Raw genomic sequence first — 47,274 nt, 5'->3', positions numbered from 1 at the left:
TAATTTCTCTTTGTCCGGTGTGAAAGAAGGCGACATTATCCAAATTTCATTTGTGGGTTACAAAACGGTAGAACAAGCCTGGAACGGAAAACCATTGAACATCACGATGAAGGAAGACGCAGAAATGCTGGAAGAGGTTGTTGTTACTGCCTATGGTGGAAAAACGCTCCGTTCCAAGGTTACCAATTCAATTTCCAAAGTAGATAAAGAAGTGCTAGCAAGCGGTCTCCACTCCAACCCTGCCCAAGCATTATCCGGTGCAGTATCGGGCTTGCAGGTTCGTCAGACTTCCGGTGACCCGAGTGCTACACCTACCTTGATTCTGCGTGGTGGTACAAGTCTGGACGGTTCGGGCTCTCCTTTGGTCATCATTGACGGTGCGCAACGTGAGTTGAGTGACATCAACCCTTCTGACATCGAGTCCATGGAAGTAATGAAAGACGCAGGTGCTACCGCCATCTATGGTGCCCGTGCCGCCAATGGTGTGATTCTTGTAACCACCAAACGCGGTAAGGACGGTGTGAGCAACATCGGTGTGAAAGCTAAATTCGGTTTGAATTACTTCAACAACAACTACAACTTTTTAGGTGCAGAAGAGTACATCTATTGGATGCGTAAGTCATATCAGAATGCCTCCCAGATATATAAGAAGTCAGACGGTTCGTGGGCTGGCTGGACCAATCTGAGCAGTTTGAGCGGTGCGCAGCCTTACGGTACGGGTAACATCTATTTCAATGCTGACGGCACTGTAGCCGATGGCAACAAAGTAAGCAATGCCAACTGGAGTGTCATGAAATACAGTGACGACCTAGCATTCTTGCTCAACAAGGGTTGGAAAACCATGATAGACCCTGTGTATGGCGACAAACTTATCTTCAAGGAATTCATGCTGGAAGACACAAATGTCAACTCTCCGGCATTCAGCCAAGATTACACGGTTGATTTCACAGGAGGTAACGAGAAAGGTACGTACTATGCCTCGATAGGTTTCAACAATTCGGAAGGCAATGCTACCAACAACTGGTACAAGCGTTTCACCTTCACCTTCAATGCGGACTACAAAATCAAATCTTGGCTGACCTCCAATTCTTCATTGAACTATTCGCACAACACGTGGGACGGTCTGGTAGGCAATGCCGATGCAGCCAGCTATTTCAGCCGGGTGTTCTCTTTGCCTCCCACCTTCCGTGGCAAGAATGAGGACGGCGAATGGTTGATTGGTGTGCGCGGAACGGGCGATGCCAACGTGCTGGCCTACAAGGATGCCCTGCACAGAGACAACAATACCGACAAATACACCATGACACAAGCCTTTACGGCACATTTGATGAAAGATTTGGACTTGAAGTTCAGCGGAAGTTGGTACTACGAGGACCGCAAGTACGAATACTTCAACTCCGACTATATGACCGGTGTAAACAATTGGAATAGAGACCACTATACGTATGACGATTACAACCGGAAGTTGAACCAAACTTACAACGTCATCGCCACCTACAACCGGAACTTCAGAAAGCACGATGTCAATGCGATGCTCGGTTTCGAGTATTTCATCGCGCAGGAAAAGGGATTCAATGCATACGGTTACGGAGCACCTACAGGCGATTTTCAGGATTTGAACCTGACAGATCCCGAAAGACGCTACATGGATTCATGGCACTACGAGAACCGCATCATGTCGTTCTTCGGCAAAGTGGACTATTCTTTCAATGAAAAATATCTTATATCTGCCGTACTCCGCCGCGACGGTTACTCCCGTCTGAACAAAGATGCCCGCTGGGGTGTCTTCCCAGGTATTTCCGCCGGTTGGATTATCGGTAAAGAAAACTTTATGGAGGGGTTGCGGGACATCATCTCCTTCGCTAAAATCCGTGCAAGCTACGGATCAAACGGTAACGTGGATACCAAATATATCGGTGATTATACCGTGCAGGGTTCTTATGGAAGTGTCGGCAAATACAACGGTGGAGGTACTAACAGCCTGACCGGGCTGCCGAACCCAAACCTAACCTGGGAAAAATCTTATACCTTCGAAGTAGGTGCAGACCTCAGTTTCCTGAACAACCGCTACAACGCAAATGTCACGTTCTACAACCGCCGCACGAAAGACAAGCTGGCTTACATCACGTTGCCTTCGCACTCGGGTATCAGTAGCTACCTGACCAACAATGGCGAAATCCAGAACATTGGTGTCGAAATCGAGCTCAATGCCAAAGTGTTCGAAACGAAAGATTGGAAATGGAACATTGGCGCCAACATCGCCTATAACAAAAACAAGGTCATCTCCTTGCCCAACAACGGTCTGGACAGAAACATGCAGAATGCCTTTGAAGTATACACGGGAAAGAAATCGGCAAACGGCTCATGGGAAAAAATATGGGTAGGTGGCTATCAGGAAGGACAGGAACCGGGTGCCATTTATGGTTTCAAGGCAGAAGGCATTTACCAAAGCTACGATGATATACCAGGTAACTTGAAAGACATCTCTACCGGTAACAACGGTTCAAGCAACAAGACTCTCTACGGTCCCGAAGCATGGGCAAAGCTGAGCGATGCCGAAAAAGCGAACGGCCTACCTATCCAACCGGGCGACGTGAAGTGGAAAGACGTAAACGGAGACGGTGTGATAGACAATTATGACAAGGTGAAACTGGGCAATACCGTTCCTCACTGGACCGGTGGTATTAACACCAACGTGTCTTGGAAAGGACTGACCTTTACCGCACGATTCGACTTCGCGTTGGGTCATAAGATATTCGACTCGAAGACCCCGTGGATTATGGGTAACATGCAAGGTACTTACAATACCATCGACCTGGTGAGCAACACATGGTCTGAAGACAACAAGGGTGCCAGATATCCTACGTATGTATTTGCCGATCAAAATGGAAAACGCAACTATGCCCGCGACAACAACAGCCTGTTCGTTGATAACGCAAGCTACCTGTCTATCCGGGAACTCAGCCTGAGCTACAGCCTGCCGAAATCCTGGATACAGAAAGTGAAAATGGAAAGAGTAGATTTGAACATCACTGCCCAGAATTTAGGATACATCACCGGAGCCAAATATGTGGCATCTCCTGAATATGGTGCAAACGGCTGGGGAGGATACCCGTTGCCAACAAATCTCGTGTTTGGCGTAAATGTAACATTCTAAACTATTAAAAAACAACAGAATTATGAAGAAATTTATATACGGCATCGCCGGTGCATTATTATTCGGCATGTACAGTTGCGATACCTTAGACTTGAGTCCGGAAGACTATGCGGCTGCCGGCAATTATTGGAAAAATCCAGAACAAGTAAGCACCTACATGAACGGCCTGCATGCTTACCTTAGAGATGATTATTCTTCACCGTTGGTGTTGGGTGAATTGAGAGGCGGAACCATGCGTGAAGGAACTTCTTCCATCAATACATCTTTGAATTCATCTTCCATCATCCGCAACGACTTGCGTACCACCAGCACAGGTATAAGCAATTGGAACAATTATTATGGAAATATTCTGCAAGTGAACCACTTCATCGAGCAAGTGAGAGACGAGTGCGCGTTCCTGAGTGAATCGGCACGCAATACTTTCTTGGGACAAGCTTATGGTATGCGCGCTTACTATTACTTCATGCTGTACAGAACGTATGGTGCCGTGCCCTTGGAAAAAGATATCAAGATATTAGATGGAAAGATTGACGCTGTAAGTTTGTACATGAAACGCTCTTCGGCTGAAGATGTGCTTGCGTTTATCAAGAAAGACATCAACGATTCTGAAACTGCTTTCGGATCAACAACTTCTTTCGACAAATATTATTGGTCGAAGTACGCCACTTTGTTCCTGAAAGCGCAGATTTATCTGTGGTCGGCAAAGGTGACTACCAATGATGACGAAAAACCTCATACAGCTACCGGAACATCGGATTTGGAGATAGCCCAAAAAGCTTTGAACGAAATCATCGGCAGCAACAAGTTTTCCTTGATGAAGAACTATGCCGATATCTTCGATTATGGCAAAAAAGCCAATAACACAGAGTCTATTTTATCCATGTATTTCGACCGTGGTGAAGCGACTCACTGGGGAAGCAGCTTTTTATATACTCCGTCTATCGTAGTGGGTTCTTACTATAATCCCGATGGTACCGTCATGCAGGACGTACTTCAGTTGAACACTGCCGGTATCGTAAGATATGAGTGGAAATCTGCTTTCATCAAATCATTCGATCAGACTGACAGCCGACGTGCCGCCACTTTCCTGGAATACTATCAGGACGAGGAACTGACAAAACACGGTTCAAGCATGCTGAAATTGGTGGGTCACGTAACCGATGGCATCCGCTATTTCGACAATGACATTGTTATGATGAGATATGCAGATGTACTGCTGATGATGGCCGAAGTGGAAAACGGTCTTGGCAAACCATGTGCTTCTTACATCAATGAGGTGCGCAAACGTGCCTATGGCGAGAACTATACGGAAGACTTGGCCTACACAGACGGCACCTATGCCGAAAATGAATTGGCTATTTTGAAAGAACGCGACAAGGAGTTTGCCGGTGAAGGTACACGTTGGTTCGACTTGGTACGTATGCACGATGCTGCCAAGAAGCCTTTGGCATTCTCAGTTGCCGTGGCTTATCCGGAGCCCGGAGAAGAGGCTGCTGCAGTGTTAAGTAACACGGAAGAATATAAGTTACTGTGGCCTATTAATATCGGTGTCATGACAGCCGATCCGGAAATCAAACAGACCTGGGGATATAACAAAGCTGAGAATATCGAATATTGACGGAACTAACCTTATTTTTATATATCAATCACTTTATGCCCGGGACTAAACACCCGGGCTATTGTGTTTTATATGGAGACGTAGCTTTATATCCATAAATTTGAAAAATTGTACAGAATATTAAGAAAAAGTCCTATCTTTGTTGTATCAATTTACCTAAAGAGTATATTGAAGTTCACCCATTTATTATACAAAAAACATCTATTTATGCCATGAAAAATGTATTTCCTTTTCTACTCAGCCTGTTGTGCTGCCTGATGTTTTCCCCAAGTATGCAGGCAGACAGCGTCCACCTGCTGCCCTATCCGCAGAAGTTTACGCCTTCCGGAAAAGAATTCAATGCAGACATAGTGAGAATTTCGAGCCCTGTACTTCAAAAAGAATGGGAAGCCTTCGTCAAAGAACGTGGTGGCAAAGTCAAAGAGCAAGCAAACACGCTCATCGAAGTGAAACTAGTTGCAGCAATTGAAAATGCCGCCTTGAATCAAGAAGAGGCATACCGACTGATAGTGGCTCCGAACAAAATTACCGTAGAGGCAGTGACAGAACGGGGGGTATATTGGGCCATGCAGACGCTTGCGCAACTGCAACATTCAAGGAAAAAAGGACTTAGTTTTGAAGGATGCACCATTACCGACTGGCCCTCTTTCCGCATCCGGGGCTTTTTACACGACGTAGGACGGCGATACATGTCCATGCAGGAATTGAAGAAGGAGATTGCCCTTCTGTCGAAGTTCAAAATCAACGTATTCCACTGGCACCTGACGGAAAACCAGTCCTGGCGTCTGCAAAGCAGAATATTTCCGATGCTGAATGACAGTGTAAACACCACCCGCATGCCGGGACAATATTATACCTTGGAAGAAGCACGGGAATTGGTAGATTTCTGTAAAGCACATCAAGTGTTACTGCTTCCGGAAATCGACATGCCGGGACATAGCGAAGCTTTTGTACGCACCTTCCGCCACGACATGCAAAGCCCCGAAGGCATGAAGATACTGAAACTGCTGATAGATGAAGTCTGTGAAACGTTCGATGTTCCTTATCTGCATATCGGGACGGATGAAGTTCGATTCACCAATCCTCACTTTGTACCCGAAATGGTATCTTATGTTCGCTCTAAAGGAAAAAAAGTAATTTCCTGGAATCCGGGATGGAAGTATCAGCCGGGCGACATAGACATGACCCATCTGTGGAGCTACCGGGGCAAGGCACAGAAAGGCATTCCTGCCATCGATTCCCGCTTCCATTACCTGAACCATTTCGATACTTTCGGAGATGTCGTAGCCCTCTACAACAGCCGCATCTACAACGAAGAGCAGGGAAGCCATGATGTGGCCGGTGCCATCCTCGCCATCTGGAACGACCGTTATGTGGCCGACGAGCAGAATGTGATACTGGAAAACAATTTCTACCCCAACATGCTAGCGATGGCCGAACGAGCGTGGCGCGGAGGAGGCACAGAATATTTCGACAAGCATGGTACCATCCTTCCTCAAGAAGACTCGGAAGAATTCAAGGCATTTGCCGATTTTGAACGCAGGATGTTGTGGCACAAGGAATACACTTTTCAAAGCGAACCCTTCGCCTACGTCAGACAGACGAACGTAAAATGGAACATTACCGACGCTTTTCCAAACGAAGGCGATTTGACTCGTTCCTTCCCACCCGAACAGGAAGAGTGGAAAGATGCCTATCAGTACGAAGGCAAGACGTATGGCGTACATCCAGCCACCGGTGCCGGCATCTACCTACGCCATGTGTGGGGATCATTGGTTCCGACTTTCTATAAGAACCCGCAGGAAAACCATACCGCATACGCTTATACTTGGGTTTACTCTCCGCACAAGCAGCAAGTAGGATTATGGGCTGAGACACAGAACTACTCGCGTTCGGAACCGGATTTGCCGCCTCCCGCAGGCAAATGGGACTACCGGGAAAGCCGTATCTGGATAAACGGTGAGGAGATTGCTCCTCCTGTCTGGACAGCTACCCACCGGAAGAAAAGTAATGAAACGGTGCTGGGCAATGAAAATTGTGTATCGCGTCCACCCATCCCCGTGCACTTACAGAAAGGCTGGAACAAGGTACTGTTGAAACTACCTGTCGGAAAATTCACTACCCCCGAAGTGCGACTGGTGAAATGGATGTTTACAGCGGTATTCGTAACTCCCGACGGAGAGAAAGCCGTAGAAGACCTCATTTATTCGCCTGAAAAGAAATTAACGAATAAGAAACTGTTTTAATTTCCCTTCAGTTTTCTCTTTCTTCTGAGGAAACTTGAAAAAAGAAAATCAAAACAGTTTCTAAATAAAACACTCAATCGATATGACCATGAAAAAAAGATATGCCCTATTGTTGCTTCTCCTTATAGGCAGTTTGCATACACAGGCTCAAATTAAATGGAGCAATCCTCTAGATCAGCCCTTTCCGGTCATTCGCGGCAGAGCATGGCATAATGAGCAACAACGAACTTACGCCCGTCTACCCCTGAAAGCGAAAAACTTGGTAAACAAAGCGGTCTGGAACTTGTCCCAACAGAGTGCCGGTCTATCCATAGCTTTTTACAGCAATTCACCGGAAATAAAAATAAAATACACGGTAACCGGAGGACGAAGTATGGCCCACATGCCTGCTACAGGCGTTTCGGGCGTTGACCTTTATGCCACAGACAGAAACGGTAGAAGCCGCTGGTGTGCCGCCAAATACTCTTTGGGCGACACCCTCGTTTATACCTATGACGGACTTACTTACGAAGACGCTTCGAACAAGGGCTACGAATATACATTATTTCTACCTCTTTACAATTCGGTTTCTTTTCTTGAAATCGGAGTAAAAGACAACGCTTCCATCAGTTTCATTCCCGTCTCTGAAGAGAAGCCTTTAGTAGTATACGGCACATCCATCGCCCAAGGCGCTTGTGCCTCGCGCCCAGGCATGGCTTGGATAAACATCATAAACAGAACCATGGAACATCCAGTTGTCAATTTAGGCTTTTCTGGAAGTGGCAAACTTGAGAAAGAACTCTTCGAGCTATTGGCAGAAACGGATGCAAAGCTCTACATCATAGACTGTATGCCTAACATGATTTCTCCCGCTGATACTGCTGTTATCGCAGAACGCATCCTGACAGGAATAAAAACACTCCGTACCCGTAACCAAGCCCCTGTTTTGTTAGTAGAACACAGCGGCTACATGAATGAATATACATCAGACCGCGCAGAAGCATCCTACAGAGCGTCAAATCGCCAACTACGGAAAGCATACAACACGCTGATGCAGCAAGAACCCGACATCTACTACCTGACAAAGGAAGAAATCGGCCTGTCAATGGATGCCATGGTCGAAGGGGTACATCCCAGTGACCTGGGTATGCAACAATACGCTGATAGCTATGTAAAGAAAATCCGTGAAATTTTGAAAGAAGAAACAGGAACAGAATCGACCTGCATTCCTTGTAAACAGCAAAGAGACCCTTATGACTGGCAGGCAAGGCACGAACAGATTTTGGAATTAAACCGTACTGATTCTCCAGAAGCAGTCATTATCGGCAACTCGATAGTCCATTATTGGGCAGGCGAACCGCTTGCCCACCAGCAACGGGGCAAACATGCTTGGAGTCGTTTGTTCAAAGGAACGAAGGTGCATAACCTGGGCTTCGGTTGGGACAAGATTGAGAACGTGCTTTGGCGTATCTATCATGGAGAGTTGGATGGCTACGAGGCAAAAAATATTTTCATGCTGATAGGAACCAATAACTTGCAGTTCAATACAGACCACGAAATCATAGAAGGAATTGTATTCACCGCAAAAGCCATACGTGAAAGACAACCCTCTGCCAAGCTACATGTGATTGGAATCCTGCCAAGAAAAGGGCAAGAGCAACGAATTGCCCACATCAATACCGAATTGCAGCAAGAATTGGTAAAAAGTAATGCTATTTATATAGACCTTACTCCTTTCCTTACTAAGAGAGACGGACGAATAGATGAATCTTTGTTTGGCGACGGACTGCATCCGAATGAAAAAGGGTATAAAAAAATAGCCGAAGCTCTTTTGAAAGAACGGATGTTATAGAATTACCTGTAGTATGCCTGGTAATGGCACATCAAGCAAATATGCAACAAGGCAGGCTATCCCATTTTTTATGAAAACAGCCTGCCTTGTTATGAAACAAAAAAACATCAAAGCTTTACTTTAGCAATCAGCTTACGTATCTTTCCCTCACCAATAACCGGAGCATGGGGATCCTCAGGATAGACAATCGCAAACTGCCCAGGAAGCAAATCAACGAAAGCGGTTGGTACATCCGAATAGAGTGCACAATCTCCCTCTTCCTCGTAAGGTTTGGTCTCGGTTTCCAAATCCTCGATAGCTTTCCAGCCTATTCTCTCCTTGCCATCGAGCAAGATATGCACATCAATATAAGCACGATGCAACTCAAGCACCTGCTTCTCGGCTGCTACACCTTCCGGATTCACATTGTTAATGAACAAATCATCCCCTTTTATCTCGATGCGACCTAATTCGGCATGCAACAAGTCGTGCGACTTGACATAATCGAAAAGAGTCTTGAACAACGGGTGGAGGGACTCCACCCGTTGACTGTTTTGCAAATTAGATACAATCATACCAGTTATTCCATTATTCCATTATTCCAAATTATCAGTTTTCGGGCGTAAGAAATAGAGCTGAAGAGCCAATGCTACCAATACAACTCCACTCAACATAGCAAATCCCATACCCAAATTACCACCATCGGTCCAGCGTCCCAACAAGTGGGTAACGGCAGCACCGGCAAACACACCCGTCATATTCATGATACCGTATGCCGTTCCGCGGTGTTTAGCCGAAACAAACTGGCAAAGTATAGGCATATTGTTGGCATCAAAGATACCATAACCCACACCAAACAGCAATCCGGCTCCTACTACACTCACAAAGCTGTGCCCCATACCGAGCAGCAACAGTGAAGGAACAGTCATTCCCAAGCCAATAGCACCTGTATAGACACGTCCGCGGATATTCTTCTGTACCCAACGGTCGGACATCACACCACCAACCAATACTCCCACAAAGGAAGAAACGGCAATAGTAATCGTAGAAATAGGTCCTGCTTCAGCCATTGGTATATTCAGGCTCTCTGCAAACAAAGTAGGCAACCAATTCTTGGTGGCCCATCCCGGAAGACTGGGAGCTGCAAAATAAAACAATATGACCCAAAATGCCCAATTAGATAACACTACAGACAAACCGCCCAACAACGAAGTCTTCTTTCCGTTCACAGCAGGTTGCAGCTTGGCAATCTTTATACGTTCAGGATTCTCATGCAAGAACAGCAACAATACAAAGGAATAGATTATTCCGATAATACCGAACCAATGAAACGCTGTATGCCAAGAAAAAGCAGCCGCCACCGTGGCACCGAAACCACCAATGGCCTGTCCTACATAAAGACCGGTCATGTGAATACCGATAGCCAAAGAGCGGGACTTATCCTGATGCCAATCGGCAATCAACGACAGAGCAGAAGGGATATAGAGCGCTTCGCTGATACCCATAAAAGCACGAAGCCAATACAATTCCTGAAAAGAATCGGCATAACCCATCATGTAGGTAACCGCCGACCAGACAAACAGACTGCCGACTACCAACCATTTACGGCTCACGCGATCGGCCACCATCCCTGCCACCGGACTCATAAATCCGTAAATCCACAAGAACACTGCCATCAATGCACCGAAAGCTTCTGCCTTACCCAATTCCACAATATCTACTTTCATAGCCTCCTGCATGGTGGAAAGCATCTGCCGATCCATATAGTTAAGCAGAGCCACCACCCACAAAAGAGCTACCACTATCCAAGGATAGCTTTTTGAATTTTTCATTGTACTATATTTTAATTAAGGTCTTATCATTTTGAAAGTAATTCATTACACAACATACAACCCTTTATCATCATACGGGGGATATGGAAAGGGCCTTTGAATATATTTCCTTTAGCAGGCTGTGCCACAGTACCGTCACGATGAAGATAACCATACCATTCACCGTACTCCTTGTCGGGGAAGCAGGCATACGTCCAGTCACTGATTTGCTTGTGCATCTCCAGATACTTTTTGTCTGCAGTAGCCTGATAAGCATAAAGGGTGGCAATGATGGCTTCGGTCTGCGGCCACCAGAATTTCATGTCCTGCGAATAATCCTGGCAGGGCAGGTTTCGGCAATCGCGGAAGTTAATGATTCCGCCAAATTCCTTATCCCAGCCCCACTCCCACGACCAGTCAAGTATAGTGACGGCAAGCTCCACTAACTTTTTGTCCCAGTTGCGGTATTTTGCTTCTTCCAGAAGGAACCAAGAAGTCTCGATACAATGTCCCGGATTGATGGCACGACCGTTGCATGTATCGATAAACTCTCCATTCGGCCCTACCATTTCGAGCAAAGCTTTGAATTCGGGGTGAATGAAATACTTGCTTAATAGCATTATAGAATCATCTATCTGGCTGCTCAACACCGGATCATCAATAGCAGCACGAATGCGCGAAGCCGTATTGATGAGAATCATCGTAATGGAATGCCCCTGTGCCTCCAGCGCTTTCAGGTACTTCGGTTCCAAGATGCCCGGGGTGACAACAAAATGCCGTATGCGCTTGAAAAGAGCAAGTGCTTTTTCTGCATAGCTGCAATCACCGGATGCTATGGCATATTCCGACATAGCTATGGCAGCAAAGCATTCGGAAAAGACATAACGTCGCTTGCGAAGCGGAGTGCCGTCTTCCTTCACTTCAAAATACATACGACCATCTTCGTCGAAACAATATTTTTCGATAAAGTCTATGCAACTTTTGGAAGCCGCCAGCCATTCGGCATTCTTCTCGACATTATTATATGCAAAAGCAGCAATAAAGCCGAAACGCCCCTGAAACCAAACGGACTTAGTAGTATCAATCAGCGAACCATCCCGATTGATACACGTATAAACTCCACCATGTTTGCTGTCTAACCCATGTTTCAACCAAAAAGGCATAATATTACCTATCAGATCTTGCCGATAGGAATCAGCCCACATCTGCAAATAGTGTGTTGTCGAGTCCATAATTATCAGAATTTATTGCAATGTTCAAAAAAGTGAATTGCTTCCAACTCGGCTTTCATGCGCAATTCCTCTTCGTCAGTCATATTTTGGAACGGAGTACGGTTCTTGCCCAAATCCAAGCCTATCAGTTTCATGATGCGCTTGCCACCCACGATATTGCCGCGGAAATGGCATATCACATTGATGACTTCCTGGGAGAAGTTCTGCAGTTGGCGTGCTTTTTCCAAATCACCCGCTTTCCACGCATCAATGATGCCAACCAGGTTTACTCCATTATAATTGGTAGTACCGCCAATACCGCCTTGTGCTCCCCCCATGGCAAGGCAAGGAAGAATCGTTTCGTCTTGTCCATGCAGCATATCATACTTACCGTTCTTGTACAGACGGCATTGATTATATTCATACATGCTCTCAAAGGTGTATTTTATTCCGGCAAAATTGGGAATACGGCCATCTACAGCTTCCAGAAATGCTACCATCGAAAGAAAAGCACCATTGAATGTCGGAATATGATAATAATAGAAAGGAAGATTGGGAGCACCGCAAGCTATCTCTTCGCAATATTTCACCAACTCTTCTACACGACCTACTTTTGGGAAAGGAGGTGCCATAGCGCCAATGCCCCATGCACCAATCTTCTGTGCATGCTCGGCAAGTTTACGGCTGGACTTCACACAACAGCTACCTACATGTACAATTACCTTAAAGCCCTCCGGAGCCACTTCTACCCATCGTTCAGCCAATTTCATACGCTCCTCATCCGTAAGCATATAGCCTTCACCAGAGGAACCATTGATAAATACACCTTTCAGTCCATTCTTCACCAACATCCGGGCATACGCCTCAATCGGTTCATAGTTTACTTCACCATTTTCATAGAACGGAGTGAACGGCGCATTGATTAATCCAATAATCTTTTCCATTTTCTATATTTTATTCAAGATTAGTATTTGGATGCAAATATAAACCAAATTTACAAACGATGCTATATTTAATAAAATATTTAACTAACAAAAGCGGCATTTTTATAAAACATTCCACTGATACGACTAACAATCATTTAATAATGTGTAATAGTGTATTATAACATAAATTCACAAGCCAAAAGAGAAGTATATCAAAGACATTCCTTATTTTTGTAACAAATTAATAGCCAATTACATCTCTAAATTGACATGAAACCAATTTTGTTAGAAGAAATAAAAGCAGGGACTAAAAATGCCTTAGTCAAAAAGAAGATTATCACTTATTACATATATAATGGCCCATCGACCATTACCAGCCTATCCAAAGAACTAAATTTAAGTGTTCCTACCGTCACGAAATTCATCAATGAGATGTGCGAAGAAGGCTACATACACGAATATGGCAAACAAGGCACCAATAGCGGACGTCGCCCCAGCTTGTACGGACTGGATGCCGAATCTGGCTATTTCATTGGGGTGGATATCAAGCAATTTACCATCAATATAGGGCTGATGAACTTCAAGGGAGATATGGTGGACTTAAAGATGAGCATCCCTTATCACTGTAAAAACACTCCGGACAGCCTGGACGGACTATGCCAGCTGATAACCAGATTCATCAAAAAAGTAAATATCAAAAAAGAGAGAATACTCAATGTCAATATCAACATTTCCGGAAGAGTGAACCCTGAATCGGGCTACAGCTACAGCTGGTTCAACTTTGAAGAACGTCCCCTTACGGAAGTCATGGCTGAGAAACTAGGTTGCACGGTTACTATTGACAATGACACAAGAGCTATGACCTACGGTGAATTCCTGCAAGGAAACGTTGAAGGAAAAAAGAACATACTTTTCATCAACATGAGTTGGGGACTGGGAGTAGGCATCATCATCAACGGTGAAATCTATGCCGGAAAATCCGGTTTTTCCGGTGAATTAGGGCACATGCCTGCATACAACAACGAAATAATATGCCATTGCGGGAAAAAGGGTTGCCTTGAAACAGAGACTTCCGGCTCGGCACTGCACCGTATTCTTCTGGAGCGCATCGCCCATGGCGAACAGTCCATACTATCCCATAGAACGCAAGATACAGAAAAACCGCTGACACTGGACGAAATAATAGATGCCATCAACAAAGAAGACCTCTTATGTATTGAGATTATAGAGGAAATCGGCCAGAAATTGGGTAAACAAATAGCAGGGCTGATAAACCTGTTCAATCCGGAATTGGTCATCATCGGAGGGACGATTTCCCAAACGGAGGATTACATATTACAGCCCATAAAGAGCGCCATTCGCAAATATTCACTCAATTTGGTAAATCAGGATTCCACCATTGCCCTTTCCAAACTAAAAAGCAAAGCCGGGGTCATCGGTGCATGTATGCTGGCGCGCAGCAAAACGTTTGAATGCTGACGGGCAGAAAGTTGCCCAATCTCCACGGTGACCGGCCGAAATGACTTCGGTCGCAATCTTTCTGCCAATATTATTGATGCCGACATGCCCCCAGTGCAGATTGTCTTTGTCGAAAGGACTTTCTCGGGCATCTATGACAGACACATTCGGAATGAAGTTTTCATCCTTCGGGTTGACGACAGCATCTTGCGCATCGCGCACCCCTTGCCCATATTGTACCGAAGCTGTGGGATTGCTCACACTCTCACCCGGTTTCACGATGTGACCGATATAAACATGAGCGTCCGGAAATCCAAGCCGGGTGCGACATTTCTCGATGAGCGATTTCAGCAAAGGCAAGTAATGTTCTTTGGAATCTATCCCGTTACCTTCGCCTTGCATCCACCAGATTCCGGCCAAACGCGGTTTTTTGCCTCTGTCCAACAAATCATTAATGGCCGGTTTATACAGACTTTCATAGAAATAGTCCCAGTTATGGCTGTCGGAAGAAGAAGCCCAAGTTTCAATCCGTGAACCGGAACATCCTAATTTAATAATGTATAGCTCCATGTCCGGAAAAGCTTGCTGAAAGTGCATGCCGAACTCACCCTCCATGCCCCGACGGCCAGCCGCACCGGCACTCCACGTACCATAGCTATGAATCATGTTCATCATGGTTTTGCCATTCAGGTTATCGTTCTTATAATAAAGGTCAAGCCAGCCGGGAGCCACGTCTTCGGTAGTCCCATCGAAAACCCAGCGGGCACCATCGGTTTGGTTCACGATATGGCAACTGCGATACCATATCTTCATCAGCCCGGGATTGGTGTCCGGATTGTCATACCAGGCAGCCAACCTCCGGTCTTCTCCGGCATCGGCAAAAGCCGAACCATCGGCATTCGACTGTCCTATGGTTATAAATACCGGGACTTCATTTTCCTGAAGAAGCACAGAATTCACCGCGCAATCCGATTGTTGCGCCATACAGAAAGGAGAAAAACAGAGTGCAATGATACCAACTGCCATCTTTACAATATTCTTCATAATCAGATTCTTTATTTGTTTCAGTTTTTACGAACTAATGGCAAATATATGAAATATTTCAGTTTTCCCTTTCTTACCGAAACTTTTTTACCCTTTCCCCAAAAGCAACGGCCTGTATTTCTCCAAAGCCTGCTCAAAGACCTTGCGGGCCTCATCCATCGTTCCGTAAAATTCGCCGCCGGAAGCATTCAGATGGCCGCCGCCGCCAAAGAATTCGGCAGCCAGCCGGTTACAGGGAAAAGTGCCGACCGAACGTAAGGAAATCTTTATCATCGGCTTCTCCGTGTCTTCGCGCAAAAAGCAAGAGAAAACCACCCCTTTGATACTTAAAGGAATGTTCACAAAGCCTTCACTATCTCCCCGTATATAGTCGAACCGGCTTTGTTCGGCTTTAGTCAAGGAGATTAAGGCTGCATGATAGTCCGGATAGACCTTCATTTGCGACAAGACATATCCCATCAGGCGCAGACGGCTTTCGGAATAAGTATTGAACACCTTGCGGTAAATCGCATCCTTGTCGATGCCTTTCGACAGCAATTCGCTGATGATGAAATAGATTTCACGGTTGTTGGAGTTGTAGGTAAACCCGCCGGTATCCGTCATCATACCCGTATAGATGCACTCTGCTCCTTCCCTTGAAATGTCACTGAAATAGCCCATACGGCAAATCAGACGGAAAACCAGTTCCGAAGTGGAAGATATCTCCGGGTGGGAAATGACAATCCTGCAGAAATCCTCCGGATGGAGATGATGGTCTATCAATATTTTTCTTGCCGGAGATGCAAGAACGGCGTCACCCATGGCATCTATACGGTGGATGGCATTAAAGTCCAGACAGCAAATCACGTCTGCTTCAGCAATCAGCTTGTTGGCAAAGTCCTTGTAGCGGTCGTACAAAAGGACGTCCTTGCTCCCGGGCATCCATTTCAAGAAGTCGGGGAAAGCGTTCGGCACAATGACATTCGCTGTCTTTCCTTGCGAACTGAAAAAATGCCACAGGCCCAGAGAAGAACCGATGGCATCCCCGTCGGGACTCACATGTGAAACGATTACTATCTTGTCCGCACGGTCAAACCATTTGGTAAAATGATCTATCTTGGATTGTTCTATTACTTTAGTCAACATATATCTTTATTTACTATTCGTTTTACAACTACAACAAATTGAAGGGGCAAAAGTACGAAAAGTTTATGATTTATAACAATATACAGTAAGAACCTTTTTGAGAAAGAAGGAGATAAGCGATACCCAGGCGGACGCAATCATTGGCAATCTTATTCTGATAATAGTCTGAAAGAGAAGCGTCAATCACCACCATTCCTATGGAAAAGAGCGAAGTAAGTTCCTCTACCCCGCCTTGATAGCCTTTGGAGACATACAGATAATCAACCGAAAGGAGACGGGAAGACTTCTTATTCCGCCAACGATCATCGGAAAGCAGGCAGATACGCTTACCGGCATAAGAGACAATCTGGTTGCGCATAGACAAGCCGGGAGTGGTATAATCTCCGGCAATCAGTCGGGGAGCCTCCAGATGCAGGCGGTTCCAATGCGGAGAAAGGGCACGGCAGAGGTGCGACATATCCGGCAAGCTGTCGGTACATGCCAACCAAGAACGGTGGTTGTCCGACATGCAATGGACAACGGGACAGCCTCTCACGCTATAAAAAGCAATCCCCTGCCGGGGAGCATTGGACATCATGGAGAAAGAATTCCAGGAGGCCACTGCCAACAACGCCAGCAACGAAAAACAGACGTTACGCACCGTAAAACGTAGGAAGCCATAATATGCCGTCCCCAAGAACAGATAGACGAGCAGAACACCCCATATATCCAGCCAGATGCCATCGACAGCAGCGCCGGGAAGATGCTCTATACAGCGGAGCACTTCATTCTGGACATGTACCAATGCCTCTACTATCCTTGCAAACAGATGTTGCACCAAAGGCAGCGGCGTAAGCATCAACAGAAATACCGCCGAATACAGAACGAGCGACACCATGGGAATGACCCAAAGATTAGTCAGCAGGAAATGAGTGGAAAAACGGGAAAAATAGAAAATGACCAAAGGAGCCGTACCCAGCTGAGCCGCCACAGACACCGTCATAAGCCCCCACAAATACCGCAGGAAACGATTGTCAACCTTCCAAAGGGCATATAACTTAGGTTGTACAAGTACAATAGCCACAACCGCTGAGAATGACAGCTGAAAACCGACATCAAACAACCAGACCGGCTTACACAGCAGCATCAGAAAAGCAGTTGCCGCCAGCGTGTTCAGCGTCAGCGGCTTTTCCGGCTGCAAACCGGCAAACGCCAACAAAGAGAACATGACGACCGACCGCACCACCGAAGAGGACAGTCCCGTGAAAAAAGCAAAACTCGCCAGGAAAAGGACAAGAAACAGAAGCAACAAAGGTTTCAACCGCTGCCATCGCCTCCACAAGGGACGAAGCACAAACAAGAGCAAAGCATACAGAAACCCTACATGCAATCCCGAAAGCGCCAGTACATGGCTGGCTCCCGAGACGGAGTAGGTCTCCACAATGTCATCGCTCAGTTCTTCTTTATCACCTACCGTCAACGCAGAAATCACCGCCAACTCATCAGCTTCAAAACCCAAGCTCCGGTATAAGCCAACCACTTTCTCCCTATAATCCAGTGCCACCTGGCTGACAGTGCGGGAAGCATCATGCCCCGTCTTCCGCCAATGTCCGCCAGCCACGTAGGTCGTGCCGCTATAACCTTTCCGCCTCAGGTGGCGGGCATAGTCAAACTCGTCGGGATTACCATTGTTCGCCGGAGGAGCAAGCCGGGCGGATATCAGCAACTCATCACCACGGCGCAAAGCGACCGTAGCAGAATCCTTAGGTAAATAAGCCAGAAAAAGATGATTCCGGGAACAACCCATGACAGTATCCTGCTCTACCTCTCCCAACAGGGCAACCCTGCACAATATGCTGCGTTCCCTCTCTTCCGGATGCTCGCAGATAGAAACCCTATAAACAGCAGTTTTGCCCGAAAAGGGAAATACCGTCTTTCCCTGCTGCCAACTCATCAAGCAGAACCCCGTACTACCCAAGAAAAGGTATACCGCCGCTCCATACACCCATCCGGCATGTTTGTATCTACCTATAATAAAAAGAAAAAGCAGAAAACCTGCCACATACTCCCATACAGAAAACACGTGAGGAAATGTATCTCCACATAAAATTCCAACTACCAACGGCATCAACAGTCGAAGGAAAGGATACCGTTGCCAGCTGTCAATTATCAATCCAGAAGACGGATTACAGGTTCCTTAATGCACGGATAGCCTCTTTCGGGTCGGGAGCCGAGAAAACGGCATTGCCTGCCACCAGTACATCTGCTCCAGCCTCTACCAGACGCGCACCGGTTTCCAAGTTTACGCCACCGTCCACTTCTATCAAGGCCTGCGAACCGGTAACCGTGATCAATTCGCGCAACTCGCGTACTTTGTCAAGAGAATGCTCTATGAACTTTTGTCCGCCAAATCCCGGATTCACACTCATTATCAGCACCATATACACGTCATTGATAATATCCTTCAGCAAGGACACGGGAGTTGCCGGATTAATCGTTACCGCCGGCTGCATCCCCGCTTCACGGATTTGCTGCACCACACGGTGCAGATGCGGGCAAGCCTCGTAGTGCACATTCATGACGTGTGCTCCCAGAGCCTTTACCTCCGGAATAAACTTCTCCGGCTGTACAATCATCAGATGTACGTCCAAGGGTTTCTGCGACAGTTTCGCCGCATACTTCAGTACCGGGAATCCGAAAGAAATATTAGGGACAAACACACCGTCCATGATGTCGATATGTACCCATTCCGCCTCACTTTGGTTAATCATTTCAATGTCTCGTGCCAGATAACCGAAATCGGCAGAGAGAATGGAAGGGGATATGATTGGTTTCATAATGTTATATTCTAAAGTTTACGAACTTTGTCATGTACAAATATACGGAAAAGATTTAAATCGGCCTAACATTGAAAGCCAAAACTCTCGCTGCAAACTCACTGCATACCTTTTGCAGCGTCACTGCAAACGTGTTGCAGTAGTACTGCAAAGCAGTTGCAGTCACACTGCATACCAGTTGCAGCAACACTGCAAAGCTGGTTGCAGTGACGCTGCAAAACGAGTGCAGCAGTTTTGCAGTAAAAAGCTATTGAATTACAATCAGTTACTTCATCACGCATTCTTCTGTCAACCGGAAGCCGCGCAGCAGTTCATCCGTTTTCAGTCTCTTCTTGCCCGGAAGCTGAAGGGAACGGATGCCGACAAAGCCATCTTCGGCAGCCACGCGGATATAGGTCTTCCCGTCTGTCCGCAAGGTTCCGGGAACCAGTTGATGGGATTCCCCAATCTTTTCCGTCTCGAAGATTTTTACCACAACAGATTCTCCACCGGGTTGGAGCAGCTCCGTCCAAGCAGCAGGATAGGGAGAAAGACCGCGTACAAAATCATAAATACGCTTCACAGGGAGGTTCCAGTCAATACGACAAGTGTCTTTGAATATTTTCGGTGCCGGACGCAGTTCACCCACTACGGCCATTTCTTCTTGAGGAATACTTTTCACCGTACCGGCAAGAATGGCATCAACGGTCTCTACCACCAGGCGACCGCCCAACAGCATCAGTTTATCGTGGACAATACCCACATCGTCCGTATCGGCAATGGGTACCCGCACCTGCTGAATAACCTCACCGGTGTCAATCTCATGTTTCAGGAAGAAAGTGGTGATGCCCGTTTCCGTATCACCATTGATTACCGCCCAGTTGATGGGAGCAGCGCCACGATACTGCGGCAGCAGGGAAGCATGCAGGTTGAAGGTGCCCAATCGCGGCATGTTCCATACCACCTCAGGCAACATGCGGAAGGCAACGACTATCTGCAAATCGGCCTTCCATGCACGCAACGCCTCCACAAAAGCCTCATCCTTCAGCTTCTCCGGCTGAAGAAGCGGAAGATTGTTCTCCAGCGCATACTGCTTCACCGGAGAGAACTGGAGCTTATGCCCCCGTCCGGCAGGCTTGTCGGGCATCGTAATGACACCCACCACATTGTAACCTCCTTCTACCAGACAACGAAGAGCCTCCACCGCAAAATCGGGAGTACCCATATATACAATCCTCAAATTCTTCTTTTCCACCATTTCATTTACAATTTACCATTTACAATGTACAATTTGCGAGGCAGCTCATTTGCAATCTACAATTTACCATTTACAATGTACAATTTGCCGTTCGGAATGGCGTGTACATTGCAAATGGTAAATTGTAAATGTCCTCAATCTTCTGAAAAATGCACCAATACTTCACGGTACGAGTTGAATATCTTCGACTTGGACACGAAGCCCAGGTATTTGTTTTCCGCATCCACCACCGGCAGATTCCATGCTTTCGTGTCATCGAAAGTACGCATCACCTGTTCCATGCTGTCCGTATTGTACAAGCGTGCCGGAGCCGAAGTCATGAATTTGCCTACCGTAAAACGATGGTACAACTCCTGACGGAACATAATGTTCCGGATATCGTCCAGTAAGACAACGCCTATCAACACCCCCTCCTTGTCCGTCACGGGAAAGATATTGCGATGCGAGGCGGAAATGGCCTTGACCAGTTCGCCCAAATCCATTTCGGGACGCACGGTCACAAAGTCCTTTTCCACCACATTCTCCATCTTCATCAAGGTAAGGATGGCCCTGTCCTTATGGTGCGTCAGCAGTTCGCCTTTCTTTGCCAAGCGCATGGAATAGATGCTATGAGGTTCGAACATGATGATAGTGAGATAGGAACTGACAGAGACAATCATCAACGGCAGGAAAAGGTCGTATCCTCCCGTAAGTTCGGCAATGAGGAACACGCCGGTCAGCGGAGCGTGCATGACCCCACTCATGACCCCCGCCATTCCCATCAAGGCAAAGTTCTTCTCGGGTAGATAAGCCGTCATCTCTATTTCATTGCTGAAATGTGAAAAGACAAAACCGGCAATACACCCCAGATACAATGAAGGCGCGAAAATACCGCCGCAACCGCCACCGCCATTCGTGGCACTCGAAGCAAAAACCTTGAACAGAATAATCAGTATGAGGTATATCAGCAACAGATTGCCGTGCCCGTAGAAGAAGGAATTGTTCATCACCGTATCCCATTCGGCATTGCTCATCCCATTCAGCAACAATTCTATCGTATCGTAACCTTCGCCATACAACGGAGGGAAAAGGAATATCAGGATACTCAGCATGGCACCGCCCATTATCAGCTTCTTATAGGGAGTTCTCAACCTTCCGAACACGCCTTCCACAGAGTTCATGGCCCGCGTGAAATAAAGGGAAACCAATCCGCAGAAGATGCCCAGCATAATAACATACGGAATACGTTCCAGCTCGAAAGCTTGGTCCAGATGAAATTTAAACATAGCGTCCGTGCCCGTCACGATATAGGAAACAGTCGCAGCCGTCACCGCAGATATCAGCAACGGCAACAAGGAGGACATTGTCAAATCTATCATCAGCACCTCCAACGTAAATACCAGACCGGCAATCGGCGCCTTGAAGATGCCGGCAACCGCACCGGCAGCACCACATCCCACCAACAGCATCAGCGTGCGGTGTTCCATCTTGAATATATTTCCCAGGTTAGAACCGATAGCCGAACCCGTCAACACAATAGGCGCCTCCGCCCCGACCGAACCACCGAAACCGATGGTAATGGAACTGGCTATGATGGACGACCAAGTGTTATGTCGTTTGATACGCCCCTGCCGCCGCGAGATGGCGTATAGGATTCTGGTGACTCCATGACTGATGTCGTCCTTCACCACATAGCGAACAAACAATCCGGTCAGGAAGATACCTACTACCGGATAGACCAGATAAAGGTAGTTGGCCTCCGTCGCATTGAAATTGTCCGTCAGGAAGTTCTGTATCCAGTGTATGATGACTTTCAGTATCAGTGCGGCAAATGCTGTAAAGATACCTACAAGAAAACTGAGAATCAGTATGAACCTCTTCTCCTTAATATTCTTTTCGCGCCATAGGATAAAGCGCTGCAACAAACTTCTCTTGTCCTCTGCCATTTTCCTCTTTATTCGCGAATAATTCTGATGACTCCGCCCTTGCCCAACTTGATGATGCCGGACGGTTTCGGGCGCACCGTTTCCTCCTGACGATATCCTACTATATAATCCACTGCTGATTTGATTTCTTCACTTATCTCCCCGAAGTTGCCGGGCGACGGTTGCCCGCTGACATTGGCAGAAGTAGAGACTATCGCTTTGCGGAACTGCTGGCAAAGCCGCTTTGAAAACACCTCACTGGTGACGCGGATACCCACACTGCCATCTTCGGCAAGCAGATTAGGAGCCAGATTACGGGCTCCGGAATAAATAATGGTAAGAGGCTTGTCGGCCAGTTCTATCAAATCCCAGGCAACTTCCGGAACATCCTGCACATAGAAATCCACCTTTACCGGGGAATCTACCAATACCAGCATTGCCTTACTGTCAGAGCGTTGCTTGATTTCATATACACGGCGCACCGCTTCTTCATTGGTAGCGTCACAACCTATGCCCCAAATCGTATCTGTCGGATACAGAATTACCCCGCCTTCGCTCATCACCTGGCAGGCTTTTTTAATGTCTTCTATCATTTCCTGATATATAAGGATTAATGCGCAAAAGTAGTATATTTGTTCGAAAGTGAAAAATTTTGTCTTGGATATTCTCAAATGGCTATATATTAATTACCACTATTATTGATCAGAATGCCAAATAAGACCATCCAGTTGTCAAGTTTCACGTATTTCTACCACTTTCGTTGCTACAGCATATTCATCCGGAAAAATTTTGCTCCCCATTTCATTGGCCCATGCTTTAGTAAACTCCGCACCTGCATAGACTATAATAGCAGAATAATAAATCCATGTAATAAAAACAATCATGAATGCCGCTGCACCATAAATAGTCCCTACATTCGCAATCCCGATATAGAAAGATATTCCCCATTGCCCTACCAACAATAATATAGTTGTCACTACAGCTCCAATAAAAACATCCTTACTTTTTATTTTCGCATCAGGAAGAGCTTTGAAAATCAATACAAAAATAATAACCGTAACACCTATATTTAACACTAATCCCACAGCTTTCACAATAACCTCTGCGACATCCGGGTAGCTGGCCATAAACTTATTACTCAAATCTCCAATAATATTGGTAATACTAAATGTAACCAGAAGCACGAAAGCAAATACCAAAATTATCGAGAATGAAAGTAGCCGATTCTGGATATATTTCAGCCAGCCCTTTTTGGGCACGGCCTTTATTCCCCAAATCGTATTTAAGGAACTTTGTATCTCTGCAAAAATGGTAGTAGCACCAAATATGGAAATTCCCAAACTAACAATAGCCGCTGGTGTGGAAGAGTCCGTTCTTTCTGCATTTTCTATAATCAAACGAAGTTCACCAACTACCTCTGCTCCTACTATCGGTTTCAACTGCATATACAACTGATCAGCCAAATCTATATGCAAAGCTACCCCAATAGTAACTAAAAGAGAAAGAAAAGGGATGATTGAAAATAGTGTCGCGTAAGCCAACGATCCGCTTAACCTGGTGACACTATCGTCAATAAAACCTTGTCCGGTATCCTTTATAATCTTTATTAATAAGGACAAGCTTAATTTTTTCTTGCCTATCGATTGTTTCGCCATATTATTTTTACCACTGTATGCTATTTCCCTAAACACATCGTTTTACTTCCCGCTTCATCATTCGAAATTAAAAAATCTGAATGTACCACTTCGCTTTCGAACATCATCAAATCCAATCCCGGAAAAATGATAATGATTCAACACAACATCCAGATATACAAATTACTCCATTTACCATAACTTTTTAATTTAACATTGATGAATAAGTGAACAAAGTAAATAACGGGATGGTTTCCACTATCAATGCAAATTATAGTTTAGTAAGAAAAAACAGCATACATCATCACATTAAGCATTATAGATACCCTGCCCAATTAAATGGCAAGGCCAAATGTCTTTAGTAACAAAAGAATTACTACCTTTGTGGTGTCCTATAAGTACGAGAAGGGATTTTTCGCATTTAGACACTTGATTTCCAACACATAAATCAAATAATATTTTTGCAGCGATTATAAACAAATTTTAATAGAAAACAATGGAAGAAATTCAATTTAACCACACCCTGCCCATACAACTACGCTTCAATGACGTCGACAAATTCGGCCATGTAAACAACACTGTTTACTTCTCTTTTTATGATTTAGGAAAAACGGAATATTTCGCTTCCGTATGCCCGGATGTAGATTGGGAAAAGGATGGTATCGTTGTCGTCCATATTGAAGCAAATTTCCTTGCGCAGATTTATGGTTCGGACCATATTGCCGTGCAAACTGCCGTTACTGAAATAGGAACCAAGAGTTTCCATCTGGCACAGCGTGTCATCGATACGGAAACCTTAGAAGTAAAATGCGTTTGTACTTCCATCATGGTAGCCTTCGACCTCGCCAAACACGAATCCAAGCCACTGGAAGAAGAATGGATTGAAGCAATCTGCAAATATGAGGGGAAAGATTTGAAAAAAAAGAAATAAAATCCTATATTTGTCAATTAAGCCAACAATTGTATAAGTAACAATCAGTTACATTTACTCTACTGCTATGATTCGATTGATATTATTGACCGATTTTACAGAGTCCTTTTCGTACAATCTGCTAAAGGGAGTATTGGCCTATTCCAAAAGCCATGAGCCATGGGTAGTATGCCGTATGCCACCCTCCTACAAAAATAATCATGGCATAGAAGGAGTCTTGAAATGGGCAAAGACATGGCATGCAGATGCAATTATCGGCAGATTTGACAACGCTGACAATGTAGAGCTATTCCGTGAAAACGGAATTATCGCGTTGGCCCAAGATTATAAATCAAGGTTCAGCAATATTCCAAACATCACCGGCGATTACCGCAAGACCGGCAGAATAGCAGCAGAGTTTTTTCTGAGTAAAGGCTTTCAGAACTTTGCATTCTATGGTTATCGCGATACGGTATGGTCGCAAGAACGTTGTGAAGGTTTTTACGAATGTATAGCTGCCCAAGGGTTTGGCAATAACTTCTACGCCTATCAGGACCAATCCCTTGACGACTTATGGTTTTATGAAGCCCCGCCCCTGCTCAGTTGGTTAAAGTCATTGCCACAACCTACAGCACTCATGGCCTGCGATGACAATCAAGGCAACCGCATTACGGAAATCTGTAAAGTCAACAATATCAGAGTACCCGACAAGATAGCAATATTGGGCGTCGACAATGATGAGATTATATGCAATCTTTCAGATCCTCCCCTATCCAGTATCAGCCAAAACATTGTAAGAGGCGGATTTGAGGCTGCTGCCCTCATAGAACAGCTATTGAATGATGAAAAGGCTACCTATCAGGATGTAGTAATCCAACCAGTCAATATCATCAACAGGCTTTCGACAGACTTCTATTCCACCACCGATGCCCATATCCAGACAGCCCTGAAATATATCCATCAGAATATAGCTGCTGATATCACTGTATCGGATATAGTGAAGCAAGTACCATTATCACGTCGTTTATTGGAGATTCGTTTCAAACAAGTCACCCAGCAGTCCATCCACAAATATATCTTCAATCTTAGGATGGAACGCTTTGCCCAATTGCTACTGGCCAGTGATGCTCCGATTGCAGATGTGGCGGAACAAGTCGGAATCAATAACCTGAAAAACTTGTCCCGCCAATTCAAAGCTTTGAAGAAAGTCTCCCCAAATGAATATCGGAAAGAGTACCACACAAAGAGTTACCAACGCTGATTTTAATCCGGCACAAACAACATGGTATCAGGCAACACGGTTTCCAGAATATTCCGTCCCGAATACCCGACTTCCAATTCCTGGCCCATGTAATCTTCAAAATACAGCAGGTGCAGTTCATGGCACCCTGCTTCGAGAGCGACTTTCCCTTCGGCACGGCGTCCGCTGTGGCCGCCGTCGTTATCAACAATCAATTTACCATTTATGTATAATTTAGACCCATCATCGGAAAAAGTATAGAATCGGTAAACTCCCCTTTCAGGAATTTTCACCAACGTACGGAAATCATAAGCAAAATGATCCGAGACGGTTGCTTCCCCAATCGAGAAGTTCTTCATCACCCCTTCCTTCACTTTATTGCAGGCGGCAATATCGGCAACACGCTTACATTTGCCTTCATAATAGGCATATGCCACACCCTGCTTCTTGGGAGAGGCCTTCACTGCCTGCAGATAGCTCATGCTCTGCTCCTCATCTGAATTCAAGCCGGAAGGATAATAGTAGGCAGCCTCCCTTCCCGAAGGAGTAGAAATCCACGTATCAAATTTGAACTGCTCTTCGTACAGCTCGATAATACGCGCCCCCCGTTTCAAATCGCCATACGCATCCGCACCAGTCACCCGTCCGTATCCCAATGCAATACCTTTATCTATCCCTATAAAATCGTTATCATGGTCGTGTCCTACAAATACTCCCATTACATCCTTCATGTCAAGGAAGGAAGCAAACATACCGGAATTGATATTAGCAGAGGCAACTCCACCTTCTTTGTCATTGCCATAAGTTTTCCCGTCACCCCTGATTTCATTGTATTCAATCAGCGGAATATGGAAAAAGGCCAAAGCAGGAACGGGATTACCCCCATTCTTCTCTGCAAAGTGTTTACTTTGCTTTCTATACCATTCTACTTGATTAAAATGAATCCAATCATAAGCACCGTAGATTTTATCAGGTTGATAATCATTAGAGTCCATACAATAGAGCAAAGCCTCTACCCAGTCCCTCTTTTCCGAACTATAAACCGGAATGACACAATTACCACATCCCATGATATCCTCCGGACCTTTCGTACCTACATAGTATGGAGACTTTAGGAGAAAATCATAGATATCATCACGCGTCAAATATTCGGCATCATGATTTCCCATAGTTACCACAAAGGGAACCTTTGCCTCATTAAAAATATCCACAACACTTTCCCATCCCTTGATAGCCGGGTCATCGGTCACCACATCACCACTCAGTATGGCAATGTCCGGATGTTCAGCCGCCAAGACAGCACGGATAGTAGCTGTAGTCTCGGCACATTTTGCAGAACCCGGCATCCAATGCAAATCCGTGAACTGGGCTACCACAAACTTGCCATCCTTAAAAAAGAATTGCTTCTGCGCAAAAGCCGTTACCGGCATACAGCCCAACAGTACAACTAAAAGAACAACTATTTTCTTCATAATTTCTTGAGATTAATATATTTCTATTTCATCTATTGCCAACTCACTCTGCAACCCTTCATGAAAATATCCTTTCGGGCACAAGCCACCACTCAATAATTCCAAGCGGACAAATGCAGCTTCCGTCTCGGCAAATGAAAGAGATACCGGGAAACGGGTGCCTTCCGTCAAAGTAAAATCATAGGTCAGCCGTTTAGTGCCCACCGGAATAAAAGTCTGACCATCCATTGAGACAGAAACACTCATCGCTCTTGCCGGCCATATCTCATTTACCGGTCTCCATAAAGAAGAAAAGGCAACTTCCTTGACTTTCTGAGGTTTCTTCAGTTCCACTACAATCTGCACACTATCCTGGTAAAAGCTTATCCAGCGACGCATATCACGGGCATAGCCACGTCGTCCATCAGTCAGCCCAAAGCCTTTATTCAAGTGTTCCCATCCTGCTTCAGGATTACAAGTATAGTCACATCCGGTTGCCTTGTTTACAGCAAAACTCTTGCGAGTCACTTGCCCCAACAGCTTACCGTTTCTGTAAACTGCCGAATAAACAGTTGCATCCTCATTCAACGGTATCGGATTCTTATAAAGGGAAGATGAAGTGTTGACTGTCGAATCATTTACCGCATAGTAAATATCGGCATCCGGACAGAAGGTGTTCAAAGTCACCTCATAAGTCTGCCGCGACTTGTTCCACGCACCTGTCTGATTGACTTCATAGAAGTTGCGGCAGGCATTCACTCCGCAATAATCCAATCGTTCAAACTCCTTATCCAGCCTACAGGCAAACGACTCGAAGTCCTTATGTTCAGGCTGTGTCCATTGCACTTCTGACATAGCCAGCAAACGGGGGAAAGCCATATATTCAAAATACTCGGGAGTCTGTATGTACTCTCCCCAGATATTGGCTTGTACACCTATTATATAAGCTTGTTCTTCCGGAGTCAGTTCAGCAGGAAGCGGATTATAATTGTACACCGTATCCAATGGAAGGAAACCGCCGATAGCCAACGGAGCGAATTCCGGACTTTCCTGGTAGTAATCCAAATAACACTTTTTGCCGGGTGTCATAATGACTTTATGCCGTTGGCGAGCCGCTTCGATACCTCCTTTCTCGCCACGCCATGACATGACGGTAGCATTAGGGGCAAGCCCTCCTTCCAGAATCTCATCCCACCCGATGATGTCACGCCCTTTACTGTTCACAAACTGCTCTATCCGATGAATAAACCAACTTTGCAGAGCTTCTTCGTTGGGCAGACCTTCCCGCTTCATCAAATGCTGGCAATGGGTACACTTCTTCCACGCTTTCTTGGGGCACTCATCCCCACCTATGTGGATATAATGGCTGGGGAAGAGTTCCATGACCTCTGTCAGTACATCTTCCAGGAATTCAAATGTATGCTCTTTGGGACAATAAACCTCATCAAAAACATCAAAATAATCACGCACCACATAAGTCTTTCCCAGTCCGCAAGAAAGTTCCGGATAGGAAGCCAGTGCAGCGGATGCATGTCCCGGCATTTCAATTTCGGGAATGACCGTAATGAAACGGTCGGATGCATACTTCACAATTTCCTTTATTTCTTCCTGCGTATAATAACCCCTCTTTTCTTTTCCATCGTAACGCCGTGGAAAATAATAATCAGAGTGTCCTATCTGAGTATGTTTACGATAAGAACCTATTTCAGTCAGTTTCGGGTATTTCTTTATTTCTATTCTCCATCCTTGGTCATCCGTCAGATGAAAATGGAATTTATTCAATTTATAGAATGCCATCAAATCAAGAAACTTCAGCACTTCCTCTTTTGGCAGAAAATTACGTCCTACATCCATCATAGCCCCACGATGAGGGAAACGGGGAGCATCCGTAATGCTGACAGCAGGAATCCTAATCTTTTCCTCGCATTTCCGGTCACCATCATAAATGGCTGCCGGCATGAGCTGCAGCAAAGACTGGACACCATAAAAAAATCCTGCGGCAGTTTCATTGGAAGATATATTTATCCTATCGGAAGAAACCTCCAATGTATAGGCCTCATCGGGCAAGGAATTATCTATAGATAAGCAAATATCGGCCTTTCCCGTTTCCGAAATACCCTTCAACGTTACAGAAGTGTTTTTCAACGCATTCTCCAAATAATGAAAAACTTTCATCGCGGCTTCCCCGGAAGGGACAGCCACTGTTTTTTCCCCTTGCAGGACATACATTCCCTGCATTGGAGCAAGTTCATTCGGCATGGGTATAATACCATAGTTTGCCGCTACATCATCAGCCCCTCTCCCACAAGAGAGAAAAATGAATGACATAGCCAGTAACCAATATCTTATCTTCATAGTATTTGGGATAATAAGTTGGGATATTCCTTGATTGTTTTCAGTATCAGTTCACCGAACAAAGTATTTGTCCAAGCAAACCAGGAACGAGTAAAGTCCGCGGCATCCTCCGAATGGAAAGATTCATGCATAAAGCCCGTCCCTCCGTCCGTATCACGAAGTTGCTTCAGACAAGCACGTATTTCTTCGGAATCATCCGTTGTAAAAGCCTTCATAATGATGCTCATCGGCCAGATATAATTCAATCCCACATGAGGACCTCCTACCCCTTCACCGGCTTTTCCTTTAAAGAAATAAGGATTATTGCCGCTCCATATCATTTTACGGGTATTCTGATAAATCGCATCTTTAAAAGAACAATAACCCAGATAAGGCGCAGCCAGCAAACTGGGTACATTGGCATCGTCCATACAAAGCGCGTTACCAAAACCGTCGACCTCAAAAGCATAAATACGTCCACAAACCGGATGATTGAAAGTACCATACCTGCGGATAGCTGCATCCACTTCATCTGCCAGTGCTATACATTTGCCAGAGAAGTCCTTGTTTCCATAAACTTTATCCTCTATCTCAGCCAATTGGCGCAATGACACAACCGCAAACATATTAGAAGGAATCAGAAAACCGTATTGTGTAGCATCATCTGACGGACGGAAAGAAGAAACGATTAAGCCGACCGGCTTTACCGGTGCTCCCCATCCGTTGTTAATCTGCGAATCTGTAGGGCGGTCGCAATCGCGCGTAAAGCTATAAGGCCCCAAGCCTTGTTTCCTCTGTTGCTCTTTAAAGGTATTAACCACCAACAGCATAGCTTTATGCCAATTTTCATCGAACACAGACGTGTCTTCCGTGTATTGCCAATAATGATAGGCCAAACGAATGGGATAGCACAAAGAATCTATCTCCCATTTGCGTTCATGCAATTCCTTCACCATATGTTGTGTATGGTCGGTTTCCCAATAGCTGCCTAACGGTCCGTCGTTAAAGGCATTGGCATATGGGTCTATCAAGATACATTCAGTCTGTCTGTTGACAAGTCCTGCCACCATCCGCTGCAATTCCTTATCTTTCTTCATCAACGGCAGATAGGGCCATACTTGTGCAGAAGAGTCGCGCAGCCACATGGCATCTATATCTCCCGTAATGACGAAAGTATCCGGTCTGCCATTCTTCACTCTATATCTGACGGTAGTATCAAGCGTATTGGGAAAACAGTTCTCGAACATCCAGCGCAATTTTTCGTCCTTTATTTTAGGCTTCGCTTCTTCAATGGCGGCATCCACCGCCTTCGAAACAAAGCACCTTTTGCCTACAGCAGGACGCAAAGAAACATATCTCTGGTTCAAAGTCACTGATGAAGATAATACTGAAGCGGGCTGAAAAGTCATAGCAGCCAAAGCAAGTCCGCCAGTCTTCAGAAATTGGCGTCTTGACATATTGTTTTTCATAATCGATGTCTTCTTTAATAGGTATGCTTACCGGATGTCACATGTATCTTTTTCTCTTTTCCACCATAGAGTACACACAGTTCAAAATCGATGTTAGAATCTACTGTAATACGAGGCTCATCACTTGCCGAACGGCGTGCCTCAGCTTTTAAGGAGATAAGCCCTTCGGGACCAAAAGGATAGCGTTCTATACCATTAGTCTCCGTCAAATTCATATCCCAGACAATCTGCTTTTTGGCATAATCTCCCCGAATACCGATAATAAACTCTATCAATTCGGCAATAGGAGGAAGTCCTGCCCAACCCACAAAATTATCCCTTGCCATAAATCCCGGCTCAGCACTTTCCGGAGCGTAATATTCCCAAAAAGTTCCAGTTTTCTTATAGACCTCAAATACTTGGGCATAATGATTCAAACAAATCTCCCGTGCCAGTTTACCGTAACCTTTCTGCACAAGGCCCTGCATCACCATGTAATTGGTTCCCGGCCATACACCTCCTTGCCAATAACGGCCATTCTCCTTATACTTGGGATTATCGGCAGACAAAGAAGGAATACGGTACTTCCGGTTGAATGTAGCAGAATTATCCAATTCTTTCACCATGCGGTCCAATTGTACAGCATCCAATACATCAGTAAACAGAGCCCAATAGGCACCTATTCCCTTAGTTGTACAGAGCGTACCATCAGCATACTGGTCATAAAGGAAACCCGTTTTTTCATCCCAAAGATTGTCATGGATATATTTTCCCAGCATTTTGGCTTCGTCTTCAAACTCTTCTATTTCTTGCCAACGTTCCAAATAGAATCCCATCTCAAGCAGCAAATTAGCCGTAAACAATTGTTGCAAGTTTGTATCCAGCCAAATCATGTGTCCGTGACTATAGATAGGGCTGTATTCCGACAAAACACGAGGCATGTTATCCATGCCAGTTCCCCATCCGCTTGACCAATAGGTTCCATTTCGCCAAGTATGGTTCAACTTCAACCATTTATAATAAGCACAAAGTACCGGAAATATCTTGTGCAGGCGTTCCGTATCACCAAACTGATGAAAATAGACCATCTCGCACCAAGGCATCAGATTCGGTCCGGTACTCACCGGGTCATAGCGTTCGAAGCAATCGGCACCATCTGCCTTTATTTCACGGCAAATGAAACCGTCGGGATGCTGCTTGGCGTAAAAGTTGTTCAGCGTATTCTGGAAAGGGAAAAAACGGGTGCCATAACGGGCAAACATCAGAATGAAAGAGGAATCCCACATAAAGATATTACCATTATAAGCTGTATCCAAATAGCTTGATACAAAACCCGAGCCCGCCTGAGGAGCCCGAATATTACCAATAGCTATTTCCCATGCCTTCCAATACATTTCAAGTTCCTTGTCATGTCCGTTCCAAATGGGACTAGGAAGAATCTGCCGGGCTTCCTCGAAACTTTTCGGCTCAATGGTTTCCGGTTTGGCCACGCGATATTCGTTCTCCGTAACCAAAGGTTCTTTGACATACGTATTCTTATAAGGCAAATGATACTTCTCGTCATTGCCACAACTCTGAGCTCTCAGCAACGAACCGGCCGAAAGAGACAACAAACCTAGCAGTAAAATATGTTTCAACATGGGAAATAGTTATTTGATTATAATTTTAGCAATTTCTTTATTTTGTCGAAAATAGCCGTATTCTCGTAAATTCCGGTAAATTCCTCCGCTCCGGGCCCGAAAGCATATACAGGCACCATCACACCACTATGGCTACCGGTAGAAAACTTGCATACAATCTTACCTTGTTTCAAGTCACCGTCCACCAGCGTAAGTCCTCCGGTTTCGTGGTCGGCAGTCACCACTACCAACGTTTCCCCATCCTTGGCTGCCCATTCATAGATAGCACCGATAGTCCTATCGAAATCGTGCGTTTCCTGCATCAGCAAATCCAAGTCATTGAAGTGTCCGTAATCATCCAGCTGCGAACCTTCTATCATCATAAAGAATCCTTTCTTGTTCTGGCTCAGTAATTCGATACCTTTCAAGGATGCACGTGCCAGCAAGTCACCCCGCTCTGCCGGAAGAGGCGTATCTTTCGGATAGGGCACTGCAAATACCTTTCCGCTCCCGATAGCAGCCAGTTCATCCCATGTACGGGGTGTCTGGAATCCTTTCTCACGCAATTCTTCAAACAAGTTGCGTCCGTCTTTGCGGTTCTCGAAGAATTGTGCACCTCCACCAAACACATAATCAGCTTTGCAATCCACATATCCTGTCACCACATCTTCCTCTGCATCCCGATCTTTGTTGTGACAGCAAAAGTCAGCAGGAGTGGCATCCCAAAGACGGCAGGTCACTGCAAGTCCGGTCGACTTACCTTTAGCGGAAGCCAAGTCGACTAAAGACTGCAAAGGACGTCCTTCCGGGTCTACCCCTACATAGTGATAGTTGGTTTTCTGCCCGGTAGCAATAGCCGTTCCACCAGCCCCGGAATCAGTAATCAATTTATTGGCACAGTAGGTCTTCGACAATCCCACTGTCTGGCAATTATCCAGAAAAAGTTTTCCCCGATTGGCAGTCCATGCTGAATATACATGCATTAGACTCATACCATCGCCAATCATCAGGACAACATTTTTTATCTTTTTCCCCTGCGGAGATACTATTCGAGTCACCTCATACGGTTGTTCCAACACATAAGTCTGTTCTTTGTCACGACGGCTTTGTGCCGATGTACTGACAGGCAACAGTACAGTTGCCAAAAGTACCCATATACTTATCTTTGCTATTCTTTTCATTGCAATCTTTCTTTTTCTTATTCCACTTATTCCACTGTCACCAGTACCGGTGCATGATCCGACAAGAAAGCTTCATTTTCCGTCTCGGCCAACACTCCATACTTCAAAACCTTCACTCCGTTGCCCACAAACACATAATCTATCAGCGGACGATGTTCGTAGGGAATACTACCGAAATCATGGAAACTCCATGCCGGTCCATAAACCACGGGCGATACCGTACGTGCATCTGTCAGATGTTCCGGACCTTCCGGATTAGTGATATGGTTGATGACATCCGACTCTGGTGTAGAGTTAAAATCCCCGGTAACAACCACCGGCATCCCGTTGCCCAGTTCTTTCACCTTATCCAAAATAAGGCTGATTCCCTCACGACGTGCCACAACACCTACATGATCCAGATGTGTATTTAAAGCCAAGCACTCTTTGCCCGAAATCTTATCTTTCAGTTTCGCCCACGAAGCCACACGTTCACAGGCGCCATCCCAGCCTTTGGAACCGGGCACCTCAGGTGTCTCGCTCAACCAGAATGTACCGGAATCAAGTACCTCGAAGCGTTCCTTCTTATACCAAAGTGCACTATATTCTCCTTTTTCCTTACCGTCTTCGCGCCCTACGCCTATCACCCCATATTCCGGAAGACGTTGCTGCAAATCCTGCAACTGATTGTGTAGTACTTCTTGCGTACCTACAATATCCGCATCATAAAAACGGATGGCATTGGCTGCACGGTCTTTACGGTACTGCCAGTTGTTCAGACTGTCTTCCGGATTGTCATAACGTATATTGAAAGACATCACATTCATAGGTTCCAGCACGGCAGTTGCCGTCTGGTTCCCCTGCCCACACGATGCAAGCAAAATAGGGAAAAGTAATAAAGCTATTTTTTTCATGGTAATCGTAATTTATTATTTCACATACAATACAGAAGCAGGAATCGGCGACAAATCTTGCGCCGAAGGAAGTTTCCATGCCCAACTCAGTTCCTCCCCTTCATAATCTTCAAAGTAATACAGTTTATAAGTATGAAATCCCTTCTGCAAGGCAACAGCCCCAGTAGCTGGAATAGCAGCATGAGAACCATCATTATTCACCACCACCTCATCACCGATATACAATACACTGCCGTCGTCCGAACGGGTCATGAAAGTATAGATTCCATCTTCAGGCACTTCTATTAAACCAGAGAAGATATATCCGAAATGGTCTTCTTGTTTAGCCTCCTTGATGGAAGGTTCCGGCATGATTCCGGCATCCACCATAGGAGTCCTTTCTATATCCGCCACTTTCCGATACGTGCCTTCAAAATATTTATAAGAAGTACCATTCTGCACGGGATGCACGGCAAGCGCCGGTTTCATCTCTGCCTTGGTAGCCACGATAGAGAGTGTATTGCTTGAACGGAATCCCTCCTTAAACGCTTTTGCTTTAACAGGCATTGTCCTATCCAGCTCCAACGGCTTCTCATAGAGCAAAGACAGCTCTGTCGGTTCGCTTCCATCCAGTGTATATCTGATTTCTGCTCCTGCAGTTGCCGTAGCCAATGCTACCGTAACCTTATCCATAAACAGATTCAAGTCTCTGTCTACATAAGGTATAGACACCACTTTTTCCTTCGTATAAGAATAAGGCGCCGACTCTTCCGAAACTCCTCGTGTCATATCGAGTTTGTCAGTCAGCGTAAAGCGAAGTTCCCCTCCTTCCATCAATTGATTGTAGGTGATAAAGTTACCTTCTATCAGTTTTCCATTCAGCTCTACTTTGCTGATATAAACATTCTTCTGCGGATTATTGGCAAGCACGGACAGTGTCTTTCCGTTTGTCAGTTTCATCACCGCTTTTTCAAACAGCGGAGTGGTCAATGCAAACTCATTACTACCGGGACATACGGAATAGAATCCCAAACTTGAAAGGATATACCAGGCAGACATCTGTCCGCAATCTTCGTTACCGATGATACCTTCGGGAGTCGGCGCATACATTTCACGAAGCAACCGACGTGTCATCTCCTGAGTCTTCCAAGGCTGCCCAACGTAGTCATACAAATAAGTAATGTGATGACTGGGCTCATTGCCATGTACATACTGACCTATCAAACCTGTGATGTCCGAAAGTTCTCCCTCCAATTTCAAGTCCGAAGAAAATATAGAGTCGAGTGCCATAACAAACTCCTCTTTGCCGCCAAACAGTTGCATCATACCGTTTACATCGTGCGGCACAAAGAAACGGTATTGCCAAGCGGTAGCCTCCGTGTAAGCGCGTCCCACCGCCAACGGTCTGAACGGCGTTTCCCAGTTGCCATCCATTCGTTTGGGACGGAAGAACTTGGTAGCTCCGTCAAACACATTCACATAATTCTGCGAACGTGCAATAAATGTTTCATAAATATCTTCTTTTCCCATTTCTTTTGCCATACGAGCTATGCACCAATCATCATATGCAAATTCCAACAAGCAAGAAACTGACTCTCTTTTGATATTTGAAGGAATAAAGCCGTTCCGCACATAGTAATCTGCTCCTTTTTCGTTCTTTTCAGCAGAAACTATCATAGCAGCCAATGCCTTTTCGGCATCAAATCCACGAATGCCTTTCATATAAGCATCCGCAATGGCTGAAACGGCATGATAGCCAATCATCGTTCCCGTCTCCCCGGCCGAAAGGGGCCAGATAGGAAGTTCGCCCGAAGCATCATAAATATCAAGGTAGGAGTTAATCATGTCATTCACCAGTTCGGCATTCACCAGTGTCATCAACGGGTTCCATGCCCGGAAAGTATCCCATAAGGAGAAAGTGGAATAGTGTTTCCTGCCTTCCGGCATCCGCCCTATGGTCATATCGTGTCGGCGATACTCACCATTGACATCACTCACCACATTCGGCACCACCATCGCATGATACAAAGCTGTATAAAAATTCCGCAAATCATCCGTATTGCCGCCTTCTACCGTAATGGCAGAGAGGGCTTGTTCCCAAGCGGAACGGGCAGCAGTACGCACGGCATCGAAATCAAACCCCTTCACCTCTGTTTCCAGATTTTTACGGGCATTTTCTTCGCTCACCACAGACAATCCTATCTTAGCTACCACCGGTTCATTGTCATCACCGACAAATGTAACCACAGCCTGCAAATCGGTACCGGTCAGTCCGGCATCTGCCGGCACTATTTTTCTATCCTGTATAAAGTCTACACTCTTGAAAGGTTTTGAGAATTGTGCTACAAAATAAACATACTGATTATCTGTCCATCCTCTTGTTCTACGCATACCGGCAACTTCATGGTCTGTTGTTTGCTTCAGTGTAGCCTCATAGATATGTTCGTTATCAAGCAAGTGTGCCAAGTCTATGATGACAGATGCTTCCTTTCCTACCGGAAACGTATAGCGGTGCACACCGACATGCGCTGTAGCTGTCAACTCTGCTTTTATGCCTTCTTCCTTCAGGATTACGGAATAATATCCTGCGGATGCCTCTTCCTCTTTATGACTGAAAGTAGCAGGTTGGCAAATTGTTTCAGCCGATAAATCCAGTTGCTGTGTAGTGGGACGGAACAAGACATCCCCCAAGTCGATACAGCCCGTACCGCTGAGGTGGGTATGCGAAAATCCCTTCAATGTAGTATCATCATAATGATAGCCAGCACAAGCATCCCAATTTCCGGCACGCGTATCAGGACTCAGTTGCACTGCCCCAAAAGGCACTGTCGCTCCCGGATAGGTATGCCCATGAAAACCAGTACCAATCAGCGGATTTACATAATCCACCGGCAATAATTGTTTGTCGGAAGTGCATCCCCCGCACATCATACATGCCAAAGTTGCATATAACAGTTTTTTCAGTTTCATCAAGGCAGATTTTAATTATCTCTTTGTTTTTACTCTTTTTGTCCGCAAATATAAAAAAATTCTGCAAGAGCCGATATGCCACGCACACCAACCCTTGCAGATTAGACCAATGGCAATGAGGTCTGTTTTATTTATTATTCTACACCGGCTTCTATCGACAATCGATAAGCATTTAAGTCGCCACTTACCAAAGCATCCGTTGTTTCACGTAATACCCAAGACTTTCTACCCGTCATAAAAACAACATAATCAGCAGCCGGATTCTTTGCCACTTCTGTGAAAGCACAACCTTCCAATCCTTCTGCCACATTCTTCAAATCTTCCACCAAATCTTTTTTTACAGTTCCAACCATAATAAAAGCATGCTGATTATCATTCAATGTGGTAAACGCTGTAGAAGCAGCTGCAATCTGCTCTTTGTTACTGAAACGTACTGTACTGAAAGGCACGAGAATATCAATCGGATTTTCGGTAGTAGTCTTAGTCATTACATTGATATACTTAATATAGCAATCATTCGTAATCTTAAAACCTTCTTCTGAATTAATCTTATGATTGAACAACAAAAGTGAACCTTGTGTAGCTATATCTGTTCCATTCATATACACTTTATTCAACGCATAACTGGAGAAACGTGATGTCTTGAAAGCAATTTCGGTAGCAATATTATTGTTGCCCAATACATCCACACGGTCTATTACCCCTAAAGAACAAGCGTTACCCAAACCATTGAAATAATCAATAACCCCCGGAACAGCTCCCATGACTGCATCAGACAAATTAGTAAGGTAATAAATTTCAATGGTTTTATTTTTGTTCCATCCTTCACCACCTTGCATTTCCTGTTTGATATTACCAACACCTAAATTTTCCTCAAGACATGAGGTAGTAAGCATAGAACCAATCCCCAACACTACAATAGTATATAACAAATACTTTTTCATATTCCGATAACTTTATTTTTTTATTAATTCAATCTCTGAAATCATCGCATTATGGTCAGATAAGTTGCCAGATTGTTTCACATATTCACTAATTTTTTTCCAATCGCCCTTAGAAGCAAAAATATAATCAACCCAAGTATTTGAAATAATATCAAACTTAGTTTTCACTGTTTCCATAGCAGAACTGGAAGGACTCGAATTCATGTCACCAGCCAAGATAGTAGGCACATTGTCATTGATTACTTTATCAGAAATCAACAATTGTGCTTGTTCGTCTTGTCCCCCAATATGATCCAAATGGGTGGCTACCACTCTTATCATTTCTCCTGTAGGCATTACCACTTCTGTAACCAATACTCCACGTTGGTCTGCAGATCCTGTCGGCCGAGGTAATTGCATGGCTTGAGAACTCAGAATAGGATACTTACTTAGAATGGCATTACCATATAATTCGTTCATACAATAAGTATAATTCTCCTCCGGATTATCGCCTGTTTTATTACCTAAATTATAAGCGTATCCAAAAATACCGAACATGCCTAACTTTTCAGCCAATTCCTGCACCACATCTCTGTATTTTCCATCTCTTTGCTGACGTGAGCTTCTATTCTCCATTTCGTTCAGAATGATAAAATCAGCATTTTCATCTCTCAGGAAATCAGCAAACGGAGTAACGTCAAAAAGCACTTGGTTACTCATATCCACCATCTCGAAAGATTTAACATTGAAAGTAATGACTTTCAAGCGAGTGTTCTGTGCATTGGCATTAGAGAAACTTCCTCCTAACAATACGGCAAGGAATGCCAACACGATATAAGGACAAATATATGTTTTCATATTATGAGTTTATTAATTAATAGATATTTTGCTTCAAGTTTTTGCTACTTGCCACTTCCTTTGCAGGAATAGGGAACACATGATTTACTTTGGGGTTAAAAGTACGTGCCGGCCATATCTCCACCTCTTCAACGGTATACGTACCATCAGCATGAGTAGTGGTTTTTACCCCATGAAGCGGCTTAGCATACACTTCTTGTGCATCTCCCCATCTCACCAAGTCAATGTGACGACTAGGCTGGAATTCAAATGCCAATTCACAACGACGTTCATTTTTCAACTGAGCTTTGGTAGCCTTACTATCTTCCGGCAAGCCAGCGCGTTTACGAATTTTATTCAGCAATTTTACGGCTTCCGCATCACCTTCGCCCTTGCTCCAAATCAGTGCCTCTGCCTTCATCAACAGCACATCGGCAAAACGTATCAATACAGTACCCAATACATTACTTGCATTATTTCCATTGGTATTTACCTTCTTACCAATACAATCAGCATCTTCCCAAGGAGACATAAACTTGCTCCAAGTCAGACCGGAATCACTCGTTGTACCCCAACGACCTACCGCCCAAGTTACATCCTGCCCCACAAACTGGATGTGATTGCCCGGATAAAGGATAGTAGCTTCGCGTCTCATGTCACCATTCTCATAGGCTTTCCAAAGTTCCAAAGTAGGTTGGAAATATCCCCAGGTATTATAGAGTCCCCACCCGCCATTTTGGAAAGACATTCCATGAAATTTCGGGCCTTCAGTAGCATTACCAAGCAGAGAGAAAAGATATTCAGAACAGAAATTATTTTCCTCACGGAAAAGTTTGGTAAAATCAGGGAACAAATCACGTTTGTCACTACCAGACAAATTAATGACTTTGTCACAGAACTCGATAACAGTATTGTAATATTTAGCATCGTATTGAGCTGCATACAAAGCTGCGCGTGCAGCAAACGCCCATGCGGCAGCCTTATGCGGACGGCCGTAATCCTCACTCTTCAATTCAGAGAGATAAGGTAACAATTCACCAGCCTTACGCATATCGTTTATAATTTGGTCGTAATTTTCCAATACCGATGCTGGACGCGGACTATCCATCTCAGCGCTCGGTGTTTTTTCCGTAATAATAGGCAGACCACCGTTGGGACCATTGTCACCATAGAACGGACAAATCCACAAATAAGCAAATCCACGATAAAAATAGCCCTGACCAATCGCATTATTTTTTACCTCCTGAGAAACAGACATATCAGGTACATTACGCAACACATCATTAGCTTTGGCATTAAGCTGGAACATGGCAGGCCATGTGTCCTTTTGATCGCGACCGTTATCCGGAGTCATCTGAAAATTCTTGATGGATTGCGCTTCTCCTTGGCTACGTCCAGTCACCATATTGTCACTACAATTCTCAAGCCACATGAACCCACGTCCGGTCACGCCCTCATTATAAGTAAATTCATGAAAAGCATTCAATGCTTTTTGTACGTCTTCTTCCGTTTTCCAAAAGTTGGTACTGCCCTCCAATCCATAAGGGTCGAATTCCAAGAAGTCACTGCAACTTACAGTAGAAAATGCCAAGAGGCAAGACAATGCTATACCTTTATATTTTTTCATCATATTCCTGTTGTTTTAAAGTTAGAAACTAAAATTGAATCCTAAGCTGAATGATCGAGCTACCGGATAGGTACCTCCATCCAAACCGAAGTTACCTACTTCGGGATCGATACCACTGTAATCTGTCGCAGTAAAAAGGTTCTCACCATTCAGATAGAAACGTAACGTACTGCCAGGCAAGCCAATGGTTCGCATGGCATTCTTCGGCAAGGTATAACCCAAAGTAACGTTTTTTAAACGGAGATAGCTACCATTCTCCAAAAAGAAATCGTTAAGATTACTATAGTTGTTATTTCCGTCTTCAATCAAAGCCAAATGAGGAATACCGGATGTTTTATTGTAATCCCAAGAATTAAGAACATCAGCAAGCATATTACCACCTTGTCCTCTACCGGTGTAACCCATCTGTTTGAATCCGTTATAAATGGTCGACTTACCTACTCCCTGAAATTGGAAGCTAAAATCAATACCTTTGTATTGCAAGTTACCACCAAATCCAAAAGTAATCTTTGGCATATAGCTGCCTAAATATTGTTTATCGTCATCAGTAATCTGACCATCGTTATTAAAGTCCACATATCTGAAATCACCCGGCTTTGCATTAGGCTGAATAAGCTTTGTCATACCAGTTTCAGGATCTCTCCAAGTAAAATTCTTTACTTCTTCTTCGCTTTGGAAAATACCATCAGTCTTCAATACATAATAAGAATACCAAGGATTACCAACAGATGAACGCAATGGAGTCAAACTGTTCAACACAATATTGTGTTGCATATATCCCATAGCTCCCAAATCAAGAACTTCATTATGTACAGTAGATATATTGGCATTCAAACCAAAAGTAACATCACCGATTGTCTTATTGTAGCTGGCACCTAATTCCCAACCACGATTCACCACATCTCCCACATTTCCGTAAGGGTCTACCTTCACACCAGCCACAGAAGGCATCGGCACTACCTCAATCAGGTCTTTCGTACGTTTGTTGAAATAATCTACCGTCAGGTTCAAACTGTTATCGAACAAGCCCATATCTAAACCTATACCATATTGTTCTGTAGTTTCCCACTTCAAATTTTTGGTACCGATAGAACCGGCATACACACCGTTCTGAACCATGTGATTCAAATTCTGACCATAGATAATAGGCCATTCGACTTCATTCAAAGGAACGTTCCAAGAATAACGAGGCACCAAAGCCACATTACCGACTTGTCCCCAACTACCACGCAACTTTAGCATGCTGACAACCGACTTCAAGGGTTCAAAGAAGGATTCCGAGGATATTTTCCAAGATGCCGATACAGCAGGGAATATACCTGAATTATTATCCTTATACAATTTTGAAGTGGCATCTCTACGCAAACTTCCTGTCAAAAAATAACGGTCGCCATAAGAATAACCGATACGAGCAAAAGCAGAAATCATAGATTCTTCCCAAATGCTTTCTTCCGGCTTGTATTTGCTCCAATTACCGGCCTGTCCATTCGTAATGGAATGTCTATCTTCCAAATTGTATCCGCTGGTATAGTAACGATCCCATTTATATTTTTCATATTTCATAGAATAACCAACCATAGCGCTGACGTGATGTACATCGTTAAATACCTTCGCCCAAGTGGCGATAGTTTCCCATAGGATATTACTATTCCAAGTATTAGACATCTCACGAGTGTTGTCCAAATCCGGACGACCCACTTCGAGCACCCTTGGTGAGAATATGTCTTCATGTCTTACATCCAAACCTGCCGTAAAATCACTCTTGATTGTCAAAGAAGAGAGAGGCTTCAATTCCAAAGAAGTAGTAGAATAGATTCTTGTAGAAGGTCTTTCCTGATTAAGACGTTGCAATGTAGCCACCGGATTTCTCATTTCACCATAAGGACTACTGATACCTTCGTCAATAGCCCAGCGAGGAACCGTTCCGTGATAAAGCGGCTTACCTTGATCATCAGTCATCAAGTTACCGGATTTATCATAATCATACACTGTTGCCGAACGAGGGAAAAAGACAGCCTGATTCAATACACCTTCATGTCCTGTACCGATATTACCTTGGCCATTTTTATATTCATAAGTAACACGTTCACTCAATTTCAGCCATTTGGCTATTTGGAAATCCATGTTCCCCTTAGCAGAGAATTTGCGTGAATATGTGTTCAGCATAATACCTTTATCATTGTCGTAAGCAAAAGATGCAAAACCTTTCATAACCTCACTACCTCCGGATAAAGACAAAGCATAGTGTTCCAACGAACCTGTACGGAAAATAGCATCCATCCAATCTGTGCGTGTCACATTACCATAAGCAAACACATTGGGATTTCTTGATGGATTAGCTATACCGCCATACGTTTTCACCGCATCTGCCCATACCTGATTATATTGTTCAGCTGTCAGGGTTTCGGGCAAATTCATCGCATTTTTAAAACTCTTGGAAATATTGATATTCACCTTCACCTTACCGACAGCAGCTTGCTTAGTAGTTACCACCACTACACCACCAGAACCTACACTTGCTCCATAGATAGCAGCTGAAGCAGCATCCTTCAATACGGTAATGGTTTCTACATCTTCCATGCTGAAAGGTGCACCGGGTACGCCATCCACTACATAAAGCACACCATCACCACTATTGTAGTTATCGTCCGTACCACGAGAACCGCGACCACGGATAGACAAAGAAACATCAGACATCGGGTCTCCACCATTAGACTGAATCATAACACCGGGCATTTGTCCTTGCAGATAAGACCCCAAATTAGCCGGGCGGCTTTTCAATTTATCATCTATTTTAACGGTAGAAACTGCCGTAGACAAGTCTTCCTTTCGACTAGTCCCATAACCTATAACAACGACTTCATCAAGCAGTTCCGTATCTTCCTGCAAAATAGCAGCAATCGGTTCTGACGAAGCCTTTACTTCCAATGTTTTATATCCCATGAAACTTATTTGCAAAATATCTTTTTCCATAGTTTGCAGCACAAATTTCCCATCAACGTCCGTAATCACTCCATTCGTCGTTCCTTTTACCAACACATTAGCACCAATCACAGGTTCACCAGTCTGATCTTTTACTGTTCCTTTCACAGAAATCTGCTGTGCATAAGCACCTGCCGACAAGAACAGCCCTAACAGTAGGGTCAGAATCGTTCGATAGATTCTAAGATTTACTTGTTTCATCCAATTAAAATTTAAAGTTTATAATTATAATAATTACAATTCTGCCACAAAGGTCATAAGCAGAGTCACATAATCAATATTAAAAGAACAAATATCCAATATGTTCTATATATACGTAAAATTATATAACGATGCGCTATATGATTTTACGTTACAATCAAAGCCATTTTATTTACAACAAATACGATTCCGGCAGAGCAGAAGCGCCCAATAAGCTGGAATCTTTTCGAGAAGAAGCCACCACCTTCACATTATCCAATATTACTTTATAAGGGAAACTTTGCATTTCAATCTCCATAGCTTCCTCAAAGAAAGGAAAAGCCGACACAATACCGCCTCCTAAAACTATAGCCTGCGGCGCATAAGTATAAAGGACCGCTTTCATAAGATTCCCCAGATGCTTGCCAAATTCTTTCCAAAGCTCCAGAGCGGTTTGCTCTCCTTGCGCTGCTTTTTCGGCAGCCAGCAGACCGGTAGTATCATAACGCTTAAAGAAAAAACTGCTGCAATAATGTTCAAAATCACTGTCCAGATAAGGAAGCGAGCCTATTTCTCCCGCACCTACATATTGCCCGCAATACAAACGACGGCCTACAATCACACCAGCTCCGATACCCGTCCCGATAGTAATACCCACCATGTGGGAAAATGAGCGCCCCTCGCCAAACAAGCATTCACCCAGAGCGAAACAGTTGGAGTCGTTATTAACAGCAACTGCCACTTTGAACTCTTCCTCCAGCACCTCCTTCAAGTGTATCTCTTTCCAGGAAGATATGTTCGCGACATTATATACAATCCCCTTTTGGGGGTCAACGATTGAGGGAACTCCGATACCAATTCCATCCACTTCTTCAGTCATCACACTACGAATGAGCTGAGAAAGCTGATTGAGCACCGTAGAAGCATCCTGCTGAGCCAAGCAAGGTACTGACACCTTATTCAGACACTTTCCACCCTCTACTTGTGCTATCCGGATATTAGTTCCTCCTAAATCTATTGACAATTTCATAGGTATATAATTTTAAGACATTTAGCATGCACAAAATTAGGAAACCGGTTCTTTTTTAAAACCCATATTTGCGCATATAATTCTTCATTTTGCGCAAACATTGCTATCAATCAGGTATTCTACCAAGGCCTTACCACCGAGCTCACCGACAAAATCAATAAAAACAATGCCGCAATTCCGCTTACCCTGCTTCTTCAGATAATCCGCTACAGGCCCATTCACCTTATCCGCAAACACCTTAGGAGTTCCCAAAGGCAACCCCGTGGCACTCACAAACGTGATGCCCCACTGACGGGAAGAAACCGGTTCGGCAGATATCCGTTCCAGGTTGCGGATAGAGACATCTGTTTTCTTGCCGGCATCCTTGCCCGATTCATATTGATATTCATCTTCAAGCAGCACACAGCCTTCTTTTCCATCTCTATTGCGAAGGGTCAACAAGCAAGTGCTGTTGTCTTTCCAGCCCACGCATGCAGCTCCCGGATAATCATCCATGACGTAATCCCTATGCAGGAACAGGATCTTTCCGCGGCAATCCCCCACTGTCAGTTCCGGACGAAAATCCATCACGAAATAACGCTGATGCGCAGGGATACTCAAAGAAACAGACAACAGAGAAGCATAATCCTGCGACTCGCCCCCTTCTTTTTTCAATGAAACAATCAGAACTTCGGAAGGATGTGCCTGCAAGAAACCGATGAAAGCGGGAAGCACATCGTCTTCCCAATATATATCCTGAAAAGCATGGCTATGGAATACACCCAATTTACCATTTTTCTTCTCTAAACGAATATCAAAAGCACGGATGCCCTGCTGCAACTGGGCTGGAATATTCGTTGACTGCGTTTTCAACATAGGGCCTCCTTTGACGGTTCCACTGTCGTGCGTACCCGGAATAGAAACTTTGCATACGGGAAGTGTGTCATGAAGAGACTTCATCCAAGCCACGTTTCTGCCACCTGCCTGCACAAGCATATCAGCGGTTCGGGAACCGCCATCCCCTGCACAAGCCTGAGAAGCCGATACGAAAACGACCAAAGCTAATGCACAGCATATCCGCAAACAAATTTTTCCCATAGTATATCTTTTTTAAGTTTTGGCATGTGCAAAAATAGAGGGTTCGTTTCCCATTCTTATCCCAATTTGCGCATTTAGTTCTTCATTTTGCGCAAAGATTTACTGCAAAATCCGTGCAAGATACGAACAAAGGCCACATCTGCCACATCAAGCATAGTGAGACTGCCGGGATACGAACAAGACAACAGCAGACAAGCCTATAATACCAAGGATGCCAAGAATAGGGCATAAAGTCGGCTCAGCCTACTTAACAAGCAGTATCGAGCATATTTCAAAGTTTATCTTCAACCTGAATATATAAATATTCAGCCTAAAGATATAAATATTCAAGTTGAAGATATACATATCCAGCCTGAAGATAAATCTTGAAATAAAGCCCGGACATCTTCTAAAGCAGACAGAAGCAGCCTTGACCACAGACTAAAGCATCCTTGGTCCAAGTACCAAAGCGCTTTCTTAAATAACGTGTGCAACTTCACCCGCATGGTTTCCTCTCCTTCAAGAAGGAAGAGAATCGTAATAACGTGAGTTCGGGATAAGGAACGCCATGAAACAGTTGAATCGGCAGCTTGAAAAAGTTGCCGATTCTTTTGGTA

32 protein-coding genes are annotated in these 47,274 nt (G+C 44.7%); 7 read left to right on the top strand and 25 right to left on the bottom strand.

The genetic code is table 11. The features are described from left to right. From M1B78_RS13240 to M1B78_RS13225, 4 genes are all read left to right on the top strand, one after another. The coding region (locus M1B78_RS13240) for a SusC/RagA family TonB-linked outer membrane protein (RefSeq protein WP_257940927.1) at positions 1-3,157 on the top strand (3,157 nt) is incomplete at its 5' end. Between the two features lie 22 nt (positions 3,158-3,179). Next, positions 3,180-4,775, top strand: coding sequence for a RagB/SusD family nutrient uptake outer membrane protein (locus tag M1B78_RS13235; protein ID WP_257940926.1), 1,596 nt, complete (start codon positions 3,180-3,182; stop codon positions 4,773-4,775). A 212-nt stretch (positions 4,776-4,987) separates the two neighbouring features. After that, positions 4,988-7,021, top strand: coding sequence for a beta-N-acetylhexosaminidase (locus M1B78_RS13230; RefSeq protein ID WP_257940925.1), 2,034 nt, complete (start codon positions 4,988-4,990; stop codon positions 7,019-7,021). An 88-nt stretch (positions 7,022-7,109) separates the two neighbouring features. Further along, positions 7,110-8,852 carry an SGNH/GDSL hydrolase family protein gene (locus tag M1B78_RS13225; RefSeq protein WP_257940924.1) on the top strand — a complete coding sequence of 581 codons (1,743 nt, stop codon included), beginning with the start codon at positions 7,110-7,112 and terminating at the stop codon, positions 8,850-8,852. 107 nt (positions 8,853-8,959) lie between these two features. Here the strand turns inward: M1B78_RS13225 and M1B78_RS13220 are convergent, their stop codons facing one another. The 4 genes from M1B78_RS13220 to M1B78_RS13205 are packed head-to-tail and all read right to left on the bottom strand — an operon-like array spanning position 8,960 to position 12,797. Beyond that, a complete protein-coding gene (locus tag M1B78_RS13220; RefSeq protein WP_257940923.1) occupies positions 8,960-9,406 on the bottom strand; it encodes a YhcH/YjgK/YiaL family protein in 447 nt (148 codons plus the stop codon). 21 nt (positions 9,407-9,427) lie between these two features. Further along, positions 9,428-10,663 (bottom strand): MFS transporter, encoded by a 1,236-nt coding sequence (locus M1B78_RS13215; RefSeq protein WP_257930708.1) that lies wholly within the window; start codon positions 10,661-10,663, stop codon positions 9,428-9,430. Positions 10,664-10,689: 26 nt separating this feature from the next. Beyond that, a complete protein-coding gene (locus M1B78_RS13210) occupies positions 10,690-11,874 on the bottom strand; it encodes an AGE family epimerase/isomerase (protein ID WP_257940922.1) in 1,185 nt (394 codons plus the stop codon). Between the two features lie 5 nt (positions 11,875-11,879). Further along, complete coding sequence (locus tag M1B78_RS13205) at positions 11,880-12,797, bottom strand: dihydrodipicolinate synthase family protein (protein ID WP_257940921.1); 918 nt, start codon at positions 12,795-12,797, stop codon at positions 11,880-11,882. A gap of 252 nt (positions 12,798-13,049) precedes the next feature. Here M1B78_RS13205 and M1B78_RS13200 point away from each other — a divergent pair, with 252 nt between their 5' ends. Further along, positions 13,050-14,258, top strand: a complete 1,209-nt coding sequence (locus M1B78_RS13200) for an ROK family transcriptional regulator (protein ID WP_257940920.1) — start codon at positions 13,050-13,052, stop codon at positions 14,256-14,258. On the opposite strand, the gene M1B78_RS13195 is transcribed toward M1B78_RS13200, so the two are convergent. The 8 genes from M1B78_RS13195 to M1B78_RS13160 all read right to left on the bottom strand — a co-directional run bounded on the left by M1B78_RS13195 (position 14,193) and on the right by M1B78_RS13160 (position 24,018). After that, the gene (locus M1B78_RS13195; protein WP_257940919.1) at positions 14,193-15,281 is read right to left on the bottom strand and encodes a sialate O-acetylesterase; all 1,089 of its coding nucleotides are present in this window, start codon (positions 15,279-15,281) and stop codon (positions 14,193-14,195) included. The two genes, M1B78_RS13200 and M1B78_RS13195, sit on opposite strands and share 66 nt — an antisense overlap. Before the next feature lie 87 nt (positions 15,282-15,368). Next, positions 15,369-16,406 carry a DHH family phosphoesterase gene (locus M1B78_RS13190; RefSeq protein ID WP_257940918.1) on the bottom strand — a complete coding sequence of 346 codons (1,038 nt, stop codon included), beginning with the start codon at positions 16,404-16,406 and terminating at the stop codon, positions 15,369-15,371. Between the two features lie 70 nt (positions 16,407-16,476). Further along, entirely contained in the window at positions 16,477-18,513 is a 2,037-nt protein-coding gene (locus M1B78_RS13185; RefSeq protein WP_257940928.1) for a ComEC/Rec2 family competence protein, read from the bottom strand. Positions 18,514-18,571: 58 nt separating this feature from the next. Further along, on the bottom strand, positions 18,572-19,222 hold the full coding sequence (gene rpe, locus M1B78_RS13180; RefSeq protein ID WP_136009066.1) for a ribulose-phosphate 3-epimerase: 651 nt from the start codon (positions 19,220-19,222) through the stop codon (positions 18,572-18,574). A 265-nt stretch (positions 19,223-19,487) separates the two neighbouring features. Further along, positions 19,488-20,459, bottom strand: coding sequence for a methionyl-tRNA formyltransferase (fmt, locus tag M1B78_RS13175; protein WP_257940917.1), 972 nt, complete (start codon positions 20,457-20,459; stop codon positions 19,488-19,490). A 134-nt stretch (positions 20,460-20,593) separates the two neighbouring features. Next, positions 20,594-22,384, bottom strand: coding sequence for a chloride channel protein (locus M1B78_RS13170; RefSeq protein WP_257930703.1), 1,791 nt, complete (start codon positions 22,382-22,384; stop codon positions 20,594-20,596). A gap of 8 nt (positions 22,385-22,392) precedes the next feature. Continuing rightward, positions 22,393-22,956, bottom strand: coding sequence for an L-threonylcarbamoyladenylate synthase (locus tag M1B78_RS13165; protein ID WP_176467742.1), 564 nt, complete (start codon positions 22,954-22,956; stop codon positions 22,393-22,395). Positions 22,957-23,094: 138 nt separating this feature from the next. Beyond that, positions 23,095-24,018 (bottom strand): YihY/virulence factor BrkB family protein, encoded by a 924-nt coding sequence (locus tag M1B78_RS13160; RefSeq protein WP_136009071.1) that lies wholly within the window; start codon positions 24,016-24,018, stop codon positions 23,095-23,097. A gap of 475 nt (positions 24,019-24,493) precedes the next feature. On the opposite strand from M1B78_RS13160, the gene M1B78_RS13155 reads away from it, so the two are divergent. Then, positions 24,494-24,928, top strand: a complete 435-nt coding sequence (locus tag M1B78_RS13155) for an acyl-CoA thioesterase (protein ID WP_257930702.1) — start codon at positions 24,494-24,496, stop codon at positions 24,926-24,928. 67 nt (positions 24,929-24,995) lie between these two features. After that, positions 24,996-26,168 carry an AraC family transcriptional regulator gene (locus tag M1B78_RS13150; RefSeq protein ID WP_136009073.1) on the top strand — a complete coding sequence of 391 codons (1,173 nt, stop codon included), beginning with the start codon at positions 24,996-24,998 and terminating at the stop codon, positions 26,166-26,168. A gap of 2 nt (positions 26,169-26,170) precedes the next feature. Here the strand turns inward: M1B78_RS13150 and M1B78_RS13145 are convergent, their stop codons facing one another. From M1B78_RS13145 to M1B78_RS13085, 13 genes are all read right to left on the bottom strand, one after another. Beyond that, the gene (locus M1B78_RS13145; protein ID WP_257940916.1) at positions 26,171-27,619 is read right to left on the bottom strand and encodes a PA14 domain-containing protein; all 1,449 of its coding nucleotides are present in this window, start codon (positions 27,617-27,619) and stop codon (positions 26,171-26,173) included. A 12-nt stretch (positions 27,620-27,631) separates the two neighbouring features. Next, positions 27,632-29,953 carry a glycoside hydrolase family 20 protein gene (locus M1B78_RS13140; protein WP_257940915.1) on the bottom strand — a complete coding sequence of 774 codons (2,322 nt, stop codon included), beginning with the start codon at positions 29,951-29,953 and terminating at the stop codon, positions 27,632-27,634. Continuing rightward, positions 29,950-31,401 carry a glycoside hydrolase family 125 protein gene (locus M1B78_RS13135; protein WP_257940914.1) on the bottom strand — a complete coding sequence of 484 codons (1,452 nt, stop codon included), beginning with the start codon at positions 31,399-31,401 and terminating at the stop codon, positions 29,950-29,952. Before M1B78_RS13135 ends, M1B78_RS13140 begins: the two co-directional genes overlap by 4 nt. 14 nt (positions 31,402-31,415) lie before the next feature. Continuing rightward, positions 31,416-33,020 (bottom strand): MGH1-like glycoside hydrolase domain-containing protein, encoded by a 1,605-nt coding sequence (locus tag M1B78_RS13130; protein ID WP_136009077.1) that lies wholly within the window; start codon positions 33,018-33,020, stop codon positions 31,416-31,418. Positions 33,021-33,037: 17 nt separating this feature from the next. Beyond that, positions 33,038-34,180: an alkaline phosphatase gene (locus M1B78_RS13125; protein WP_257930699.1), complete on the bottom strand. Its 1,143-nt coding sequence runs from the start codon at positions 34,178-34,180 to the stop codon at positions 33,038-33,040. Between the two features lie 26 nt (positions 34,181-34,206). Beyond that, positions 34,207-35,073: an endonuclease/exonuclease/phosphatase family protein gene (locus M1B78_RS13120; RefSeq protein WP_136009079.1), complete on the bottom strand. Its 867-nt coding sequence runs from the start codon at positions 35,071-35,073 to the stop codon at positions 34,207-34,209. 15 nt (positions 35,074-35,088) lie between these two features. Next, the gene (locus M1B78_RS13115) at positions 35,089-38,022 is read right to left on the bottom strand and encodes a GH92 family glycosyl hydrolase (RefSeq protein ID WP_257940913.1); all 2,934 of its coding nucleotides are present in this window, start codon (positions 38,020-38,022) and stop codon (positions 35,089-35,091) included. Between the two features lie 134 nt (positions 38,023-38,156). Continuing rightward, a complete protein-coding gene (locus M1B78_RS13110; RefSeq protein WP_257940912.1) occupies positions 38,157-38,966 on the bottom strand; it encodes a hypothetical protein in 810 nt (269 codons plus the stop codon). 12 nt (positions 38,967-38,978) lie between these two features. After that, the gene (locus tag M1B78_RS13105) at positions 38,979-39,803 is read right to left on the bottom strand and encodes an endonuclease/exonuclease/phosphatase family protein (protein WP_136009082.1); all 825 of its coding nucleotides are present in this window, start codon (positions 39,801-39,803) and stop codon (positions 38,979-38,981) included. A gap of 16 nt (positions 39,804-39,819) precedes the next feature. Beyond that, on the bottom strand, positions 39,820-41,409 hold the full coding sequence (locus tag M1B78_RS13100) for a RagB/SusD family nutrient uptake outer membrane protein (RefSeq protein ID WP_136009115.1): 1,590 nt from the start codon (positions 41,407-41,409) through the stop codon (positions 39,820-39,822). A 21-nt stretch (positions 41,410-41,430) separates the two neighbouring features. Continuing rightward, positions 41,431-44,592, bottom strand: a complete 3,162-nt coding sequence (locus M1B78_RS13095) for a SusC/RagA family TonB-linked outer membrane protein (protein ID WP_136009083.1) — start codon at positions 44,590-44,592, stop codon at positions 41,431-41,433. A gap of 172 nt (positions 44,593-44,764) precedes the next feature. Then, positions 44,765-45,601 carry an ROK family protein gene (locus M1B78_RS13090; protein ID WP_257940911.1) on the bottom strand — a complete coding sequence of 279 codons (837 nt, stop codon included), beginning with the start codon at positions 45,599-45,601 and terminating at the stop codon, positions 44,765-44,767. Between the two features lie 84 nt (positions 45,602-45,685). Then, positions 45,686-46,678, bottom strand: coding sequence for a phosphatidylinositol-specific phospholipase C (locus tag M1B78_RS13085; protein ID WP_257940910.1), 993 nt, complete (start codon positions 46,676-46,678; stop codon positions 45,686-45,688). Positions 46,679-47,274: the final 596 nt, after the last annotated feature.

The organism is Bacteroides muris (ex Fokt et al. 2023), from assembly GCF_024704895.1.
In the GTDB taxonomy this organism is placed as follows: domain Bacteria; phylum Bacteroidota; class Bacteroidia; order Bacteroidales; family Bacteroidaceae; genus Bacteroides; species Bacteroides muris.
This window is presented reverse-complemented; position numbering and strand designations above follow the sequence as displayed.

Bases quoted from the DNA above. Each gene is read 5' to 3' on its own strand.
- M1B78_RS13235 (WP_257940926.1), top strand. From the start codon at position 3,180: ATGAAGAAATTTATATACGGCATCGCCGGTGCATTATTATTCGGCATG.
- M1B78_RS13230 (WP_257940925.1), top strand. From the start codon at position 4,988: ATGAAAAATGTATTTCCTTTTCTACTCAGCCTGTTGTGCTGCCTGATG.
- M1B78_RS13225 (WP_257940924.1), top strand. From the start codon at position 7,110: ATGAAAAAAAGATATGCCCTATTGTTGCTTCTCCTTATAGGCAGTTTG.
- M1B78_RS13220 (WP_257940923.1), bottom strand. From the start codon at position 9,406: ATGATTGTATCTAATTTGCAAAACAGTCAACGGGTGGAGTCCCTCCAC.
- M1B78_RS13215 (WP_257930708.1), bottom strand. From the start codon at position 10,663: ATGAAAAATTCAAAAAGCTATCCTTGGATAGTGGTAGCTCTTTTGTGG.
- M1B78_RS13210 (WP_257940922.1), bottom strand. From the start codon at position 11,874: ATGGACTCGACAACACACTATTTGCAGATGTGGGCTGATTCCTATCGG.
- M1B78_RS13205 (WP_257940921.1), bottom strand. From the start codon at position 12,797: ATGGAAAAGATTATTGGATTAATCAATGCGCCGTTCACTCCGTTCTAT.
- M1B78_RS13200 (WP_257940920.1), top strand. From the start codon at position 13,050: ATGAAACCAATTTTGTTAGAAGAAATAAAAGCAGGGACTAAAAATGCC.
- M1B78_RS13195 (WP_257940919.1), bottom strand. From the start codon at position 15,281: ATGAAGAATATTGTAAAGATGGCAGTTGGTATCATTGCACTCTGTTTT.
- M1B78_RS13190 (WP_257940918.1), bottom strand. From the start codon at position 16,406: ATGTTGACTAAAGTAATAGAACAATCCAAGATAGATCATTTTACCAAA.
- M1B78_RS13185 (WP_257940928.1), bottom strand. From the start codon at position 18,513: ATGCCGTTGGTAGTTGGAATTTTATGTGGAGATACATTTCCTCACGTG.
- rpe (WP_136009066.1), bottom strand. From the start codon at position 19,222: ATGAAACCAATCATATCCCCTTCCATTCTCTCTGCCGATTTCGGTTAT.
- fmt (WP_257940917.1), bottom strand. From the start codon at position 20,459: ATGGTGGAAAAGAAGAATTTGAGGATTGTATATATGGGTACTCCCGAT.
- M1B78_RS13170 (WP_257930703.1), bottom strand. From the start codon at position 22,384: ATGGCAGAGGACAAGAGAAGTTTGTTGCAGCGCTTTATCCTATGGCGC.
- M1B78_RS13165 (WP_176467742.1), bottom strand. From the start codon at position 22,956: ATGATAGAAGACATTAAAAAAGCCTGCCAGGTGATGAGCGAAGGCGGG.
- M1B78_RS13160 (WP_136009071.1), bottom strand. From the start codon at position 24,018: ATGGCGAAACAATCGATAGGCAAGAAAAAATTAAGCTTGTCCTTATTA.
- M1B78_RS13155 (WP_257930702.1), top strand. From the start codon at position 24,494: ATGGAAGAAATTCAATTTAACCACACCCTGCCCATACAACTACGCTTC.
- M1B78_RS13150 (WP_136009073.1), top strand. From the start codon at position 24,996: ATGATTCGATTGATATTATTGACCGATTTTACAGAGTCCTTTTCGTAC.
- M1B78_RS13145 (WP_257940916.1), bottom strand. From the start codon at position 27,619: ATGAAGAAAATAGTTGTTCTTTTAGTTGTACTGTTGGGCTGTATGCCG.
- M1B78_RS13140 (WP_257940915.1), bottom strand. From the start codon at position 29,953: ATGAAGATAAGATATTGGTTACTGGCTATGTCATTCATTTTTCTCTCT.
- M1B78_RS13135 (WP_257940914.1), bottom strand. From the start codon at position 31,401: ATGAAAAACAATATGTCAAGACGCCAATTTCTGAAGACTGGCGGACTT.
- M1B78_RS13130 (WP_136009077.1), bottom strand. From the start codon at position 33,020: ATGTTGAAACATATTTTACTGCTAGGTTTGTTGTCTCTTTCGGCCGGT.
- M1B78_RS13125 (WP_257930699.1), bottom strand. From the start codon at position 34,180: ATGAAAAGAATAGCAAAGATAAGTATATGGGTACTTTTGGCAACTGTA.
- M1B78_RS13120 (WP_136009079.1), bottom strand. From the start codon at position 35,073: ATGAAAAAAATAGCTTTATTACTTTTCCCTATTTTGCTTGCATCGTGT.
- M1B78_RS13115 (WP_257940913.1), bottom strand. From the start codon at position 38,022: ATGAAACTGAAAAAACTGTTATATGCAACTTTGGCATGTATGATGTGC.
- M1B78_RS13110 (WP_257940912.1), bottom strand. From the start codon at position 38,966: ATGAAAAAGTATTTGTTATATACTATTGTAGTGTTGGGGATTGGTTCT.
- M1B78_RS13105 (WP_136009082.1), bottom strand. From the start codon at position 39,803: ATGAAAACATATATTTGTCCTTATATCGTGTTGGCATTCCTTGCCGTA.
- M1B78_RS13100 (WP_136009115.1), bottom strand. From the start codon at position 41,409: ATGAAAAAATATAAAGGTATAGCATTGTCTTGCCTCTTGGCATTTTCT.
- M1B78_RS13095 (WP_136009083.1), bottom strand. From the start codon at position 44,592: ATGAAACAAGTAAATCTTAGAATCTATCGAACGATTCTGACCCTACTG.
- M1B78_RS13090 (WP_257940911.1), bottom strand. From the start codon at position 45,601: ATGAAATTGTCAATAGATTTAGGAGGAACTAATATCCGGATAGCACAA.
- M1B78_RS13085 (WP_257940910.1), bottom strand. From the start codon at position 46,678: ATGGGAAAAATTTGTTTGCGGATATGCTGTGCATTAGCTTTGGTCGTT.